Origin of the sequence: Bradyrhizobium sp. UFLA03-84 (assembly GCF_002289535.1) — a bacterium.
In the GTDB taxonomy this organism is placed as follows: Bacteria; Pseudomonadota; Alphaproteobacteria; order Rhizobiales; family Xanthobacteraceae; genus Bradyrhizobium; species Bradyrhizobium viridifuturi.
Genome location: NZ_NSJY01000020.1, coordinates 57672 through 115342 on the forward strand (window position 1 = coordinate 57672; position 57671 = coordinate 115342).

Below are 57671 nucleotides of genomic sequence, written 5' to 3' on the forward strand. Positions count from 1 at the left end.
AAACGGCTGCAAGGTGCCCTGGCCGACCAGGCTTGCCAATGCGAACTTTGCTTTCCGAGACCTCAGGCGTTGACCTTTTGCGATGACGATGATCAGGCACGACGTTATTTTACTTCGTAGCTCAATGCAGCCTCCCTCTCACCTTGACGCAGCACGCCCGCCAATCACGCCAATAGCTGGCGTGCCTTGATAAGTGCGCGCGCGAGCACATCAATTTCTTCACGGGCGTTGTAAAGTCCAAGGGACGCACGGCATGTTGCCAGTGTGCCGAAGCGCTTGAGCAGCGGCATCGCGCAGTGCGTCCCCGCCCGCACCGCTACGCCGGCGCGATCGACGACGGTGGCAATATCGTGCGCATGCGCACCTTTCACATCAAACGAGATGATCGGCCCCTTCTCGGCCGGCGTCCCGATCATGCGCACGAAGTTGATGTCCCCGAGCTTCTCCTGCGTGTAAGCCAGCAGTGCGCTCTCGTGCTTGCGGATCTGCGCCTTGCCTATCGAATTGATGTAATCCACGGCTGCGCCCAACCCGATCGCCTCAACGATCGGCGGCGTACCCGCTTCGAACCGGTGCGGCGGATCCCCATAAATGACGCCGGAACGCGAGACCTCGCGAATCATCTCACCGCCGCCATTGTAGGGCGTCATCGATGCCAGATGCTCGGATTTTCCGTAAAGCACGCCGATCCCGGTCGGACCATAGAGTTTGTGGCCGGTCATGACGTAGAAATCGCAATCAATGTCGCAGACGTCGACGCTCAGATGGACGCATCCCTGTGAACCGTCGACCAGCACCGGGATACCACGAGCATGTGCGACCCTCACCAGGTCTTTCACCGGCAAGACCGTGCCGAGCACATTTGACATCTGTGTGATCGCAACCATCTTGGTGCGCGAGGTCAGCAGTCGTTCAAAGTCATCGAGCAAGAAGTTACCGTCATCATCCACTGGTGCCCATTTGATCACTGCACCGAGCCGTTCCCGAAGAAAATGCCACGGCACAATATTGGAGTGGTGTTCCAAGATTGACAGAACGATCTCATCACCCGGGCTGATGCGCTCACGACCAAACGTCTGCGCGACCAGATTGATTGCCTCGGTGGCGCTGCGGGTGAAGATGATCTCTTCATTCAAATGCGCGTTCACAAACCGCGCCACCTTGGCACGGGCACCTTCATACGCCTCGGTCGCCGCATTGGCCAGATAGTGCAAGCCGCGATGAACGTTGGCATATTCGCTGGAGTACACCTGCATCATGCGGTCAAGTACCGCATTTGGCTTTTGCGCGGACGCAGCGTTATCGAGGTAGACAAGCGGCTTGCCGTAAACGGTCATGGCCAGCGCCGGAAAGTCACTACGTAGACGGTCGACCTCGTAACGACCATCGCTGACCGCGGGATGTTCGCTCACAGCCGCTCCTGCAGCCAGTGTTCAGCTTGCGCGGTCACAAAATCGCGCAGGTTATCGGCGAAGATCTCTTCAATCGACTCTCCAATGAACGCTTTAATGAGCAACATCTGCGCATCCATTTCGGATAGCCCCCGCGCGCGCAGATAGAATACGAGATTATTATCCAGCGCTCCTGAGGTCGCTCCGTGGCTGCAGGTCACGTCGTCGGCCGAGATTTCAAGTTCCGGCTTATTGTCCGCCGCGGCCTGATCGGATAAGAGCAACGCTCGGGTCGACAGGCTGGCGACGGTCTTTTGGGCGACGGGACGAACAACGATTCGGCCCTGAAACACCGAGCGGCCGCAATCATCAACGACCGCGCGGAACTTCTGCCGACTGGTGCAATGCGGCACGGCGTGGTCGACCACGATTGTTGTGTCGGCGTGCAGTTTATCTTTGACGAGATTAACCCCGTTCGCAGAGAGCTTGGATCCCTCACCACCCAGCGTCACGAATCCCTGATAGCGATTGATGGAGCCGCTGCACGTCATGCTGAAGAGATCGAGCTTAGCTCTGGTGCCGACCGCGATGATCCCCGACGAGATGTTCACCGCATCAGCGGCGTCAGCCGCTATGCGGAGATGCGAAAGGCTTGCCTCGTCCCCAGCCAGGGCGATTAAGACATCGTTGGCCTGATAGCCGCTCGCGCCTTCGGCCGAGATGAAACTTTGCACCACGGTCGCATGCGCCCCTTTATCGAGCTGCAGATATGAGCGTGTAAAAGCGGACACCGACGATCCCGTTGCGACCTGAACGATTTGAATAGGGCGTCTAATCGTGTTGCCTTCGGCAATCGAAATTACCAGACCATCTGAGGCCATTGCCGCATTGAGCGCGATCACCGCATCGTCCGTCGTCGAAAGCACCAACCCAGCCATTGCGCCAGTGGCCGAGTTCTCCAACACCTCTCGCAGTGACTGCACATGGAGCTCGTTTTTCAGCTCGCCGAGATCCGATAGCTCAGGCGCGAATATGCCGTCCACCAAGACCAATTTGACCGCCTGATCGACAGCCACTCGCCTGGCCGACGCCTTTGCGCGCGCCAACGCCGCTGCATCCGGTCGCGGAGCGAGTGGCAACACCTCGCCGATCAAGGCACGCAGATCCGTGTATCTCCAGGCCTCCATGCGCCGATGCGGCAGGCCGGCGCGCGCATAGGCTTCGAATGCCCTCGCACGGATATGGGGGACGAGGCCCGCGCCAGGCAACCGTTCGAGCGCGGATGCGAGAAAATTGCTCGTTGCGCACCCGGCATCGGCCTTAGCCAATACTTGCTTCATGGGGAAATCCCTTGAGCCGTCAGGCCGCGGTTTCGAACTGGGCGTAGCCACAGGCCTCGAGTTCCAGTGCGAGTTCCTTGCTGCCACTCTTCACGACGCGGCCTTTCGACATCACATGCACATAATCGGGCACGATGTAATGAAGGAGCCGCTGGTAGTGGGTGATCACGATCATCGCCCTTTCCGGCGAACGCAGGCCGTTGATACCGCTCGCGACAATACGCAGAGCGTCGATATCCAGCCCGGAATCGATCTCGTCCAGTATGCATAGACTCGGCTCGAACAACGCCATCTGCAGTACCTCGTTGCGCTTCTTCTCGCCGCCCGAGAAGCCGACATTGACGCCGCGCTTGAGCATATCCCGGGTAATGTTCAGTGACCCGGCCACCTCACGGACCTTTTTCAGAAATTCGGGCGTGGATAATTCCCCTCGGCCGCGCGCCTTGCGCTGGGCGTTCAGCGCCGTGCGCAGGAAGTTCATGGTGGTGACGCCGGGAATCTCGACCGGGTACTGGAACGCCAGGAACACGCCCTTGGCGGCGCGCTCGTTCGGCTCCATCTCCAGGAGGTCCTCGCCCCTGAACAGGATGTGGCCGCCCGTGACTTCATAGCCCGGCTTGCCGGCGATGACGTGCGACAGCGTCGACTTGCCGGAGCCGTTCGGCCCCATGATCGCGTGCACTTCGCCCGCATTGACCATAAGATCGAGGCCGCGGATTATTTCACGACTGTCGACACCAACATTCAGATCTTGGATTTCGAGCAGCGTCATTTTTGATCTGATCCCTCAAAATGCGTCGTCCGCAACGGCAAGCCGCGTTCGGGGGCTCGCGGGACGTTTGGTTATCCGACAGATCCCTCGAGAGAGATCGAGATCAGCTTCTGCGCCTCCACTGCGAACTCCATCGGAAGCTTTTGCAGGACATCTTTCGCGAAACCGTTGACGACAAGGCCGATGGCCTGTTGCTCGCTCAAGCCTCTTTGCAAGCAGTAGAACAGCACGTCCTCGGAAATCTTCGACGTCGTCGCTTCGTGCTCGAACGTCGCCGAGGAATTCTTGGCCTCGACATAGGGCACGGTGTGCGCGCCGCACTTGTCGCCGATCAGGAGCGAGTCGCAGGCGGTGTAGTTGCGCGCGCCGGTCGCCTTGCGATGTGCGCTGACGAGGCCGCGATAGGTGTTCTGCGACTTGCCGGCAGCGATGCCCTTGGAGATGATCCGGCTCGACGTGTTCTTGCCGAGATGAATCATCTTGGTGCCGCTATCGACCTGCTGGAAACCGTTCGAGATCGCGATCGAGTAGAACTCGCCGCTCGAATTGTCGCCGCGCAGGATGCAGCTCGGATACTTCCAGGTGATCGCCGAACCGGTCTCGACCTGGGTCCAGGAGATCTTGGAGTTCTTGCCGCGGCAGTCGCCACGCTTGGTGACGAAATTGTAGATGCCGCCCTTGCCCTCGGAATTGCCGGGGTACCAGTTCTGGACCGTCGAATACTTGATCTCGGCGTCGTCGAGCGTGACGAGTTCGACCACGGCGGCGTGCAGCTGATTCTCGTCGCGCTGCGGCGCGGTGCAGCCCTCGAGATAGGAAATGTAGGAGCCCTTGTCGGCGATGATCAGCGTGCGCTCGAACTGGCCGGTGTTGCGCTCGTTGATGCGGAAATAGGTCGACAGCTCCATCGGGCAGCGCACGCCCGGCGGCACGTAGACGAACGAGCCGTCCGAGAAGACAGCCGAGTTCAACGTCGCGAAGTAATTGTCCGAGGTCGGCACCACGGTTCCGAGATATTTCTGCACCAGCTCGGGATGCTCGCGGATCGCCTCGGAGATCGGCATGAAGATCACGCCGGCAGCCTTCAGCTCCTTCTGGAAGGTGGTCGCAACCGAGACCGAATCGAACACGGCGTCGACCGCGATCTTGCGGTTCGGCGTCTGCGGGCCACCCGGCGGCGGCTCGACGCCCTCGAGGATCGCGACCTCGCGCAGGGGAATGCCGAGCTTCTCGTAGGTCTTGAGGATTTCCGGATCGATCTCGTCAATCGAGGACAGCGTCTTCTTCGGCTTCGGCGCCGCGTAGTAGTAGATGTCCTGGTAGTCGATCTTCGGATAGTCGACGCGCGCCCAGGTCGGCTCGGTCATGGTCAGCCAGCGGCGATACGCCTCCAGGCGCCATTCCAGCATCCAGGCCGGTTCATTCTTCTTTGCTGAGATGAAGCGGACGGTGTCTTCCGACAGCCCCTTCGGGGCCTTGTCGGACTCGATCTGCGTCTCAAACCCATATCGATACTGGTCGACGTCGATGCGCCGGACGCGCTCGACCGTCTCTTGTACAGCTACCATTGCCCACTCCGTTCACGCATGGACGATTCCCGGCGGCAATGATCGCGTCGCCTCTCCTCCGGGCGGACCGCGCAAGTCACGGCCGACTCGAGGCCAGTTTGGGAAAGAACCAGGAGACGAACCCAAAAGGGAGCCGCCCTTGATAGGGTTTCGATCATGTTTTGCGCCGGAGTGCCACCCGTAGGCTCCTCGATCTATGCTGGCACACAGGTATCAGGCACTGGACAAACGACGGCGCATTGCGGCGCATCAAAATGCCCTTCACATTGAGTGCACTGGGCCGGATTGATCACATATATGTCGTTCTTCAGGCTGATCGCGGCGTTAGGGCATTCGTACTCACACGCACCACAGACCGTGCATTGTGACGCGATTATTTTGTAGGCCATCACTACGATTCCATAAGCAAAGGTGCGAGACTACGCCTTGCTTTCAAGTCTCATGCCAAGGAGTCATGTGCTTGATTTATCTTGGCTACTTTCGATAGCGCAAGGGCCGCCTCGACCACGTGTCGTAAACCCGACAATCGGCATCGCAGCTGCTTGATCTCGTAGCTTGCGCATCGTCGAGATTTCGCGATAGCCAGCGATCATGTGAAGGGGTTCGCCAATGAGAAGCAGCTCGGCTCGACTTGACGTGGCGGCGGAGCGCTTTTGAAGTGGTATCGATTGTAACCGTGCCACCGTCTCGGGGATCGCAGATCGCCTCTGGTGATGGTTCTGCTCACCCGGACAGCGGCAGCGAAGGCACCACGATGTCAATCGGGCGACGTCGTCATCGGCTCAAGCAACGTCTCCATATCGCAACCAGAAAAATCGTCGCGATGGCGCTAAATGGAGCCGCTCCGGTGATCGAGGGTCCCCTGGCCGAGCCGGCGCACGCAAATGTTCAAAATCTCGCAGATTACGGCCGCGCTCGGCGTCGCAAATAAATCTCCGCGGACCCCAGCAGATTGATATGCCGAAAAAAAGCCACCCCGGAGGGTGGCCCAAGTCAGGGAGGAAACACCCGTAGGGGCCTCTGGGATCAGGCTGCAGCCTGCTCGATCGGTGAGAACGGCAGCCCGAGACTGTCGGCCACCGCCTTGTAAGTCAGCCGGCCTCGATGGACGTTGAGGCCTGCACGCAAATGCGGATTTTCCAACACGGCGGAAAAACCCTTATTGGCCAGAGCCAAGCCAAACGGCAGCGTGGCGTTATTTAGTGCCTGGCTCGAGGTCAGCGGCACGGCGCCGGGCATATTGGCCACGCAATAATGAATGATGCCATCCACTTCATAGGTTGGATCGGCGTGAGTGGTTGGGTGCGAAGTCTCAAAACAGCCGCCCTGATCGATAGCGACATCCACGAGCACGGCCCTCTTACGCATCAAGCTCAGCATGCTCCGCCGGATCAGCTTGGGCGCACTCGCACCTGGAACGAGCACGGCACCAATCACAACATCGGCCGCAAATACCTCTTCCTCCACAGCTTCGATGGTCGAAAACCTGGTTCGAACGCGCCCTTCGAATAGCTCATCCAACTCGCGCAACCGAGGTATCGAGCGGTCGATGATGCTCACCTCTGCACCGAGACCGGCCGCCATCCGTGCCGCGTGCGTACCAACGACGCCACCACCGATCACCACGATTCGGGCCGGCTGAACACCGGGCACGCCGCCGATCAACAGCCCTCGTCCGCCTGCACTGCGCTTTAGCGCGCTACCCGCCGCTTCGACCGCGAGCCTGCCTGCGACCTCGCTCATCGGAGCCAGCAGCGGAAGGCCACCATGCCCATCAGTCACTGTCTCATAGGCGATTGCCGTGCATCCCGATTTTAGAAGCCCCTTGGCCTGCGCCGGGTCCGGCGCCAGATGCAGATATGTGAACAGGATCTGGCCCTCCCGCAGCTGGCTCCATTCGGACGGCTGAGGCTCCTTGACCTTCACAATCATTTCGCTCGAAGCGAATACCTCAGCTGCAGAATCCAGAATCGCTGCGCCGGCGCTGCGATAATCGTCATCGGTCGCGCCAATGCCAGCGCCGGCATTGGTCTCGATCATTACGCGGTGTCCTGCTGCCGCGTATTCGCGGACGGCTCCAGGGGTCAGGCCCACGCGATATTCGTGTGCCTTGATTTCCTTGGGAACTCCGACCTTCATTTGCAAACTCCTTGCCTAGTGCGCCTTTCTAATTGAAAGGCGCAGCGATATTGCGACGCGGCAGCCCAAATTGCGCAGGAATTCAGCGATCTTTGACCAGCCGTGCAGGTTTTCGATGCCGAATGGATTGAGCGACCGTGCTCGCTAAGCTTAACCGTCGTACTCCGCGATCGCGATGACGCGCTTAATCGGATCTCGGCTCGCGGAACAGTCAACAACGATTCCAGTCTTGCCGACCTTGTTGAAGAAGGAGCAACGTAGTCTGCCAGTGAGGCAGGATTTGCCCAGCGGCTGGATTGCTTGCCACCGCTGATGGCCAAATGACCATTGATCATCAGTCTGATTTCTGGATGCGCACGTTTAACGCCTTCACGCTCGTCGCAAATGGGCGTGGATTGTTCAACAAATCCGAGGCAACTGTTCGCCTGACAACCAATCGACGATCCGTCCGCCGCCGAAACTGGTCGCCATCTGCACAAATTTGTGATCGTCAGCTACCGTCTCGCCAATATCAGCAGCATCGCGTCCGAGCGGATGCGCCTTCATAGCTGCAAGCACTGCATCGGCCAAATGGGGCGCGACGATCGCAACGAGCTTGCCCTCATTGGCGACATGGATCGGATCAAGCCCAAAGAGTTCGCAGGTTGCCGCGACCGCTGCCTTCACCGGAATGGCTGCTTCCTGTAGACGGAAGCCAAGGCCCGATTGATGCGCAATTTCGTTGAGGGTTGCGGCAAGACCGCCGCGCGTGGGGTCGCGCATCACCCGGATGCCGGCGCCGCCCGCCGCAATCATAACGGCGACAAGGTCATGTAGCGCTGCGGAATCCGACACGATCTCGGTTTGAAACGCGACGTTGTGGCGTTTTGACATGATCGCCACGCCATGGTCGCCAAGGCTGCCGGACACCAAAACACGGTCCCCGACCATAGCTTTGTCGGCGGAGAGATCGAACCCATGGGCCAGAGCCCCGATTCCGGTCGTGGAGATAAACAGACCATCAGCCTTGCCGCGCTCGACGACCTTAGTGTCCCCCGCAATGATGTAGACGCCCGCGCCGCGTGCTGCCTCGCCCATCGAATCCGCAATCGTCTTCAGATCAGACAGCGGGAACCCCTCCTCAATGATGAAGCTCGCCGACAGATAGAGAGGGCGCGCGCCGGACATCACGACGTCGTTGATCGTCCCGTGCACAGCGAGTGAGCCGATATTGCCGCCAGGAAAGAACAGCGGCGAAACCACGTAACCGTCGGTCGTCATCACCATTTTACCCGTTGCAACGTCGAAGGCCGATTGATCATTGCAGCGGGCAAGCCATTCATTGCCGAAGGCTCGGTGAAAAAGGCTGGAGATCAGCTGTGCCATGGCTCGTCCCCCGGCCCCATGGGAAAGATCAACGCGTCCGTTCTCGAGATCGAGCTTGCGTTGATAGCCCTGTACGCTCATGACGTTCGCCTCACCTGATCATCGCGAACCCGGCCATATGTCCAATACGCCGCACAGGCGCCTTCCGATGAGACCATGCAGGATCCTATGGGAGTTTCCGGCGTGCAGAGGGTTCCAAACAGCTTGCAATCGACTGGCCGCTTGGCGCCGCGCAGGATGGCGCAGCACTCGCACGCCGGATTGTCGGCGACCTGCAGTTCGTGCATCGCAAAACGCGCCTCCGCGTCGAACCGCGCGTAGGCCCGCCTCAGCTTCAGTCCACTATTTGGTACGAAACCGAGCCCGCGCCATTCGAACTGCTCACGCGGTTCGAATGCCTGCGAGACCTCGTCTTTGGCGCGCCGATTGCCTTCACGCCTCACTGCACGGCTGTATTGGTTCTCCACGTCGTAGCGGTCTTCGTTCACCTGTCGCACCAGCATCAGGATCGCCTGCATCACGTCGAGCGGTTCAAATCCCGCGATCACGATCGGCTTGCCGAATTGTTCCGCCAGGAGCTCGTAAGGCTTCGTCCCGATGATCGTGCTGACATGTGCAGGCCCGACGAAACCGTCGATTGCAGCCCCGCCGATGTTGCGGATCTTCGGGTTCTCGAGAATGCTCTGCATCGCAGAGGGTGTAAGCACGTGATTGCAGAACACGCTAAGGCTCTTCAGCCGCTTCTTCTCGGCTATCCGGATCATCACGGCCGTCGGCGGTGTCGTGGTCTCAAATCCGATGGCAAAGAACACGACCTCGCGGCTCGGCGCCTGTTCGGCGATCCGGATAACGTCGAGCGTCGAGTACACCATCCGGATGTCTGCGCCGAGCGCTTTGGCTCGCAACAGGGACTGTCCTTGCGAGCCAGGCGCCCGTATCAGATCGCCGTAGACGCAAAGGGTGACCTCCGGCCGCTCGACGAGACGAATCGCCATGTCGATCCGGCTCGCAGGTAGAACACAGACCGGACAACCGGGCCCGTGGATCATGCGCACATTCGCGGGCAGCAGATCCTCAAGGCCATAGCGTGATATGGCATGAGTGTGTCCACCGCAGAATTCCATGAACCGATAGGCTTTTTGCCGATCGGCTTCGGCGCTAATCGCAGCGGCGAGCCCCTGCGCAAGGGTCTTGTCGCGAAATTCGTCGGTATATCTCATGGCCGGAGTTCCTGCCCTGTGCTGCCTAACTCCTGCAGCAGCTCCAGCGTCCGCTTGGCTTCTATCGGATCGATCTTGGCCAGCGCATACCCAACATGGACGAGGACGTGATCACCGACGTCGAGCTCATCGATAAGAGCAATCGATATCTCCAGGCTAACACCATCGATGCACACGGCGGCCATGTGGTCAGGAAGAATTTTTACGATCTTTGCTGGAACCGAAAGGCACATATCAGCCTCTCCCTTCGCTGGCGGACGACTGTTCAGCAATCTGCAAAGCGGCAATCCAGGCTTGGCCAAAGCTCAAACCACCGTCGTTGGGCGGCACCCGCTGTGGCACCAGCGGGGTCAGGCCGGCAGCGCAGCACCCGCGCCAGATCTCATCCATCAGTATCGCGTTCTGAAAGCAGCCTCCGCTCAGAACGACGGTATTGACGCCGGTTGTCCGCGCGGAGCGCATGACCAAGTCAACGCAGGCAGCGGCGAAGGTGCCATGAAACAGGCCGGCTCCGCCCGCAGCGTCAATGTCGTCCGCAATCAACCGCGCAAACAGCGGCCGAAGCGACAGCACGCCACCATCGATCGTCCACCCGGCCTCTAGAATCGCCGTCCGCCGCACTAGCGCCTCGAGCTTGATCGCGGCTTCTCCTTCATAGCTCTGCCAACTCACAATCCCCAGCAGCGCCGCCACCGCGTCGAATAGCCGGCCCGCGCTGGTCGTGGTGGCCCCGCCCGACTGATCGAGCAAGGCCGAGATATATTGAGCTTGCTGTTGCGCTGCAAAGCGCCGCGCGATTTCGTTACCTCGTCCGAGCAAGTGTAGTATCGCGCTCGCCATGCGCCACGGCTCACGGGCTGCGCGATCACCACCAGGCATTTGCAGCGGCGCGAGATGCCCGATGCGTCTGCACATCGCTCCTTCGCACAACAATAGCTCGCCACCCCAGTTACCAGCATCCGAGCCAACGCCATGGCCGTCGAGCACCAGAGCTAGCGCCGGTCCCGCATGGCCATGTTCAGCGATCACGGCGGCGGCGTGTGCGTGGTGGTGCTGGATTGCAATCAGCGCGCGGCCGCCTGCTTGCGCAAAGCGGGTGGATGCCATGTCAGGATGCAGATCATGAGCGATGACGACAGGCTCTACGTCAAGGATCGATGTAAGGTGTTGGATCGTCCCCTCGAACACACGGATGCCTTCGGGCGTATTGAGATCGCCAATATGTTGCGAAACGAACGCTTGGTTGTCGCGCGTGATGGTGACGGTCGATTTCAGCGCGCCGCCGACAGCGAGCACGGGCGGCACAGATTGCGCAAGCTGGATCGGTTCGGGAGCATAGCCACGAGCGCGCCGAATGAATTGGGAGCGGCCAGCCACCACCGCGACTACGGAGTCATCAGCACGCGTTACAATATCCCGATCATGGGTCACGACAAGGTCGGCGATCGCCTCAAGCCGTCGCAGCGCCTGCGTGTTGTCGATCAGGAGCGGCTCGCCGCAAGGATTGGCACTGGTGACGACGATGACCGGGCTTGGTTCCGCAATCCACGCTCCTGTCGAGCGAAGCGCATGAAAGATTAGATGATGCAGCGGGGCCACAGGCAACATGACGCCAACGCGAGACAAGCCGGGCGCTATGGCGGGCGCCAGACATTTGCGCGAAGTTAAAAGCACAATGGGCCGCGCTGCGGATTCGAGTAGCGCGAGCTCGAGAGCGTTCGCTTCCGCGATCTCGTTGACGCACTCTATGGAACCGAGCATAACTGCAAACGGCTTTTGACGGCGCTGCTTTCTGCTGCGCAGGCGCTGCACAGCGTCCTGATTACGGGCATCGCAGAGGAGCTGGTAGCCGCCGAGACCCTTTATGGCTACGACTTGACCGCCTGCGATTGCAGCGACAATGGCGTTGATCCCATGGCTAAGCCGAGGGCCGCATTCTGGACACGCGATCGCCTCCGCATGAAACCTGCGGCTCGCCGGATCCGCGTATTCGGCCGTGCAGGCGGCGCACAGCCTAAACGCCTTCATAACCGTGTTGTGGCGATCGTATGGGAGCCGCCCGGCAATGGTGTAGCGTGGACCACAATGGGAGCAACTAATGAAGGGATAAAGGTAATGGCGATTCTCTGGATCGAATAGCTCGCTGAGGCATTGTCCGCAGGTCGCGGCGTCGGCGATGATGTGCGTTGACAATTTTCCGCCTTCGCTCGCGCCGATCGAAAAGTTTTCTGTCGCGAGCGCCGCCGTCTCTTGAACGCAGATGTGGTCGATGCGCGCCAACGGAGGCGCCTCTAGCGGCAATGTGGCAAGAAATTCTGACGCACGACCACCTTCGACTTCGATTGTGACGCCCTCCGGGCCGTTGGCGACAAATCCGGCCAATCCGTACCGCGTAGCGAGGCCATAGACGTAAGGACGAAAGCCGACCCCTTGCACCGCTCCGCTCACGCGCACGCGCAGTCGTGTTCGGTCGCAAATGGTTGCGGCGCTCATCGCCTTGCGTCCTCTACGGCCTGCCTTTGGTGGGCCACCTGTCTATCGATCCAAGCGTAGAGCGCGCCAAAACCTTCGCCGGTACGGGCCGAGACCGTAAGCACTTCGATCTTTGGATTGGCGCGTCTGGCATATCCAATGGTCTTGTCCAGATCGCACTCAAGCAGTGAGGCCAGATCGATCTTGTTGATCACCATGAGTGAAGAAGCCGCGAACATATCGGGATATTTCAGCGGCTTGTCTTCACCTTCGGTCATTGACAACACAACGATCTTGCAGGCCTCGCCAAGGTCGAAGGCCGCGGGACAGACTAGGTTACCGACGTTCTCGATGAAGAGGATACCGCGCGTGAGCCGCGGCAAGCGGCGATAAGCCTCGGCAATCATTGCAGCATCGAGATGGCACCCTTTACCCGTATTGACTTGAATAGCTGGCACACCGGCCGCTCGAATCCGTTCGGCATCGTTTGAGGTCTGCTGATCGCCCTCGATGACTCCGGTCGGATAGCTGAGCTTGAGCTCGGATACGGCGCGCACGAGCAGCGAGGTTTTGCCTGCACCGGGACTCGACATAAGATTAAATACCAGCAGCTCATCGGCCGCAAAGCGCGTCCGGTTGTCGGCCGCGATCGCATTGTTCTTGCCGAGGATGTCACGCTCGACCCAAATGATGCGTTCGCGGCTCGTGCCCTTGACCTTCAATCCAACTGGGGGGGCGCCGCAGCCCAGAAGCGCTTGCCGACCATCATTCTGATAATGTTCGTGATCATGACTGTGGCGGGCATCGGACGAATGCTGCACCCTCTCGTCGCCGTGAAAATGCGCGTCATGGCGCTCGCCATCGTTCTGCCTATGAGGACGGCAACGGCCTTGGCTCTCCGGATCACGCCCTCTGGCAAGTTCGATCGAAGACGTCGCTTGGCTGCAACCGCAAACGGTACACATCAATCGATCTCCAGTTTTTTCACTCGCATCTGTTCGCCGCCGGTTACTTGCAACTGATAGCTCCCGCAGCAAGGACAGGGGTCGCCGCGGCGAGCAATTTCGACAGTGCTAGAACAGCTCATGCACCAGGCGATCCCCGGGAGTTCGAGGATCTCAAGAGCTGCCCCCTCGGCAATCGTTCGCGTTGCAACGACAGCAAAGCAGAACCTGATCGCATCAGGCGCGACATGGCTGAGCGCCCCGATTTCGAGACAGATGCTCCGCACCCGCGACAACGATCGGTGACGCACCTCCTCCTCGACGATTTGGATGATGCCCAGACAAACCGCCATTTCATGCATCTTCAACTTTGCGAAACCTGAGTGTGAATCCGACACATGGGTCGAGCGATTCAATCACCGCACGAACCGCTTTCTGATGCCGTCTCGCCGTCAGCACCGCGCCCTGCAGGTTCCGGACAACCGGTCCGCTCCTATGGAAATTCCATTCCGTCGGAGCAAGAAATTCGAAGCGGTATATCTGGCCCTGAGGATCAAGCTCAACCGCGTGATAGAGCCTGCCCCTGGCGCATTCGACGGCGGTCGCGGCGCGTCCCGAACCCAACCGGTAGCTTTCGATGATCCCAGGCTCCGCTGAGTCGATATGAGCGCCTGACTTGAGCCAATCGCAGAGCCGAACGATCTCTGCAATTCTGGCCTTCAGCCGCTCGGCCGCACCCGACCGACCCAGCCAGAGCCGATCACGCGTCATTTGGCGTGCCCATGGACCCGTCTCGGGCGCACGCCCCCCAAGGTCGGGACAAAGACAAAATGTCGGATCATCGCCGAGCAGCCGTTCAATGATGTTTCGGTCGTCGGCAACGGACAGGAACGAGTGCGCGATCCGGATCGATTTCAAGTCGACCTCGTCCAGCGCGGCTATTCGAATTGCCAATGGGCTGCCGGGCCTGGGCGCGCCGTCTCCGTCCGGCATCCCGATAGTGGCCAGTCCAGCCACAATTCCTGCCGTCGCTTCGCGTCGAGCAGCACCGCATGCCGGTTGTCCGCTACCGATAAGTGCGGACACTCCCTGCATCACGGAACGAATCGCGGCGGCACCGGCGATGTCCTGCGAAAGGTGTCCGACCAAGAGGCCCCGCAGCAATTCTGCGATGCGCTCGGCAACGACCAGCGCAATACGATGCTGTTTCGTCGTGCGGGTAATCGCTTCGTCACGCGCCGTCTCGATCGCAGACAGCAGCGCGGTTTGCTGCGCAACAGCACACAATGCGAAGAGCCGTGGGATGTGTTTGAGCAGCGACGAAGCCGGTCTGCCGGCGAACAGCCGCGCCAGCAGTGGCCGGGCTCGTGGCAGGATCTCGACCGCGGCAATTACGTCGGCAGCAAGCCAGACCGTGACATCGATTTTGTTGCGGATCGCGAAACTCATATGCACCGCTGCGTCATTAGCTTGCGCGGAACGGCAGCCGCGCTGCCTGCGCTGTCTGCGATATGCCACTGGATTTCGAGTATCTTTAAGTTCTTCATGTGAGGTACGCCTCCATAATTTCCTGCAGGCGCCCGGCGGAGTCCTCGAAATCCTCGTCAGCAGCCAAGGCTACGATCGGCACGCCTCCCACCTCCACCGTATCGAGGATGACGTCGTCCAAAGAATTGAAGTACTGTACCGACCAGACGTTTCTCACCTCGGTCGCCTGCACGCGGCATGTGCCGTAACCGCGGAAGATGAGCTGGACCGGACCATTGCCCAAACTTTGCTGCAGGAACGCCATGTCCACAGCACTCATCGGCAGCAACGTCAGATTGATAACATGCGCCCGCATGCCAGACCGCCAGACACGCGCCCGCTCGCGTATTTCCGCAAGTACCGCGAGCACGTTCATGGCGCCGTCCGGCGCCGCGCCGATCAGAAAGTCGGCAGACGTCAACTCAGTTGCGGCGCGCTGCACAATCTGCGGGATTGCCCCAACCTCGACATATTCGTACGTCGGCTCGGACCCGATACGCACGCGCCAGATTCCTGCAAGGACCGACTCCCGGAGTTGCGCAAAAGAGCCATCTGGCAGCGCAACCACGCCGGCGACCTCGCCTTCCCCGAGCACCTCGCCAATCAGCTTGCGCTCGAGCTCGCTGAGATTGGCGAGTCCGTACGGCTGCGACCGAGTGCTCTGGCTCTGGCCGCGAGCGGCAGCGGCGACATTCGACAACAGCACCGTGACATTCGGATAGTTCCTTGCAAGCTCGTTGCCGTCGCGCCGGGCGCGCTTGGCTACCGCCTCCATAGTCGTCAGCCCGCTATGGAATACATCGAGACTTTCGGTGCCCGTGGCAGACTTGCTCACCATCTGCTCGACGTCACCGGATACGACGCGGACCGCTGTCGTCATGATACGATGTCCCGGGAGGCATAGCCGGCACAAATGCTACCCGCGTACAGCCAAACGATCGGTACGACGATGCGGTCGATCTTGACCAAACGGACCAGGCGCCTGCCGATCAGGCAGAGCGTACCGTGCCGATGGCACAAAATTGCCGTCGATCGACGACGCGGGCCGAGTCTTCCGACCAGCTTTCCAGCCAACGCATGCGCAGGCCCTGCGCCTTGCACGCAACGCCGAAAAGCCTTGATCAATTCAGGAAAGGATAATGCGACATGGACGGCCCGGAGCGAATGCATGGCAGCGACCGCCAGCACCACTTCGGGCGCGCTCGCGGAAGCGTGCGTGGCCAGGCGTGCATGCGCGTTGATGCTCTCCACCTCGGACGGACAGGGTGCGAGATCATGCCGCGCCGGCTGGAACTTCATCAGACTCCCTTCAGATCGTCCTCGGTTTGAGCTAGGTGAGATGTAGCAAGGCACGTGCCAATCATCGTCGCGCTGTGAGGGAGACTGGAATCATCACTCGAAGCATTGACCTTTCCATGCGGAAGGTGCGCGCGATTGATCGATTTGCGAGCAGGCTGGTCACTGCAACATCCGCAGCAGAACCGCTAACGTAGATGCTCAGGCAATTGCGGCTCACGACCGACCAGGTCCGCAAAGAAGGGGCCGCAGTCCTGGCCGTTACGGCTGGCGTCAAGCCCGTCGAGTGCTTCCGAGATCAGTCTTGCTTCATCCTCATCCAAGAGTCGCACGGCGGTGTCGATATGAACGAGCACCCTGGCGCCGACCGGGGCGCAGTAGAGCAGCATGACCGAGACACGCCGCTGTTCGTTGCGATACTCACAAAGTGCCGTGATGTCGTCCGTCTCAACAATCATCATTGGTAAGCCAAGGCACATGATCAATCGCGGGCCGCTAGATCGGCTGCGCTCCCATCTCATAACTTGCATGGTCGATACTGTTCGCCAACAGCCGTTCTGATGCAGGCAGCGGCGCCGTTCGCGGTGCAGCCGGCGAGCCCCACTGCGTCAGGAGTTTGCAAGCCAACTCGATTGCCGGCGCAATCTGGAAGCGCACCGGAGCTGTCAGCGGACCACCCCAGTGCTGCAGGTCCAGCGCCTGACATCCGATGAGAGCGAGTTCTCGCGGGCAGCGGCCGAGCAGATCGGCCGCACTCAAGACCTCCTGAAAGCCGGTCTGATGTAGGCTTATCTTCTTGGCGCCAGCAAATTTTGGCACCTCGGCATCCCGCATGAGCTTCAACTCTCCGGGCGGGAGTGCAAAGTCGATAGCATCGAACACGATCAGGCAATCGGCCTGCTCAAGATAGCTCACGAGGTAGAGCCCCTGCGTGCCGCCATCAAGGATGGTGACGTTGTCAGCGACTACATAGCGGCGATGGAACTCCTCTACCGCCCGCACGCCGAACCCCTCATCGGCCCACAGGATATTGCCGATGCCAAGTACAAGGATCCGTTGCTTGTTCTCCGGAACTGGTAACCGCGTGCCATTCAATCGCGAAACTCGCGCTCACCCGAAATCATGGAGGAGATGCTCCGGCGCGACATGATGTCCTCCCGGATCACTGCGTAGATGTGAACCAGAACAAAGACCAAGATCACCCACAGGCCGAGATGATGCCAGGTATGGACGTCCTGGCTATTCGGCCAGATTGAAAACACCCAGCCGAACAGCCTGTCCTGCCAACTGTCGCTACCGGCGCCCTGCCCATAAAGTGCAAAGCCTGTGACGATCATGAACGTGATGGTTTGCGTAAACATAAGAAACATTGCGAGCTGAGCCAGGGGGTTGTGCCCGACGCTTCTGTCGGGCTCAACTGCAAGGAACCCGTACCGGCGAATCTCTTGGTGCACCTCGTGCCAAAAGCACCCGCGCCAGAGCGGAACACAAAAGATCTGCGCGGCATGTCGATTTCCAATCAGGGCCGAGTAAATGCGCAGAACAAAGCCGACGCTAAGGACATATCCCGCAGAGAAATGCGCAAGTCGGATATAGCCGAACAGGAAATTGCCGCTTGCTTGTCCCGACATCGCCGGTGTGCCCGTTCCAATCAGATAGCCGGTTAAGGCCAGCATCAGAATGGCCGCCGCATTGACCCAGTGCCACAGTCGCACCGGCGCGTCATAAACGTAGGCGCCGCGATGGCCGATGCCGCGCTCGGTCAGTGCCGCATCGACGGCAGCGGGGGGCTGCCGAGCCTCGTTTCGCATGTCCCTAACGAACATTGACTAAAGCCATTTCTTGGCCGTCAAGACTCATCACATGGGTCGAGCACGCCAGGCACGGATCAAAGGAATGGATCGTACGCAAGATCTCCAGGGGTCGCAGCGGATCGGCCAACGGGGTGCCGATCAGCGAGGCTTCAAAGGCGCCAATATTACCCTTGGGATCACGAGGAGATCCGTTCCATGTCGTCGGCACTACACATTGATAGTTGTCGATCTTTGTGTCCTTGATCTTGATCCAGTGTCCAAGCGCACCGCGCGGCGCCTCAGCAAAACCGTAGCCCATGGCCTCCTTGGGCCAGCTTTCCGGCTTCCATCTTGTGACATTGGCAGTTGCCGTATTGCCTGCCTTAATGTGGAGGACCAACTTATCCTGGAAATAACGCAGCTGATGCGCCGCCCACTGACATTCGAGTGCCCGCGCCGCGGTACGGCCGAGTGTCGAGAACATCGCCGTCAGGGGAAGATTCAGTCCCTTGAGCAGTCTGTCGGCCGGCTCCTTGAACTCGGCTTTGCCCTGCGCATAACCGATGATGTATCGCGCTAAAGGCCCGACCTCGACGGCGTGGCCGCGCCAGCGCGGCGCTTTGATCCACGAATACTTGCCGCCTTCGTCGAGTTCCTTGATATTAGTCTGACTGCCCTTGACTCTTGGCCCGAGCTCGAAACTCGGTTCGGTGATGCCATCCCATGGATGCAGTCCACAGCAATCGCGCGGGTATTTATACCACGAATGCGTGACGAACTCCTGGATCTGCTCCGGATCACTATGGTCGATCGGCAATATCTCCGTGAGGTTGCCATCAAGGATCACGCCGCGCGGCAGCTTGAGATTGTTCGAAGAACAGTCGTTGGCGTTTTCGAGGATGTCGCCATAGGACATTACGCTTTTGCTTGAAAGTCCGCCGCCATGGAGCCAATCTTTATAGAACGAGCCGATCATTGCGACGTCGGGCAGATAGACCTGCTCGACAAACTCGATCGAACGGTCGATGATCGAGGATACGAGATTAAGGCGCTCCATGTTGATCGCACCCACCGCACCAGTTCCGTCGATGTTGATTGCGCAGGGCACGCCGCCGACCAGCCAGTTCGGATGCGGATTCTTGCCCCCATAGACGGCTTGGATTTTGACGATCTCCTTCTGGAAGTCGAGCGCTTCCAGATAATGCGCCAGGGCCATCAGGTTCGCCTCCGCTGGAAGCTTGTAGGCCGGATGCCCCCAATAACCGTTCTTGAAGGGACCTAATTGCCCTGATTCGAAGAATTTAGTCAGCCTGATCTGCAGATCCTTAAAATAGCCAGGAGACGACAACGGCCACGGCGAGATGGACTGCGCCAGCGCGGAGGTCGACTTGGGGACGGCCTGGAGCGCAGAGACCACGTCGACCCAATCGAGTGCGTGCAGATGGTAGAAGTGTACGAGATGATCATGCACGAGCAAGCATAGCTGCATGATGTTTCGGATCGAATTGGCATTCTCCGGAATCGTGATCCCTAGCGCATTCTCAACCGCGCGCACGGAGGTCAGCGCATGGGTGCCGGTACAGACACCGCAAATCCGCTCAGTAAACGCCCAGGCGTCGCGTGGATCGCGCCCGCGCAGGATGACTTCGATGCCACGCCACATCGTCCCGCTCGAAACCGCATTGCGGATTACGTTGTCGGCATCGACATTGGCTTCGACACGCAGGTGGCCTTCGATGCGCGTCAACGGATCGATGACAATTCGCTTGCCGGAGCGATCGAGATTGAACCCATTTGGTATCTGTCCGGCCACCGTCGCCCTCTTCTCAATTCCGTTTAATTGGTCGAGCTGTGCGATCCGGCTTGTTGGTCAACCGCTTCACGGCGGTGACGGCCGCATGGGCGGCGACGGTCAGCCCAACCACCCCGGCAGCAGCCATACCAATCTGATCGGCGTTCTTCTCAATGCCGAACTGCTTGATGGTCGTGAGTCGGTCGTAAAATGAACCCTTGTCCCAAAAGCCGTCTTCGGAGCAGCTGAGGCAGCCGTGGCCGGATTGAATCGGAAATGAAACACCGCCGTTCCACCGAAGGGCCGAACAGGCATTGTAGGTGGTCGGCCCCTTGCAGCCCATCTTGTAGAGGCAATAACCCTTGCGCGCGCACTCATCGTCCCACTCTTCGACGAATTGGCCGGCGTCGAAATGGGAACGTCGATAGCATTTGTCGTGAATGCGCTCGGAATAAAACATCTTTGGGCGCCCTTGGCGATCGAGCTCCGGAAGCTTTCCGAACGTGGTGATGAAAGTCACCAAGCCGCTCATGACCTCTGCGATAGGCGGACACCCGGGCACCTTGATGATCGGCTTGTTCTTGATCACCTGATCGATCGGCGCAGCGCCAGTCGGATTGGGCTTGGCCGCCTGGACGCATCCCCAGGAGGCACACGTGCCCCAAGCGATGATCGCCATCGACTCTTCCGCCATCGACCTAAGCTTTTCAACGAACGGCTTGCCGCCGTCAATGCAGAACATGCCCCCCTGCTTCAGCGGCGGATTACCTTCGACCGCAAGCACATACTTGCCTTTATACTTGGCGCGGGCTTCCTCCAGGATGGCTTCAGCCTGCTCTCCTGCCGCCGCCATGATCGTATCATCATAGTCGAGCGAAATCATCGACAGCAGCGTGTCTTTGATCAGCGGATGGGCCGAGCGGATGAAGCTTTCCGAGCAGCAGGTGCACTCGAGCCCGTGCAGCCAGATCACGGGTACGCGCGGCTTGGTCTCCAGGGCGTCGGCAATAGTGCTTGCGGCAAGCGAACCAAGTCCCAAGCTTGCGGCAGTCAAACTGCAGAATTTGTGGAAACTACGACGCGTGATGCCCTGACGTCTGATCACGCTGTAAAGCGTCTCCGTTGCCCCACTCATGAACCCTTCCATGTAAGTCGTCGCCGGCAGTAACGAACCGCTGACGCAGCAGCAAGAAACAGGCCATCGGAGCGCAACACTTGACTGGGTGCCAAGCCAGCCTTTCGACTCTTGTCCTATCGGCGAGCCGGCCAGCAAGCCCCAAGCTCGCGCCGTTGAGCCCTGTCACGCCAGTGATGTCGGGCTTTGAACGTCGATGTGAGAACTTCAACAGAGCAGCACGATGATTTGCCAATCCAGGGCGACCACGTCATACCCGCTTTTGCACGATCGGAACACGCGCGCGCATACCGGTCGTTGAACGAGTTGGTGCAGTTGACGAGCACCGTCCATCTCAATCAGACTTGCTCTCTGCGGGCCAAATGGGGTTCGATCCGCGTCATAGTCCGACTGCGGAAACACGCCAAAGTGGCCGGCCGGCACCGAACAGAACGCAATGCCGAGCCGCGCAGCGCACATGCTTTGATCTGCAAGGCGGATCGGTCCGATCTGTCTGTCATTCAATGTGGCTGCCGCACCGCATTACCAAGGGATCGGACGCCACGGTCTGATGTTCTAAAGCGATCATCTAGGAGAGCATCGCGCGGGCCAACCGACGGCAAGCAGCGGTCCTCTTAGCATATCACGACACCGCACACGCCTGCGAGCGTCTCTTCGCGATGCCGGAAGCGTCACGTTCGCTCCGAGCACCGGCGCAATCCGGGCGACGATAGCAGCTCCGGCGCTGAGTTCAGTCATCGGTGTCCAGCGGCAACGCCGGTTTCCAACCACCCAAAACTATCGTCGGGTTCTTTCAACGCCGGGCGAATTATCGAATTAGTCCAGCATAGACGATGTACTGGACTTGTTCGCGATAGTACTTGCGGATTTCTCCGGGCGCGGCCGTTCCGACCACCACGATCAGACGCTCCTTCGGGTCGCAGAAAAATTGCGTTCCGTAAGCGCCGGTCCAGGTGAACTCACCTGGATTGCCCGGAACCGCCGAGATACCCTCGCTTATGCGCACAGCCACTCCGAGTCCAAAGCCGAAGCCGGCACGATGCGCCTCCACATTGGCGACCTTATTCTTGATCTCCGGCCCGAGGTGGTTGGAGATCATGTGGCGCACCGTCTTCGGGCCAAGAATGCGCTGCCCATCGAGCTCCCCGCCGTTTAGCAGCATTTGCCCGAAGCGCACATAGTCACCGACTGTCGCAAACGCGCAGGCTCCTCCGCAGTCAAACATTGTCCGACTTTCGAGGAGCTCGATCTCTTGAGGCTTTCCAGTCAGCGGGTCGTCTGGAAACGGACGCGCGAGGCGCTCGCGTTGTGATGTGGATAAATGGAAAGTGGCATCCTGCATCCCGATCGGCTTCCACAGGTTGCTGGCAAGATAGTCGCCCAATCGTTGTCCGCTGACCTGTTCCACAATAGCTCCGAGCACGTCGGTCGAGAAGCCGTATTCGAATTCCGTCCCCGGTTGGTGCGCTAGCGGCAACTTGGTAATGGCCTGGATGAAAGCCTGCTTGTCACCCTTTAGCGGCGGGGCTGCAAAATCCGGGTAGAGACGCGCCACTTGGTCTGGACTATCTGGAGGCGCGCCATAGGTGAGGCCTGATGTGTGCCGATAAAGATCGTGGATGTAGATCGGAGAACTCTGCGCTTGATACTTCAACGAACCGTCAGGCCGTGGCACCGCGACCTTCATGTTTGCGAATTCCGGGTAATAATCCGTGAGCCTGCTCCGTAGAGGCAGGCGACCTTGCTCCATGAGGGTGAGCCCGGCAACGGCCACCATCGGCTTGGTCATAGATGCAAGCGCGAACATCGCATCGAGCCGCATCGACGATCCTTTTGCAGGATCAAGTTGGCCATACGCCTTGTAATGGATCAGCTTGCCATCTCGGGCGATTGCAACCACCGCGCCCGGCACGCGCTTGCTTTCGATCTCACGATCGAAGAACTCGTCTAGCTTGGCAAGGCGTTGCTGAGAAACTCCCACGTCATCGGCCATGGCCTCGGGCAGAGGCGCTGAATGCACCGAATTGAAGCTGATTCCAGCAACCGCTGCGGCCATAACAAGCTTGTTCATTCTATCCTCGCCAATAGACGGAGCTGGCTTGCGCTGCTCCAGCTCTGGCATGTCTGGTCTGACAAGCCGAAAGCCACTCGATCCGATCTGGCGCGCCTGCGCTCATGTGCTTCTCGTGGCACCGCGTCTGTCTAGGAGAGCTAAGGTGAAGATGACCGCAAGAGCGAACATCACCATACCGCCCGCAACCACACTCGCCTCGCGCCAGCGTGATGCTTGGACGTAGTCTATGACGTAAGCTGACAACACCTTGGTGCGCCCAGGAATATTGCCGCCGATCATCATCACGACGCCGAATGTGCCGATCGTATGAGCAAAGCCAATCACAGCGGCTTTGACAAACTCCAATCGCGCCAGCGGCAAACCGATGGTAACGAAGGCATGCAACGGAGAAACCCGCGCCGCGGCTTCCAGCGGAGGGTCGCCCATCGCAACAAAGGCGTTGCGGATCGGCTGCACCACCAAAGGCAGCGCCGAGAGCACCGATCCGACTACGATTCCTGCGAAGGTAAAGGCGAGCGAGCGCTCGCCCCAGAAAGAAGCGAGAAGCCCCCCAGGTCCGCCGGGCCCGAGCAGCACGAGAACACAGAAACCGAGTGCCGTCGGCGGGAGCACCAGCAGAAGGGTGATGATCGCTGCCACCGCCTCGCGCAGAACAGTATGTGAACGCGCTAGCCACCACGCGAGCGGCGCACCAATCGCCAAGAGGATGATGGTCGTCACGCTGGCGAGCTCGATCGTAAGCGCAACGGATTGCCAAATCTCTGCCGAAAACGCATCCATAGGCGTCAGCCCCCCAGTGAGAGACGGTCGCCGTCTCGGGACAGTGATCGCCAACACATCCGGCGCGCCGAGGCATGGGGCGCGCAACGCCTCTTCGTGGTGCGGACCTTCGCAGCGGCCACTACATTGACGCGCGTCGTTTTCGCGAGCAAGAGCAGCGTCGCAAACTTCATAGGAAACTCCTGTCACGGGGCCGACTTCGACCGGTCTTGACGGCGGCAGCTCCTCGCTCGTCACCCAGCAATCCCCGTGCCGCTCAGCAATCCCTGTGCCGCTTGTGCAATGTGGTGCGTTCTTGTCTCAACGTGAGAAAATACGCACAGACGACGAGTTCGCTGTGGAGTGGATCTTGCGCTCTGTCAGGTTTCCGGCATCTTCGTTCCCGAGCAGACAGCGACGGCACAATGATGCGGCAGAGTTTGACGCCCGCAGGTTTATTATTGGATCTTACGGCACTCGACGCGATCCTTAAGTGGATTCTGTTTCGAAAATTGCCCCGGTCGTTTAGAGTTCGCTCGAACGCGGGCGCGGCTGAGCGCAAGCACGACCCGCCACAGTCCCATTTACGACAATGGACGCGGCTGGTAGCAAGGGTATCGGAATTCATACCTTGCTGGACGTTGCCGCAAAGGACCTCCAAGCAGCGACGCCTTCATCCGGTAATCATGTGCGCACCGTGATAAACGAGCGCAAAACCTTGCGACATGCAGCTTGTTGTGCCGGAGGCAGGACTTGCCGCCGAAAACGGTTTGCAGCGACCTACAGAGCGTCCGGGCGGTGCCGCATATCGACCGTGATAGTGCCCCGGGGCGCGAGACACACATGCACAGATCTTTTCGTTCGCGCGTTTCTGCGGCTCGCTGAAGAAGACGTCACGGTGATTAAGCTCACCGTCGATCTTGATGATGTCGATGGCGCAAACACCACACTCGCCGCGCCGGCAACGCAATCACCTCGCAACCGGATTCATTGAGTACGTCCAGGAGCGAGCGAGCGCGCGGCAAAACGGCAGTACCCGCTGAGTTCGACCTCGCCGGCGCGCATGCCCGACCGCATCTCGCCCCAGAATCTGCGTTGACCTCATATGGCGATCTGCTGGGTCCCTAACCTGATCGGGCTCTCAGCACGGCGCACTGACTGACCGGCAGCATAGCCCTCCCCCTTTGCAGGGATCGGACGTGGAGGCCATACTCCCGAGACCGGCCCGCACTCACGATTCATCTAGTGCGTCGCGCCCGCGATCTTTGGCAGCCCTGCGCTATATGCACGTCGCTTCTCAAGCGTGCGGCTCCAGATAAGCGCAACCTCCAGCGTGCGCAGCAGCCGCGCGGTAGCCCGAGATCGGATCAAGCTTGGTACCTCCAGGAGAAATGGGCAGCGCGAATGGCGGCACTTTATTAATGCCGATATCATGCAGAAGCGCGCCCCGAAGCGATAGCAAAATCCGATGGGCGACATTCGACACCCAAGCTGAAGGCACCATTAGTCCGTGCGATCCGGCCGCGACAGTCGGTGATGGCCTCTGCCAATTTGCCGAAGCGCGCCTCTGCACTATTTATGATAGTGGCAGCCCCTCCCCCAATGCGCACGGATGGCGTGAAGGCGCGTTGCTCAGGCATCGCGCATGCTTGGACAATCCGATCAAAACCATGGAATCAGTGCGCCCATTCATGTTGCGCCGCGGCAGCCGCGCTGCATGCGCCCGTGCTCGGAGATTCTCATCGAACGACGATTCGGTTTTGTAGCGCGCGCCTACATGCGGGAGCTTTCGCAGCATGTGCGGTGTTCTCATTCGATTTGAAGCCCTATTCAACGCTGGCGGCGCCATATCCCTGGTCAACCGCGAGGCCGAGCAGCGGCGACGGTAGCCCGTCTTGAGGTGCCACGTTGCCCACTGAATCGGCAACAGACGGAAGACTTCAAGGGTCATAAGATTGCTTCTTCTTGGAAGACCTCTGCGAGCTCTTGTACGCACAAGCAGATGTCCGCCGTCTGCTGAACTGTGCGGTCACTTCACCTGGAGACAAACGCCCAGCGATCGGACATGCTTTGCCGGTAGCGAAAATGCAGCGCTCCCATCTCAGAATTTGTAGGCAATCGGGTTCTAGATCTTCGATGTGCCGGACATCCATTGCGTGAATGCCTACGATCGAAACTATCGATTTTACCAATCTCACGCAGTGTTGCATCAATCTTATCAGTCAGCGCATACCGATCACGCTAGGCTTCTAGGTCGAGAAGTGCCCACCCTACGCCCAGCCGACCAAAGATCCGTATTATGCCGCCACGTCATGTTCGGGCTTGCGACCGCGGTGCGAGCATTTGGATCGAGCCAATGGCGAGTTTATCCCCGAACACTTGATTGGCCGCAGATCGGGCATCTGGTGCATATCTTGCTTAGCGAAAAAAGATAACCTAACTGGACGCCTGCCTTTGGGATGACGCGCCGCCTCGCGGATCGTCTTCAATCGGACACGGCTAAAACAACGAGCCTCGCATGATGCTGTCGCCTCTCAACGACGCGGCGGCTTGCATTCGAGTATATTCGGGAAGGAAGCGTCATGACCACCATGGCAACCGCGGCACCCGCGCGCGCGTCGCAGACTTGGTATAAGATCCTCTACATCCAGGTGTTGATCGCCATTGTGGTTGGTGCCTTGGTCGGTTGGCTGTGGCCATCTGTCGCGACCAACGATTGGGTCAAGGCGCTCGGTGACGGATTCATCAAACTCATCAAGATGGTGATCGCACCGATCATCTTCTGCACCGTCGCATCCGGCATCGCGCACATTCAGGATGCAAAGAAAGTCGGTCGCGTCGGCGTCAAGGCATTGGTCTATTTCGAGATCGTCTCCAGCTTTGCGCTGCTGTTGGGCCTTATTATGGGTAATCTGGTCCAAGTCGGTCATGGCCTTGCAGTCAAGCCGGACGCTGCAGCGGTCGCCAATTACGTCAAGCAAGCGGAAGCCTCCAAGAGCGTCGATTTCTTTCTCAATATCATTCCCGATACCGTGGTCAGCGCGTTCGCTCGCGGCGATGTTTTGCAGGTGCTCCTGTTCGCGATCTTGTTCGGTTTTTCTATGATGGCGCTGGGAGAACGCGGGGAGCGGCTGCGCGGCATGATTGACGACGTCGCGCACGCGGTGTTCGGTGTAATCGCCATCATCATGAAAGCGGCCCCGATCGGAGCCTTCGGCGCCATGGCCTTCACGATTGGCAAGTTCGGGCCGGCGGCGCTCGGCAATCTGATCGGTCTGATCGCGCTATTTTACGTTACGGCTGCGCTTTTTGTCGTGGTGGTGCTCGGTGTCATCGCGCGCATCGTCGGCTTTTCGATTTTCAAGTTTATTGTCTATATCAAGGACGAGCTTTTGATCGTGCTCGGCACTTCCTCCTCGGAAAGCGCGCTGCCGCAATTGATGGAGAAACTTGAGCGGCTGGGCTGCTCCAAGCCCGTGGTCGGCCTAGTGGTTCCAACTGGGTACTCCTTCAACCTCGATGGCACCAACATTTATATGACGCTTGCTACATTGTTCATTGCCCAAGCGCTCGGAGTCGATCTCACCTTTGGCCAACAGCTCACGATCTTGCTCGTGGCAATGCTGACCTCCAAGGGGGCAAGCGGCGTCACCGGCGCGGGCTTCATCACGCTCGCCGCAACGTTGTCGGTCGTCAACCCAGCGCTGGTACCGGGTATGGCAATCGTGTTCTCGATCGACAAGTTCATGAGCGAGGTACGCGCCCTTACCAACATCACGGGCAATGGCATTGCAGCCGTGTTCGTATCCTGGTGGGAAGGCGAGCTTGAGCACGCGACGTTGCACGCTCGGCTCGACCGGCTCACCACTGTCGACACAGGGAGGTAGGCCGCGGATCTTGGTCGCCGTCATTGCAAGACGCGTCGAATCCAAGCGCAACCGCATTCACGATTCTTCGTAGTTTAAGTCGGCATGCACCGTGCCTGATCTGCGAATCCGAGCTTTCTCCCACGGCATCCCCAGAACGCAGCTCTTGCTCCGCGTCACGCCCTCGGCAGTCGCCTGTGAGGGGTTACCGCACGCGATAAGGAGCTGCAGTTTTAGAAAGTCATTTTCAAGCGTGGTCTTTCGAGGTCAGGCTTCTGGCCAGCCGGGCGCCTGTGCAATATTGCCGAGCCAGACAGTAAGGCTGCGAAAGAACGTATCCAGCTTGACGGACCAAGGTGTTGGCCCGCCCACAAATGCCCAGGTGCGTGGTCAACACACTTGCCTCGCCCGGCCGACGAGGCGGTAGCGTCTTCCGTGCAACTCAGTACTACGGTGCGTATCAGATCGCGATGGATGTGATCAGCGCGGACTAGATTGGCACCTTGACAGAGACGAGGCAGCTCGCGGAAGCAAGTATCGGCTCGGCCCTCATATACCCCCCCCTGGATTCCGGCTGACGCTTCGTCGGCACCGAGCCTGGGCGGACATGGCCGCGAGGCATAGATAGCAGTTGCATAACTTCGCCCTGCTATCTCGGCACATTACATTGCCCTCCCGTCCGCATGATCAGTTGCGAGATGCGTGGTCCCGCAGCTTGCACCTGGCCTTTCCGGGTTCGACGAGGGGCCTGCTTTTTCGGCCGCGACGTCCTGGCTGAACTGAAGTCCTTGTCCTCGTCGTGGGTGCCACGGGGTCGCGGTCCTCGGCCGCAGCCTCGAATGCCTGCCCCAAAGGTCACCGGCGGCGGAGGAAAGCAGACAACCCAGCCTCGATGTACAGAGGTCAGATGCAATATTGAAAGGTTTAGGACAACTATACGTACGTTTGTAATGCGTCTTCCTTCGGCGCGTGCTGAGTTCAAAAGAAGGCAATCAATCTCGCAACCGCGTACGAGCGTCTGTCGACACGGAAAGGATTGCCTCATTTTTGCCTAAAATGTTATAGCTCTCCCGCCGGAGAAAAGCCCGGACGATATAAAAATGCGTAGTCAGATCAGCAATTTGAAAGTTTCAGCCCCTCAGTTTACCTTCGGCAGCATAACGTTGGCCGTGGTAACGCTGGCTTGCTTGTACCTTCACGCGCAGTTCGCTGCGACCGCGTTCGCCTATTTGTTGGTCGTATTGCTGTTTTCGTTGATGGGCAGCCTCATCGCGTCATCCGCGCTTTGTGTCGTGGCCATCGTAGCTTTGGCTTACTATTTTGCGCCGCCAGCGTTCAGTCTGCGGATCGATGACCCACAAGATCTTCCGGTGGTCGTTGCGTTCTTCATTGTCTCGATCATTGGAACGCACCTGATGGGAAAAGTCCGCCAAGAGAGCCAAGCCGCGCGTGAGGCCGCAGCCAAACTCCGGATCAGCGCGGCCGATTTGGAAGACCGCGAGAAACGCTGGCAAGCAATCTTTGAACACAATCCGGCCATGTACGTCATGGTCGACGAAGCCGGTACCGTTCTCAATACCAATACGTTCGGCGCGGCACAGCTCGGCTATGCGCGTTCCGAACTGATCGGCCATTCCATCCTGGGAGTCTTTCTGGAGGAGGATCGCGAGTTAGCTCGCGAATGCATTCGCGCCTGCCTTGAAGATATCGGTCAATCGCGGACCTGGGAGGCCCGGAAAGTCAGGAATGATGGCTCGGTACTGTGGGTACGTGAAAATGCCAAAGCCATGCTTTGGGCTGATGACCGGCCCATTGTTCTGATATCCTGCGAAGATATCACGGAACGGAAGCGGACCGAGTTTGCCCTGCAGCGGAGCGAAGCACATTTGGCCCAGGCGCAGGAGCTGAGCAATACGGGCAGCTTCGGCTGGAACGTCGTCACCGGCGAGGTCTTCTGGTCAAAGGAGACGTTTCGAATATTTGAGTTGGACCCGCAGACCGTTCCGTCGCCGGACTTCGTCGTCGAGCGCACCCATCCAGATGATCGGGCCTCGGTTCAAGAGGTCATTGATCGGGCGATGCGAGATCCGAAGGATTTCGAACATGAATACCGGCTGCTGCTGCCGGACGGCTCGGTGAAGCACATCCATGCGCGGGCACGAGTCACGAGAACCGCCAGCGGTGATATTGAGTTTGTCGGAGCAGCGACGAATGTTACCGCGGAGCGGCAAGCAGAACAGAAGCTGCGCCGCAGTGAGGCCTATCTCGCCGAAGCCCAGCATCTCAGCCACACGGGCAGTTGGTCATGGGACGTTCATGGGCTCGATTTTGTGTATCGCTCCGCCGAGGTCGATCGTCTGTTTGAGTTCGATCCGCAAGAGACTGTATCGATAGAGACCATTCGCTCGCGCATCCATCCAGACGATCTCCCCGGGCTCCAGGAGGTTCAGCGCCAGGCTATCGAGCTCAAGGAAGATCGCTTCGAGTATGATTTTCGAATCCTTCTGAAAGACGGCGGGATAAGGCGCATACACTCCGTTGCGCATATCGTGGTCGGCAACGATGGTTGCGTGAGCGAACTGATCGGAACGCATATGGATGTGACCGAGCAATACGCCGCCAGAGAGCGCCTGGAAAACACACTGGCTGCGCTGCGCGAAAGCGAGCAGCGCTTTCGCGATTACGCCGAGACGGCGTCCGATTGGCTCTGGGAGACCGGGCCAGATCACCAGGTTACGCGCTTGTCCGAGCACACCAGCACTGCGGGAATCTTAGCGACAGGATTGATGGGCCTGCTCCGCTGGGACATTGCGTGCGATGTGGAAGAGGAACCTGAGAAGTGGCGGCAGCATCGGGCCACACTGGAGGCGCATCTGCCGTTCCGGGATCTGGTCTACCGTACTGTCAACCGGGTCGGATCTCCGATCTACGTTCGGACGAGCGGCAAGCCCTTTTTTGATCCGAACGGCAAGTTCCTTGGTTACCGCGGCGTCAGCACCGACATCACCGCTATTATTCGCGCGGATCAAGCCGAACAACAGTTGCGGAAGGCACAGGCGGAACTTGCGCATGTGACACGTGTGACGACGTTAGGAGAGCTGACAACCTCCATTGCCCATGAAATCAACCAGCCACTCGCCGCAATTATCAGCAACGCCGACGCGTGCCTCGGTTGGATGGGCCGCGAAACTCCTGATCTATCGGCGGCGCGCTCTTCGGTTGAGTGGATCATCGAAGACGCAATACGGGCAAGCGAAGTGATCCGTCGCGTGCGCGCTCTGGCGAAGAAGGGCGAGATCGAGATGGTCCCGCTCGATATCAACGAGGTCGTTAGGGACGTCATTGTGCTGGTGACACGAGAGCTGGTGAGCCACCAGGTGGCGTTAAGAACCGAGCTGACGGCAGCTCTGCCTATGATTCTGGGTGACCGGATTCAGTTGCAGCAAGTGATCATCAATCTGGTGATGAACGGGATCGAAGCCATGGACGCAGTCAGGGACCGAAAGCGTGAGTTGCTGATTCAGTCGTCCATGGACGATATGGGGCATGTGCAGGTGGCCGTGACAGATTGGGGCGTCGGGATCGCCGAGAATGATGCGGACCGCGTGCTAGAGCCTTTCTTCACCACGAAATCCAGCGGCCTTGGAATGGGTCTTTCGATCTGCCGGTCGATCGTTGAGGCTCACGGAGGACGACTGTCCGTGGTGCGCAAGCAGGAGCCGGGCGTGACATTCCAGTTTGCCCTGCCGTTGCATGAGGAGATCGTCTCATGACGCAACGCTTTGACTCGCCAAGCAGCAAACCCGAGGCTTCGACAAAGGCGATCGTCTTTGTTGTCGAGGACGATATCTCCATGCGTCGGTCGCTCACCAACCTTTTTCAATCGGTAGGTTTGGACGTCGTTGCATTTGGATCGGCCCGCGAAATGCTGCAGAGCGCACTTCCGGATGTTGTTAGCTGCCTGGTTCTTGATGTCCGGCTCCCCGGCTTGAGCGGCCTGGAGTTCCAAACTGAGCTGGCGAAGTTGAACATACATATTCCGATCATTTTCATTACCGGCCATGGCGACATTCCCATGAGCGTCAGGGCGATGAAAGGAGGCGCGGTCGATTTTCTTACCAAACCGTTTCGCGATCAGGAATTGCTTGACGCGGTGATTGCCGCGACCGAGCGCGACCGCAAAAGACGGGAGGCCCAGCAAGCCGTCGCAACCCTGCAGTCCCTATTTGAGACCCTAAGCCCGCGCGAACAGGCGGTGATGAAGCTGGTCGCTTCCGGTCTGATGAATAAGCAGGTAGCCGCTGAGCTTGGGCTCGCTGAGATTACGGTCAAGATCTACCGGGGACACGTAATGAGAAAGATGCGTGCCCGCTCACTGGCCGATCTGATCAGAATGGCTGAGACTCTGGGGATCGGAGCCAATCGTTCTGAACAAACCTAAGTATGATTTTACAATTTCGTCACTCGAGCCCACTTTTCGCCCAGGATGGCTAATGCCTCGGCAGCCGTTAGTCCCGCGCCAGGAGAGATCGTCTTGTCCACGCCTTTGATTTCTGTCGTTGACGACGACGCATCTGTCCGTGCGGCGACGGAGAACCTATTGAAATCGCGCGGCTACATCGTTCAAACATTTACATCGGCGGAGGATTTTTTGAGATCGCCGCGGTTGAACGAGACCTCTTGCGTAATTACGGACGTGCAGATGCCGGTTATGAGCGGCTTGGACCTGCTGGCGGAAATGCGGACCCGTGGTTACGGGGTACCTTTCATTTTCATTACTGCGTTCCCGAACGACCGCGTGCGCGCCTCAGCCTTGAGCGCAGGAGCGATTGGCTTCTTGGCCAAGCCCTTCGCCGGACATGCACTGATCGAGCACCTCGATGCCGCACTGAAGGAAAACCGCAATGGAGGACGCACTTGAAACGATCAGCCGGCGGCGAGTCATTTCAGCCCTGAATGTTGAGATCCGGTCGCGAGCTCGGCGCGATCTTATTGAAGCGGGCTCTCCGAAATCAGCCGGCACCAACGGTAGTCGATGTCGTACTGCCTCTTGGCCCGTGAGTTGTCCACCAGGCATCAGGCCGCTCAGAACGACGTTGCCACCAAGGGTCGGCATACTTGGCACCTCTAGGCCCCGCTCGTCTCTGCTTTTTGGCACTTCAGGTGACCTTGCGCAGAAGTTGTTCGACAAGCTCAAGCGCTTCTTCGCTCAGATTCGTAGCAGCTAAATGCGATTGCGACATACCGCCTGGCGCAACAAAAGAGCTTCGTTCAACTCAGAAGCTCCCTGTGGGGCCATCGTGTGAAATCATGGGTGTTTTGGGTGATATTGATTGGCGCGCGAAAGCTCTGCGCGAGCTCCTTCGGCTACGGCGCCAGTCGGCACAGTTTTGCCCTGCTTGTCTATGGTGCCTGGCATCGCTCCGCGCTATTCTTCAGACCACCCCCTTATAGTGGCCTCTTCGACCCTCCCCACTCTTGTTCCCAGCTGGTAGCTGAAGTATCGTGCGTCGTCGGAATCTCGGGTTGTTCCATAGTCTTCGGCAACTTCTGCAGTCCGCCTTGCTCTAGCGGACACGAAGTCGGAGCACTCTTGCGGGTTTATCGGCGATGTACTTGATCTCGTCGCCATGATAGGCCTTCGCGGCTTCCCGGAATGATCTGCGATCTTTGAATTCTATCACAGGAGGAGTTGAAACCAGCAAATACGGTCTCGTTGCTGATGATGAGCTGCCGCTTGACCCAGATTCGGCTGACCGCATGTTGGCGAACGCATCCGCAAAGCTGTTTGCATCCGCTTGCTCGTCAGCTTCGGCAAAGGGCGGCGATTGGTAGTAGTACGAGCCGTTGATGCGATTATACATGGCGATTAGTGCTTCCGTCGGGCATAGATTTCTGCACTTGGTCAACGGCCTGTTCTCATGTTTGCTGTCAAGGGGCTCGATCAAGCGGAACCGCTTCCGGCTGAGCGCCCGGACGCTGGACTTCGAAGGTGCCCACGGTAGGAGGCAGGGCCAAAGACGACGGTTGATCAAGCTCTCATGCGCGGGTTGGCTACCGCATGACCGTGGTTTCGTCTTGGGGCTGCCTCGGTCTAGGAGCGAGCGTCGGCGATGCCGGCTCATAACAGGCCACGAGGATTCCCCACGGCGCCCTGCCTCCTGCCCTGGGCACCAGATATGGTCGAGCAGCGTTCTTTCAGGCGACCGGCCCGAGCTGTACTTGCCGAGTGATCGCCCACAGGAAGCCGACCATCTCGCGTGCAATGGCAGTGGTGACGATCACCTTGGGTTTGCCGGCCGCCGACGAGCGGCGATAGCGGGCGCACAGCCTGACCTAGGCTTTCCAGGCGATATCGCGGATAGCTTGAGGCAGGCGCTCGTTACGGTCATGGAGCTTGCTGACGCGGGCTTGCATGCGATAGGTCCACGCCCCCTCGATCAGAGCCCGCCTGTCCAGAGCGTTGCCAGCCTTGGTGATGCCGCCGCGTCGGATGGTGACGCCGCTCGAATGCTCTGACGGCACGAGGCCGAGAAAGGCCATCAACTGTCGGGGATTGTCGAAGCGGGAGAAGTCGCCGACCTCGGCAACCACCGTCACGGCAACGATGAAGGCGACGCCGCGCATGGCCTGCACGGCCTCTACGAACGGCGTCATCGACCATTGTGGCGCCAGCTCCTCGATCCGCTTGGTCAAGCAGTCCACACGGGCCTCAGCGTCGGTCACGGCATGAATGTAGTCCTGCAGAACGATTTGGCCCGCCGGGTGATCGAAGCGCACCGTGGTGAGCCATCGACGATAAGCCAGAGTCCCCCCCCTTTTCCCGGCATAGATGCGCCCATGTCGCAGCAGGAAGCCTTGGAGATGTTGCCGCGCCTTTCCGAGCACACGCATCGCCGTGGCGCGGGCTCTCACCAAGTCGCGCATGGCCTCATGCGCCGCATCCGGAACCCACACGGCTGTCAGCTCGCCGCTCCGGTGCAGCTTGGCCAGCATCGCCGCATCGCGCCGGTCAGTTTTTACCCGATCCCCGGCCTTCATCGGGATCAGCGAGGGGGCCACCACGATGCAGTTGTGCCCCAGTCCCGTCAGTTGTCGATGCAGGCTATATCCGCAGGGTCCGGCTTCGTAACAAAAACTTACCTGCCGGTCACCCTTGCCAAGCTTCTTCGCCGCTTGTCGATTTGATCGGCGCGATTAGGGATGATCCCCAAGTTACGAACTTCACCGCCGCGCATCCCTTCCGCCACTGCGACCGAAATCGTCGCCTTGCGCACATCCAGCCCCACGAAAATGCTATCGTTCATCAGGCCCGCTCCCCATGCTTGAGGTTCGGCGCCGGACCATCCGGCGCAACCCTCGATGGAGCTTGCCGCGGGGCGGGCCGCCCGTCACCTCAAAGGGCAAACATAGGGTCTAGGCCGTGTGGAGTTGATAGGCAGCCTGGCTTACGAAAACCTGGCGTGGATCCCGCTAATCGTACTTCACTCTGGCTTGCTTGCTTCCAAACGAGCGCGGCGCACGCTCAAGCTATTGGCGCTCAGTAGGTTTGATGAGGCCGCGAGCAAGTCCCAGAATGCATCTTCACAACCAATTGGATCGTTCGATGTTGGCTTGCTGACTCCAAGCGGATCGTTGGCATTCCAAACTCCCACCGCACCGCCTCATATCCCGTTCTTCGTTTGGATGCTTCAGGGCAGGTCGTAAGCGGGGCGTCTTAAATAGATTGACGATGTCCAGGCTTTAACCGGCGATATCGCCTATCTAACTGCGGCTCGTGGAAGCGCGCCCTTTGTCGGCGTCAGCGCTCATTTATCCAAATCCGCATTTCGCCTTCGCCGCGGTTAGCCCAGCTGAACCACGGAATGAATGTCAACCGCTGTGGTTCTAGCTGACCAGGCACCTTGTCGTAGTGATAAAGTGCCGCTTCTTCGGATTGCGTGTGTTGCAGTCGCACTCCGTCAGCCTGCAGCAAAATCTTGCCCTTGAAGAGACCAGTTCCGTCGACAAGCGAAAACTGGCTGTCTGCATGAAGCCAAACGTTGTGTAACTCGGTCCCGTTGTCGACTTCCTCAAGGCAATAAACTAACGGGCCACGCTCTATGGCCACCTTGCCGGCCAAATTGCGAACTTGCGGATAGCCGTAGACGCGACGCACTTGCATCGGCAGCAATAGTTTGACGCGATCTCCCCGCCTCCATGTCCGGTGAATGTGCAAATAGCCATTTCGCGGCTCGCAATTGATACGTTCTCCGTTCAGGCTCGCCGCCGGCGCGCTGCACCATTGTGGTAGGCGCAGAGCGAGCGTGTGAGAAATTGGCAGTGCGGATTCGACGGCGATCTCCACCTCGTCTTTCCAGGGATAGTTGCCGTTCATGAGCAGTCGCAGCTTAGCCCCGCCGACCGACATTTCCACCCTATTGCCGACGTAGAGATTTACATAGAGCGCATCGGCGCGGAGCGTATAGATATAATGGCCAATCGATGCGAAAAGCCGTGCGATGTTCGGTGGACAGCACGCGCAGCCAAACCAGGGCCTTCGCACCGGCGAGACATGATTATAAATGCCATTAGCCCTCAGCGTTTTGGGATGCATTTCGAGCGGGTTAACATAGAAATAATGACGACCGTCGAATGCGATACTGCCGAGAACGGTATTGTAGAGCGCGCGCTCCATCACGTCGGCATATTGACCATCCAGCTCCATCTCCAGCATACGACGCGCGAACATCATTAGGCCAATGGATGCGCAACTTTCCGCGTACGCGGTATCGTTCGGCAGATCGTAATCGCAGCTAAACGCTTCGCCCGCGCTTTGCGAGCCGATGGCTCCGGTGATATAGATCTTGCGCTGCACCATGCTTTGCCACAGCCGTAGGCAAGTCTGACGTTGCTGATCGTTCTGACGCAGACGCGCAAGATGCGCTACCCCAGTCATGAGGTATACAAAGCGAACCGCATGGCCGGTGGCCGTCCGCTGCTTGGAAAGTGGCAAATGCGCTTGGCTATATGCTTTGTTTTTTAACATCCAGGGCAGGCCGCCTGATTCGGTGGCACAGGATTGCCGGCGCTTCTCGTACTCAATGTCGTAAAAATGTGGCTCCGAACCGCGTTGCTCCACGAAAAAATGGGCTAGCGTGAGATATCGCTGCTCATGCGTCACTTCGTAGAGGCGCGTCAACGCAAGTTCAATTTCCGGGTGGCCATCGTAGCCATGTAGCTGATCGCGTTCCGGGCCGAAAACCGTGTCGACGTGGTCAGCAAGTCTGCAACCAACCTCAAGCAATCGCCGTTTGCCAGTCGCCTGAAAGAAAGCGACACCCGCTTCAATCAAATGGCCGGCGCAGTAAAGCTCGTGGCACTCCGCTAGGTTGCTCCAGCGCTCCCGAGGCGCGTTCAGTATGAAATAGGTGTTAAGATAGCCATCGCCACATTGGGCGGTCGCAATCAATTCAATCAGCTCGTCGGCAGCCTTCTCCAGCTCTGGATTGGGTGCCTGGCATAGAGACCAAGCAACCGCCTCTAGCCATTTCGCGACGTCACTGTCCTGAAAAACCGTTCCATGGAACTCGCCTCTCGCATCTCCTGCGGCGATGCGGAAGTTCTCCACCGCGTGGCTTGGTATCGCCTCGGGATTGCGATCGTTCAGCACCTCCCATTGGTAGGGAATTGCCACTTCCCTTACCAACTGCTGACATTTCCCAATCAGCGGATCCAAGACGTGTAGGTTGTGAAGATCGATTTCGGCCACATTCCGCTCACTCATTTCGTTCCTCCCTGGTGAGTCGGAAGGACGCCTAGCAAGGCAAGCCAACTCACCATGATTGCGTTGCTGGGGTTGCGGCCCTGAGGTTTGCGGCTGCACAGTCCTATTCCCGAAGCGAGCGTTGCAGTGACAGAAATGGAGAGGGTTCTCCTGCGGCGTCGTACGACCAGACACGTGCGGGCAGCGGCTTGTTCGAGGAGCGGGCCAGCAATTCCCATGCCGAGAATGAGGGCTGTTCTTCTGGTCGATCCGATCTGCGGCTCTGCGATAAGCGTCCGTTGGTCCGCCCAACTAACCGGAGTTACCAGTCGAGCTAAATCCCGCATCGCTGCAGCGCTGGGTCGATCTGGTATACGAACCGATCGGCTGTCCCAGGGCAGATAATCGCCCACGACCCTCGCCGGCCGCAGATACAGCCGGAACGCCGCTCCTTTCGTCGCGACCAGCCGCCCGCACCTGATCCGAGGCCTTCAATACGCTGCGCGGGAATGTCCGGTTACGAACAATCCTTTGATGACACGTGGAAGGTGGGCGGACCGCAGGGCGCGTGAAACCCAAGTCGGATCGAATGGGCCGCCGCCACGCAGGATTCAACGGAGACACTGGGGCGTCAATCCTAGGCAATCCCGACGGGTCGAAGCGCATGCTCCGTGAGCGTCACGAGAGGATCACCGGTTCCTGGGCTTGACCTGTGCGGAATGCTCTGGATAGCACGGTCGGGATGATTGACGCCGCCGGCGCGGGATGATGGATTGATCCCGGTTCGGAGCGGGCAACGTGGATCAGAATGACCGGCGAGTCGCAGCTGCGCGAGAAGCTTCGGAAGATCGAAGCGTTGTTCGTGGGTGCCGGAACTGCTGGTGAGCGCCTTGCAGCGGAAGCCGCACTGCAGCGGGTGCGAGCCCGGGTCGAGGAACTTGCTCGCCACGATCCACCGATCGAACAGCAATTCTCACTTCCCGACCAGTGGTCTCGGCACTTGTTTCTGGCGCTTTGCCGCCGATGTGGGCTGCGGCCGTTTCGTTATCGCCGGCAGCGACGCAACACGGTGATGGTCCGTGCGTCACGAGGCCTCGTTGATCGGGTCCTGCTGCCGGAGTTCACAGAGCTTGAGGGTGCGCTACAAGTGTATCTGCACGAGGTGACGCTGCGCGTGATCCGCGAAGAGATTTACGACGACGCCAGCGATGCGCAGGAAGTTCTCGACGCCTTGCCGTCGAACTGATCAAGCGGCGATCTTTGCCTCGGAACCGTCGCACGCAGCTTTCCAATGCCACGGCAACAGCGTGTTCAGCTGATTTATCTTGGTGCGTTCGGATACGATGCGCTCGAGAACGTCACTAAGATAGTGCCGCGGGTCGATGTCGTGAAGTTTTGCCGTGTCGATGAGCGACGCGAGAATGGCCCATGTCTCGTCGGCGCCTTCACTACCGGCGAACAGATAGTTTTTCTCTCGATGCGCCCATCATCGATGAATCGCATCAGGCCTTCCCAATGCTTGAGGGCGTAGCGGATCGCCTTGCCAAGGGCGGATTTCTTCGAGACTTCCAGCAGTCGCACTTCGAACCAGGGCTTGTTAGTCCTCGATCAGCGGCCTGGTGTCGGATTGTCGCACCGCAACTCGTTGCGTCGCCGGCAAACCGCGAATGCGATCCTCAGCGGCGTAGAACATCGCGATCCGCTGCAGCGCTTCCGCAGCAATCGCGACTTCGTCGCGACGTGAACGCCCCAGAACTTCCGCCGCGCATGCGCGAAGCAGAACGCCAGCTGCATCAGACGGCTGCCGTCTTGATCGGGCCCTTGTAGGCCGCATAGCCGATGGAGTGGACGCCCCCCGACGGCATCGATTGTGCCAAGATGTGGGTGTTTGAACCCGGTAAGGAGGACGTCCGTGGACGAGGTTAGCATCATTGGTTTGGATTTGGCTAAGAACGTGTTCCAAGTCCACGGAGCTGCTTAGGATGGGAGGACCGTTCTGCGTAAGCAACTCCACCGTGGCAGATTGCCTGAGTTTCTCGCGGAGTTGCCGAGGTGTGTGGTCGCGATGGAGGCCTGCGCCAGCGCCCATTATTGGGGACGGGAGATCGGTAAGTTCGGCCACGATATCCGGTTGATCCATCCCTCGTACGTGAAGCCCTTCGTTAAGCGTCAGAAGAACGATGCAGCGGATGCCGAAGCGATCGCCGAAGCCTCGTCTCGACCAACGATGCGCTTTGTCGGCGTCAAGAGCGCCGAGAAGCAAGCTTCTTCCATGGCGTTCAAGGTTCGTGATCTCTTGGTTCGACAGCGTACACAGGTGATTAATGCCTTGCGCGGGCATCTTGCGGAATACGGGTTGATCGTGGCTCAGGGCGTGAGACATATCCCCCGACTGGCTGAGCTCCTGGCACCATATCCGGACCTGCCCGATCTAGCCCACAGCCTTTGCCAGAATCTCTTGACGCATGTGAAATCCCTGTCGGAGCAGAGAGCAGAGCTGGAGAAGGGACTGCGGGTGCGCGCGAGACAGGACGAAGTTGCCTCTCGTTTAATGACCATTCCGGGAATCGGCGCAATCTGCGCTACAGCGATAGAGGCCTTGGCGCCGTCGGCGGAGACCTTTTCTAAGGGACGAGATTTTGCGGCCTGGGTTGGTCTCACGCCCAAACAGACTTCCTCTGGAGGTAAGGATAGGCTCGGCAAGATCTCCAGGATGGGCCGGCGAGATCTGCGACGCCTCTTGTGCTTGGTGCGACCGCCGTTGTGCGATAGGCAAGACGCTATGGATCGCCAGCAGGATCCTGGCTGGCAAGAATGCTCTCGAAGAAGCCTCCAAAGCTAATCGCGGTCGCTCTAGCGAACAAGATGGCGCGTATCGCCTGGGTCTTGATGATCCGCGGTGGCGCTTACCAGGCTCCAGCGTCTGGCGCTGCTTAACGCAAGGCCAGAAGCCGAGAGACGTCGGGAATGTGGTAAGGTCTAACGGCGGGTTATGGGCAATCGGTCAGGGACTGGGATTGGAAGAATCAACAGGTCGATGAGTGCCAGCGAGCACGCGTAGCCGAATTGGATCCGATCCACGCATTCCATAAGGGCCCGCGACGTGTCGAGGTCGCATTACGATGCCGGACACACGTCAGCACCCAACCACATGCCTGTTCCGAAGTTATATTTTGCTTGCATTCACTGGGCCGTCCACACACATCGACCTGCAGGATGCCGCGGTACTCCCCGAACAGCCGCTTGGCGCGGATCGCCTTGCGATCCTCGGCGAACACGTAGATCACCGCCGGCGGCTCCGGGCCGCCCCATGGGCGGTCATCGGTGGCGATCGCCCAGAACTGGCAGACTTTGGTCCTGCCACGACCGGGATCGAGGACTGGCAGCGGCGTCTCGTCGGCAAACGGCCGCGGGTAGGACATCACCGCGTGGTGCAACAGCGCGTGAAGCGGCTTCAGCCGCCAGGCGAGGCGGCCCATCCACAAGGCCAGTGTTTGCGGATCGAGCGTGATGCCTTGGGCGGCAAACATCTGTTCCGCGCGATACAGCGGCAGCTCGTAGCCATATTTCATACCGCGACGTGGGCCAGCAAGGCTTCCGTCATCATTCCACCGTCGATCGCCTGGGCCGACGCGGGTGCCTGTACCACACCCTGGCGGCAGCCCCGGCAGCCGTGCCGCGGAAGCACGATGCGCTTGATCCGGTACTGCATCGGACTGACGTCGAAGGCTTCCTTGACGGTCTCGGCGATCTTGTGCAGCTGCTCGCCGCAGCAGGGGCAGCTGTGGCTCTCGATATCGACCACGACATCGATGCGCGGCAAATGCTCCGGAAGCTTCCCGCGGTTGCGTCGCGCCGGTCGCTTTCCACGGCCCTCTGCTCCGTCAGGCAGCCTGCCTCCGATCACATCGTCGTTGGCGGCGGCACGAGCCGCCTGTGCGCTGATGGTGTAGAGAGACAGCTGTCCGATATCCAGTGTTTGGAGCGCGCACCGAAGATCGCGCGCTTGTACTGGGACAGGATCACCAGGAGCTTGTCGTTCTCCTGGATCGCAGCGTCGCGGTGAGCGATCGCTGCATCACGCTCGGTCGCCAGCGTGCTGCATTCCTCCGACAACGCCGCAAGCCGTGACGATAGCGCCATCACGGTTTGTCGGAGCATTGCAGGATCGGAAGGCAAATCACTCATGCAGAGTAATCTACAACAACTCCGCATGAGTGACGAACGCCTCTTGGTAATGATCAACCAGCTCGTACCGGCTGATCCACAGGTCGCATCGGCACACGCTTTCAGTCCGAGCCATCGCCGACGCTTCGCGTCTGCACGAATTGCTGCGCTGGGAATGGAAGCTCCCGCGGCAAGCCGACGAGCCCACCGATCAGCAAGCTGCCTAACCTTCACGCAGCGATATCATGACGCCACCCGGGTTCGATCCTAGGTCTTGATCGTAAGCCGCAGATGTCGGCTGGTCTGCGCTCCTAGCGCCACCTCGTTCATGGATTGGTGGAGATCTCGCATCACATAAAGTCTCCATCAGAGTCGGACGCTGACGAAGATTCAGGATCGCTGGCGTACTTGGAGAGATACGTCGAATGCTGGGTATCACGCCGCCATTCACCATCCCTGCGGCTCCAGGGTCCGGACCGGGTTGGGTCAAGTACCATATCGTCTTGGTCCACATGGACGAAACCCATTTGTTCTGCACGGGTTCTCGCTTCGTCATTCGCAGGACGCCAGTTCACCAGAGGCCGTTCGCCGTCTTGCTGAAGTTGATGCTCGAGCAGAATATCGCCGGCGTTCGAAACGAGCGGATGAGCAACCTGGAAATCCACGATGGACGTGACGTCAGTTCGACCGGGAAACTGTTCTCGCCAGCCTTGGCTGTTGAAGTCAGTCATAGGGAATCCGCCTTCCGTTCTTTGGAGACCGACGCTCCTATTTCCGAGTTGGTAGCTGTAATATCGGGCGGCGTCCGAATCTCTTCGGATGCCATACTCACTAGCGACGTGCGCCGTGCGCCTAGCCCTTTCGGATACAAATTCCGAGTATTCCTGTGGATTGTTGGCGATATGATTGATCTCTTCGCCATGAAAAGTCCTCACCTCTCGCCGGAATCTCTCTTGGTTGATCTCGATAACAGGACGTCTTGGACTGTTGTAATAACTTGGACCCGAGGATGAGCCGGCGTCGGAATCCTGCAATCGCATTCTAGAGAATGCGTCCGCGAAGTCGGCGGCATTCCCGTGCTCCGGTGAGCTTGCGCGATGATATTCATCATCGGATGGAACATCCGACCAATTGTTAATTCGACCGTACATGACGACCACACTCCTATGGATGTTGCATTGTGTTCAGGTCGTTAGACCTGGCTCCGCTGATAAGCAGCTTAGCTGTCCGTAAGCTGACGCGGGCAAATAAAGGGAGAACTAAATTCGGTGAAACGATAGGGCGAGGCGCGCAGTCAGGCGCCGCGCTCACCGGGGCGTCTTCATAAGTGTCGTCCGCGAAGAAGTGCCCAAGCCGTTGAGTGAGAGTCGGTTTTTGTCCCCGCTGCGATACGAGATTGCAAGCTTTTCACGGCGGAAGGCCGGAAAGCCCGCAGAATAGCCAGCAGTGATTCGTTCGTAGCGGAGGCGCGCGATGCGCCCGAAGAAGCCGGAAACGACGGGGGAAGGCGACCTGCTTCGCGCCAGGTTCGATCGGCTCATCCCCCTGAAGCAGGAGCAAGGGTTTGCTCGTTGTTTTCTTAAGGCGTTTCCGTGATCAGGATCTTTTCGATGCGGTGCGGCTCGGCTTGGCATGGAACGCGACCTTCGGCAAGGGCGCGAGGATACCGAGCATCGGTTCTGAATCGGCTTCGGGCTGATTTGGCCCTGTAGGAAGGGAGGCCAGGTCCCCATCAGCGTTAGTCAGGGGTTACGATGATGACCCAAACAAGATTGAATCTGCTCGTCCAGCTAATCGGTCTATGATTTGAAACTTCGGATGCAACTATATCGATAACCTGTCCGGCTCCGTCATCCACAACCAACGCAACGGAGCGCAAACCCAACAGCCCGATGCCGAGGCGGGAGGCTCCGACATTGCCACCGCGGCTTCATTCGACAGTTACCGATTTGGCAAGATTACGTGGCTGATCTACGTCCGCGCCTCTTACGAGGGCGGCATGGTAAGCCAAGAGCTGAAGCGGAATAGCATAGACCATCGGCGCAAAGTTTGCGACCATCTCCGGCAGCACAATGGTCATGAGTGTGTCTAGCGTCGCTTCCAAAGCGCCCTTCGCATCGGTGATCAGAACGATCTTGCCGCCGCGAGCTGCAACTTCTTGCATATTCGATACGGTCTTCTCGAAGAGCTCGTCGTAAGGCGCAATCATCACCACAGGCACGGCCTCATCGATCAAGGCGATCGGTCCGTGCTTGAGCTCGCCGGCGGCATAACCTTCTGAGTGAATATAGGAAATTTCCTTCAACTTGAGTGCGCCCTCCAACGCCAGGGGGGCCGACGTGCCACGGCCGAGATAGAGCACGTCCCTCGAGTTGGCGATATCGCCCGCGAGCTTTTCGATCTGCGGCTCAATCAACAGCGCCGCAGCAATCAACCGCGGCACTTCGATGAGCTCGCGCACGAGATTCGATTCATGGATCTCTAACAGCTTACCGCGCTCTTTTCCTGCTGCGACGGCAAGCACCGCCAATACCATCAGCTGGCAGATGAATGCCTTCGTAGAAGCGACGCCGATTTCTGGCCCCGCCAGCGTCGGCAGCACGGATTCGCTTTCGCGCGCAATCGTCGACGTAGAGACGTTAACCACAGATATCGTGTGCAGGCCTTGGCTCTTGGCGTATCGCAGCGCAGCTAGTGTGTCAGCGGTTTCGCCGGACTGCGAGATGACGATCGCAAGATCGCCCTGACGCAAAGGCGCTTCCCTGTAGCGGAACTCAGAGGCTACATCTATCTCGACAGGCAAGCGAGCCAACCGCTCGAACCAGTATTTGGCGATGTGACCGGCATAGTTTGCCGTTCCGCACGCGGTAATCGAGATACGCTGAATGGAGCTAAAATTGAACGGCAATGTGAGCGGCAGGGCTACGCGCTCGCCTGACCTATCAAGATAATGCGCCAGTGTTTTGCAGGCCACTGTCGGCTGCTCGTGGATTTCCTTGGCCATGAAATGGCGATAGTTCTCTTTATCCACAAGGAGTGACGATACGCCAGGCTTTGATGTCTCCCGCTGGACGACGGAGCCGTCTGCGCCATAGATCACGCAGATCGCGCGGGTAAGCACAGCCCAGTCGCCGTCTTCAAGATAGGTAATGGTGTCGGTCAACGGCGCGAGCGCGATCGCGTCCGATCCCAGGTACACTTCGCCGTTGCCATGTCCGATCGCGAGGGGCGATCCTTTGCGCGTACCGATCAAAAGGTCGTCGTGGCCCTTGAAGAGGAATGCAAGCGCGAAGGCTCCGCGCAGCCGCGGGAGCGAGGCTTGTACTGCATCCTGCGGCGAGTAGCCATTCTTAAGATAAGATTCGACGAGATGCGCCACCACCTCCGTGTCCGTCTCTGAGCGGAAGTTGGCCCCATCCCTCTCCAGCTCGGCTCGCAACTCGCGGAAGTTTTCAATGATCCCGTTATGAACGACCGCGACATTTTCCGTCGCATGCGGATGAGCATTGCTCTCGGTCGGTTTTCCATGAGTAGCCCAGCGGGTATGACCTATACCGGCATGACCCTCGGGCGGACAATAGCGCAGCCGCTCCTCAAGGTTTCTCAGCTTACCTTCAGCCCGCCGGAGCTTGATATGTAGCCCTTCGAGCGTCGCAAGGCCTGCGGAGTCGTAGCCACGATATTCCAATCGCCTGAGCGAAGCGACCAACTGCCCGACGACCGGACCACGCCCCAAGATGCCGACAATTCCACACATATCAATTAATGCCGCCCAAGCTCAAAGAGCGCGAGGTCCCCGACAGGAAATCTGGTCATGAAATTCGCTCTCGACAAAAGCTGACTTTCGCTGGATAGCGACGATGGCGTCATTGCCGCAGAAGCCGCCGCAAGGATACGTCGTGCAAGTAGTGTGGCGTCACCTTACAACGTCCTGCTCTCGCATTCACGCAACCGTTCTAGGGTTTGTCGCGCTGGTGTAACAGGCTCATCAGCCTCTGACGGTTTCCAGCTATGTTGGTCGGAATGAGACTAATTGATTGCCACCGAAGCTCCATTGTACGAACGTAAGCTTTCCATATCGAACTTATTTGAAGAACTATACCAATGTTTGCTGCATTCTCACATTTCGTGCTCGCGTCGATGATCCTGCCGCCCAGAGTATGGGTTCCGGTCAGAAGAATCGGGACATTTTTGTAGAGCTAATGTTGTGATGCGCGGGCTTCGCCGTGCTCTGGCTTACGTCCAGAGTTCAGATGCATCGACTACCGCGGCTTCAGCAAGTCACCCTCTTGCGCCATGGCCACATCGAGCGAATGCGCGCACCCAATGAAAGATAGAGACCACGAACTTCCGGCCCTCTCTCATTGACGTATGCACAGAAGGGGGTTCGCCGTCTGCGAAGGTTCGTCGGATTTCATTTTGAATCTCGATGGTATTCCCCCTCCAGCACGATATAAATCAATGTATATAGTGTGCATTCCTGCACGATGTGTATGACTAGATCTAACGATCGGCTTCCTTTGATTTCGGGTGACGTGCGCCGACGGATTTCTCGAGAAGCCCGTTTCGCAAAGGACGATTCGAAGGGAAGCTTTCTTTCCAGCGCAGCTAAGAGAGACCATGGCGGCTCAGGATTCGAAGCGGCGCGTTGCGCTGATCACCGGCGTCACCGGGCAGGACGGCGCGTATCTCGCCGAATACCTGCTTGGGCTCGGCTACACCGTGCACGGGGTCAAGCGTCGCTCGTCCTCGCTCAACACCGCGCGCGTCGATCATCTCTATCAGGACCCGCATGCCGGCAACGTGCCGTTCCTGATGCACTACGGCGACATGACCGATTCGACCAATCTGATTCGGCTGATGCAGCAGATCCGGCCGACCGAGATCTACAATCTGGCCGCCCAGAGCCACGTCCAGGTCAGTTTCGAGAGCCCAGAATACACCGCCAACGCCGACGCCATCGGCGTGCTGCGCCTGCTGGAGGCGATCCGCATCCTCGGCATGGAAAAGGAGACCCGGTTCTACCAGGCCTCGACCTCGGAGCTGTACGGGCTGGTGCAGGAGGTGCCGCAGAAGGAGACGACGCCGTTCTACCCGCGCTCGCCCTATGGCGTCGCCAAGCTCTACGGCTACTGGATCACGGTGAACTACCGCGAGGCCTACGGCATGTTCGCCAGCAACGGCATCCTGTTCAACCATGAGAGCCCGATCCGCGGCGAGACCTTCGTGACGCGCAAGATCACCCGCGCCGTCGCCCGCATCGAGGTCGGCCTCGAGAACAAGCTCTATCTCGGCAATCTCGATGCCAAGCGCGACTGGGGTCACGCCCGCGACTATGTCGAGGGCATGCACAAGATCCTGCAGGTGGATGAGCCTGGCGACTTCGTGCTCGCGACCGGCGAGACGCGATCGGTCCGCGAGTTCGTCGAGTTGGCGTTCGCGGAGGTCGGCCGCAACGTCGAATGGCGCGGCAAGGGTGTCGAGGAGGTCGGCGTCGACAAGGCGACCGGCAACACCCTGGTGCAGATCGATCCGACCTATTTCCGTCCGACCGAGGTCGATCTTCTGATCGGCGACGCGAGCAAGGCGCGCGCCCAGCTCGGCTGGGCACCCAAAACGCCGTTCGCGCAGCTGGTGAAGGAAATGATCGAACGCGATCTCGTCGAGGCCAGGCAGGATGCGGCCGATGGCAAGCACGGCGTTTGAACTGAAGGGCAAGAGGGTCTTTGTCGCCGGCCATCGCGGCATGGTCGGCTCGGCGCTGATGCGCCGGCTGGCGCGCGAACAGGCCGATCTCCTCACGGTGTCGCGCAGCCAGATCGATCTGCGCGACCAAGCCGCGGTCAACGCCTGGTTTGCCGCCAAGCGGCCGCAGGCCGTGTTCCTCGCCGCGGCCAAGGTCGGCGGCATCGTCGCCAACAACACGCTGCGGGCCGAATTCCTCTACGACAATCTGGCGATCGCAACCAATGTGATCCAGGCGGCGCACGCCAATGGTTGTGAGAAGCTGATGTTTTTCGGCTCGTCCTGCATCTATCCACCGCTGGCGCCGCAGCCGCTGCGTGAGGATTCGATGCTGACCGGCCCCCTGGAGCCGACCAACGAGCCCTATGCCATCGCCAAGATCGCCGGCATCAAGATGGCCGAAGCCTATCGCAGCCAGTATGGCTCGGACTTCATCAGCGTGATGCCGACCAATCTTTATGGTCCCGGCGACAATTATCACCCCGAATACAGCCACGTCGTCGCCGCGCTGATCCGCCGGTTTCACGAGGCCAAGGTCTCCGGCGCCGGCAATGTCGTGGTGTGGGGCACCGGCACGCCACGCCGCGAATTCCTTTATGTCGACGATCTCGCCGACGCTTGCATTCATTTGATGAAGACCTATTCCTCCCCTGAACTGGTCAACATCGGTACCGGCGAAGATATCACGATCGCCGAGTTCGCCCTGTTGGTCGCGGCCGCGATCGGCTTTCGCGGCGAGATCGGCTTCGACACCTCGCGCCCCGACGGCACGCCGCGCAAGTTGCTCGACGTCAGCCGACTGGGTAGGCTCGGCTGGCGCGCCCAAACCTCACTGCAGGAAGGCATTCAGTTGGCGTATCGGGCGTATCTCGCCGACAGCAGATGGACGGCCAGAGTAACCGCGTGTCCCGACAAGCGGGCGCAGGGCCGATCCCAGAATACTCGGCGGTGAATGTCCCAACATAGCCGGGCTAACCGGTCACGCAGATATTCAACTTCGCCGCGCAGTCAACCCAGTTCGTTAACAACAACGCTCGGTGGGATGCCCAACGCCGAGTGATCCGGTATGTCAAAGCTGCGGCTCAGCCATGCGACTTGCAGGGACAGAGGCATCATCGACGTGCTGTTCCACAACCATCAAGTTGCGACCTATCGACGGTCGGCACGAACGCCGCCTTGCGACCGGTCATTAGCTCGACGCGCGTCGCTATTCCCTCTGAGCCGTCGCTTAGAGAGACTCTGCCATCACCATCCGCGCCGACAGCGTCGCGATGCACATGAGCACGCCTAACATCGCGAACGCCAACGGCAAGCCGACCATGTGTGCGACGAGCCCAATGCTGGCGGGACCGACCAGTATACCCGCATACCCGGCCGTGGTGATGACTGCAATCGCAACGCCTACGGGCATCACTCTCTGTTTGCCGGCGCATCGACACAGTACGGGTACAACATTTGAAACACCCAATCCAATAAGCACGAACCCCGCCATGGCAATCAACGCAATCGGCGCGGCCACCACAGCCAAGAAGCCGGTCAAAATTGGCACGGTCCCGAGCATCAATGTGGTACGGTCGCCGAGCCGAGCTACCATGGTATCTCCGCTGAGACGGCCTGCGGCCATCGCAATTGAGAAGAGCATACAGCCAAGGCCGCCGTGCGCCTCTGCGAGGAGGCCTTGCCCAACGAGAAGCAAAGCGCTCCAATCAAGCATTGCACCTTCGACGAGAAAGGTGACAGCCGCGAGTACGGCTACCAGCAACACACTGCGATTGGGCAAGACAAACAACGGTTCCTGCGGTCTCAAACTCATGGCGAGCAGCCGCGGCCATGCTGACATAATCGCGATCATCATTAAGGCCGAACAGACCAACGTCGAGATAAGCGGGCCACGCTGCAGCGAAAGAAACGAGGTCACCGCGGCAGAACCGGTAAATTCGCCAATGCTGTATTGGGCGTGGAAGCCGGACATCAATGGACGTCCCGTGGCGTGCTCCAATTCAATCGCATGAATATTCATGGCTACGTCGATCGAACCAAGTGAAACACCGAAGGCAAACAGCATGGCACCGAGGCTGAGAGGTGTGCCGGCAACTGCAAGCCACGGCAGGATGAGCGAGATGCCAAGCCCACCCGCGATGATGATGGGCTTGCTGCCATAGCGCGCATTCGACACACTGGTCAAAAGCATAGCGATGACGGACCCCGCTCCGAGACAGAGTAGCAGAAGACCGAGCACGCGGTTATCCACCCCGAGCCGCTCCTTCGCCAGCGGCACCAAAGGCGCCCAGGCCGCGAGGCCGAAGCCAGCCACGAAAAATGCGAGCCGCGTCCCGAGCAGGCCCGCAGACCAATTGGCAGATGGTATCACAGGCACTCCTGAGAGGACGGCTCGCGAGCGGGGCACCTCACCCCGTGCGCTACGCCTGCAAGCGGCCTGAAGCTCGATGATGACGGCCTCAAGTTGACAATCTTCATCTCTGCAAATGCTATGCCGTCGCAAAACGGCCCAAGTTCTGGCGAGCGAAGGTCAAATGAGAGTAATTGTCGATCACCATCCGGCGTGTCGCGCAGTCTTTCTGGGATAAACTAACCATACGAGTGACAATCGTCTTTGCTGGTACCCTACGGAGCGCAAAGCCCAAGGATTCCTTGTCGGAAAACATACAAAGCCCAGCGCGCCCTTGCCTGCGCTGACTCACCTCGAACACAGTCGTCAGTTTCTATGACATCACTTTTCAGCCAATCCGCAGCTCTCAGCAAAGCTGAGCAGGCTGAACGTGCGCGCGGGGCCTCTGGGACAAGCTGGGACGCAGTTAAGTCGCCGTGCGAAGACATCTGGCACGGCGTAGGGGATCACCGGCGTGAAGCTCGGAATAAATGGAATCTCACAAGTATTGGACCGGCATTGACGGCTTGCGCGGGACCGCCGTCTATCGGTCATCGCCTTTCACTAAGGCTCAATCATCCCCGGCGGCTTTATCGGTGAAGAGGTCCTTTCCGTGATCAGCGATTTCGGGTGATCCGGTCTTTCAAGATTAGTGTGCACTGACGAAGATCACCACCATTTCGAGTGGAACGGCAAGAACATCAGCCTACAAACGTTGAATTTCCTCTGATATTGGATATCTGGCTCGTGCGCCGTGTTGTCTTTGGAGCAATTAGTTCGATGTTCATGCCGTTCTCGTCGACACCGAAAGGGGCAGCGCGGCGCCGCGATCATCACATCAATTCTATTAGCTCCGCGATCGCTTGGCCAGGTCCAGGACGGGTGCCTTCGACATCAAGGAGCCCGCTGGCATCGTTCAAGCGCTTATACCCGCACCTTGCCGAGGTCGCCGTTCTGACCAGCTCGAACGGCGCGTGGTAAGGAACGAGTATAACAACCAAAGATCAATCAATATCGTCGTGGCCATCACGCTATAAGCCCACGCGCTCTGCACTAGATTGAGCTCGATTAGAACCCGTGACAAACCGAAGCCCACGATCCAAGCATCGAAACTCATGCAAATGCGTCGAAATATCTCCGGATCAAGTTGGCGAATGACGTAGGATCCCAGCGGGATGCCGAGCACAACGCTGGGTATTAATACATGGAGAAGACTGCCGCTTTCGGGGATGAACAGGCCAAGCCTATAATAGACGAAAGCGGTCACGCTCGATTCCGCCACGCGCACCAGGGCAAGTCCGGCGCGAAATTCGTTTTTGACCAGGAACTGATTGTTAAACAGCATCGCCAAGGGCGGGCCGGAGATAGTAGTCACCGAATAGAGGATGCCCAGCATCGATCCGAATGGCAGACTGATTAGCCAGCTTGCTTCGATAGGGCGGCGCCAACCGGCGGCTTGCAGCAGGATCAAAGGAAGAATGATCGTGTAAGTGGCGAATTTGATCCAGCCCGGCTGCAGTGAAGCCAATGCATACCCGCCAAGTGCAATGCCTGGCAAGAGTCCAACCAAGATGGGAAACACGCGCCTCCAAACCGCCGGTACGCCCTTCAGATTGATGAGGAGCACGTAAACGTTGACGAAGACTTCGACGATGACAATGGCAGGATTGAGAATGCGATTGGTGTAGAAAACCAGCGCAAGCGGCACAGTGAGCGACGAAAAACCGTAGCCGATGGCTCCGTTTACGAAAGCCGCAAAGCACGTCGTTGCGGCCAGGAACCAGATAGAAGCATCAAACTCAGGCATTTCCTTAACTTTCCCACGCCAGAGGGCGCCCAATCCCGCCGGGGAATCAGACGCAAACCTTGGTCTTCAAGATCGCGAAAGATTCTGACCACTCGCTTACGAGCTCCGGCCGCCTTAATAATGGCGATGGCCGCGGTCAAGTGCAGGGTTTCTACGTTTGCTCCCTGTTACGGGCTGCAGTTGTGCAACAAAAGCGGCGCTGTACTCCCCGTTACCTAACTAAATCATTCAGCCATGCGCCTCGGTTTGCTGAAACAATGGTCTTCGTATCGAAATCGCAAAAGCGTCAGCATCCGTCTAAGTGCGGACAACCAGTTCTCCAATCCCACAGAATTGCACTCGCGGTAGCCACCCTAAGGCGGATCAGACCGGAGTTCATCTCTTTCACCTAGCAATTCAACGCGGCCAAATGAAAGAAAGTAAATTCTCTTTCAAGAGCAATTTGGATGATGGATAAGCTGCATCCTGCTTGATAACGCATTAATTCTCTCCGCGCGCGGCGCGGTGGGTCAACGTTCGGCTGCGGTGAACGTGCCGCAATTCATCGTGGCGAAGCAACTGCGGATTGTTGACGTGTTCTTCGAGCGCCCGATGCGCGCAGTAACCTCGGCAGCAATAGCGCGAAGACCTCGATGCAACGGAGCGTTACGCCCCTCCTGAGGCTCCGCCGTTCACGACGCCGACACCTTGAAATGATCTTCTTTCCCCTCTATGAGGCAGTCCTTTGCCGCGGGCGAACGATGGGTCGAGAGGAGCGCGCCGCGAGAGGCCGTCCTTTGGTCTCGCCACGAATTTCGGGGCATTACCACGTTGGCAGGAAACGCCCCTACCGTAGAGCAGTAATCAGTCAATCTGGCCTGATCCCGGCGTCATTACTCGGCCGGCTGGGCCTCGGCAGCGCTGGTGAGGTCGAACTTGCGGCCCTTCTTCGCGTGACCGGCACTCGCATCGACACGGTGATCGGAGGCGATCGCGACATAGACCGCCGGCAGGACGAAGAGCGTGAACAGCGTGCCGATAGACATGCCCGCGACGAGCACGAGCCCAATCGAGAAGCGGCTCGCGGCGCCAGCTCCTGTTGCCGCCAACAAAGGTACCACGCCTGTGACCATAGCCGCCGTCGTCATCAAGATTGGACGAAGTCGGACGCGAGCCGCCATCTCTATCGCCGAGCGACGGTCAAGTCTTTCCTTGAGCTGCAGCTCGTTGGCGAATTCAACCATCAGGATCCCGTGCTTGGCAATTAGACCGACAAGCGTCAGCAGCCCGACCTGAGTGTAGATGTTCATCGTCGCCCAGCCAAAGAATAGTGGTATCAAGGCGCCGGCAATTGCCATGGGTACACTGATCATAATAATGAGGGGATCGCGCAGACTTTCGAACTGCGCCGCAAGCACCAAGAATATGACGATCAATGCAAATGCGAAGGTGATGGCAAGTTGGTCACCCTCGTGCACATATTGCCGCGCGTCGGCAAGGAAGTCGTGGCTGAAACCCGCCGGCAGCTTCTTTGCCTCTGCTTCCAAGAAGTCCACGGCTTGACCGATCGTGACCCCAGGCATCGGCACGGCCTGAAAGGTCGCGCAGTTGAGCTGGTTGTAGTGGGTGAGCGCGTTCGGATCAGTCGCAGTCTCGACCGAGACGACGGTAGATAGCGGAAGCATCGAGCCCGTCGCAGTCTTTACATAATAGTTCCCAATCGCTTCTGGGGCCATGCGTTTCTCGCGCGGCACCTGCGGGATCACCTGGTAGGAGCGGCCCTGCAGATTGAAACGATTGACGTAGTTTCCGCCAAGTAGGGTGGCCAGCGCGTCGCCGATATTCTGCATGGTGATGCCAAGATTGTTGGCCTTGGACCGATCGACCTTGATTCGCACCACCGGCTGGTTGAATTCGAGGTCAGAGTCGCTAACCATGAACAGACCACTCTTGCGCGCGGCGTCCTTCAGTTTCAACATTTGCTCATAGACGGATTGGTAGCCAAGCGTCGAATTGATCACCATCTGAACGGGCAGGCCGTCCGATCCGCCCGGAAGCGCCGGTAAGCTAAAAGCAAATGCGTTAATGCCTTCGATTTTCGACAGCTCGGCTTGAACAAGGGACCTAAGCACGATCGATGATCGCTTGCGCTCGTCCCACGGCTTCAGCAACATTCCGGCCATGCCTGATTGCGAGCCGCCACTACCGTTGAGCACGAAGCTCAAATCGGTCTCGGAAAACTTTCGGAAGGCCTTTTCGAGCTTGGCACCGTAGTAGTCGAGATAGTCGATATTGGCATATTTCGGCGCCTTCGTGAGTGCGAATACGATACCTTGATCCTCCTCGGGTGCAAGTTCCTTAGAGGTATGCACATAGAAAAAGCCGACAAGGCCCAGCATGGTCAGTGCAAAGAGCCAGGTAATTGGGCGATAGTCGAGCGAGCGATCAAGCTTGCGGCTGTACCAGCATGTCATGGCAGCGAACACGCGGTTCGAGAATCTTGCAAACCGCCCCTCCTCGGCGCTCTTTAGAAAGACCGAGCACATCATCGGCGACAGCGTCAAAGCGATCACGCCAGACACGATCACCGCCCCGGCCAGCGTGAACGCGAACTCGCGGAACAGCGCACCGGTGAGGCCACCGAGAAAGCCGATGGGGGCGTATACGGCCGCCAACGTAATCGTCATGGATACGACAGGGACCACGATCTCGCGCGCTCCCTTCGTGGCGGCCTGCAGGGGCGGCGCCCCTTCCTCTAGATGACGATAGACGTTCTCCACCACGACGATCGCGTCGTCGACCACGAGACCTATCGCGAGCACCATCGCAAGCAGGGTCAGGAGATTGAATGAGAACCCCAGCGCCAGCATCAAGCTGCAGACGCCAACGAGCGACAGCGGAATGGTGACGACGGGAATGACGACCGATCGCAGCGAGGCTAGGAACAGGAAGATCACCATCACCACGATCACGATGGCCTCGATGAGCGTCTTCTCCACTTCATCGATCGACGATTGGATGAATTTTGTTGAATCGTAGGCCACTTTCATTTTGAGCGATGGCGGCAGGTTGCGCTCCATTTCTGGAAACAGCGCGCGAACACCTCGCACTATGTTCAGCGGATTGCCTTGTGGACCCGCCTGCACGCCGATGACGACCGCGCGCTCGCCGTTCATGATGGCACTGACGTCTGTCGTCTGCGCGGCAAGCTCGACTGTCGCAATGTCCTCAATGCGCACAAAGCCACCATCATTGGCTTTAACGATCATGCGCTTGAAGTCATCTACACTCCGTAGGTCGGTATTTGCCGTGACGTCGGAGATAGTGAAATATCCCTTGGTCTGGCCGGCCGCCGCCTGGAAGTTATTGGCGGCGATTGCAGCCGAAACATCAGCCGGCGAGACGCCGCGCCCTGCCATTTTCGCCGTATCGAGCCATAGCCGCATCGCAAAACTTTGGCCGCCCAAGATGTCTGCCGCGGCGACGCCATCAACGGTTGACATAACCGGTTGCACGACGCGCGAGAGATAGTCAGAAATCGCGCTGGCCGTCAGTTCCTCGCTGGAGAAAGCGATATACATGACAGCGGTGGCCTGACCCGTTGCCTTAGTGACGACTGGATCGTTTGATTCCTTCGGGATTAAATATTTGATTGAGTTGACCTTAGAAAGCACCTCGGTGAGCGCCTCGTTGGGATCGAAATTCAGCTTTATGTAGACTTGGATTGTCGACGTACCGAGTACCGATGAGGAAGTGATGTAATCGACGCCCTCGGCGGAAGCGACGGCCTGCTCCAGTGGAGTGGTGATGAACCCCTGGATCATGTCGGCGGAGGCGCCAGGATAGGAAGTCGTGATATTGACGACCGTATTGGACAGCTTGGGATACTGCCGGATCGGCAGAACGGTGGCCGCGCGAAGTCCGATCAGCAGGATCAGGAGACTGAGGACGACAGACAACACCGGGCGTTTGATGAAAAGTTCGGTAAATGCCATCTCGACTCGCATTCAAGGTAACGCAAATTCGTGAGCAGGTCGCGCTGCCCGCGGCTAATGCGCGTAAAACTTGGGAACTGAAAACGCCTGATCCAAAGGCAAACGCGCCCAAGTAGGGAGCTCAGTCCTGCGCTTCTTACATCGAGGTTGCTTGGCCCTGCCCTTCTCATCACTGACCGCGACCTCGAATTGCGGGCGCACTTCCCAAGTTAAACATCCATGTCTTTTTGCACCTAAGCAGCCTGCGGGCCGCCTCGAGACGTGGAATTGGGCTCACCTGTTTCCATGTCGTTTCGTCCTCAGACCTTGATGGAACGCAAGGGCTTCCAGCGAGGAATCAAGCCAGCTCAAGGCTTCGCTTCGATCGCTCATTGATCCGGCCTCGATGTCGAAATTAGAAACGATCTGATGGATGCTCAACTCTACAAAGGTGAGTGGGTAATATAGGATGGGCTGTCAAACCTATACCAAGGTTTTGTCAAAACGGAACGCTGAAGCCTCATCGCCCGCCTCAACACCAGTGAAGAGCTCGCTAGGTTGGAAAAACCGTATCTTATGACTTCGCGCCGACGCGGCCTGCTGATTCTACGCACGTCGCGCGCCTTCATAACGACACATAATAACTGCGCCAAAGCGGGCCTTCGAACCGAATTCACGCTTCGAGCTACAGAACGGGAAAGGAACGTATGCGGAGAAGTCCGAAGCGCGGGCGCGGAAGTGTGACTGAACCTTGCGGGAGCGGCAGACAACCTGTAACGATGCCAGCATGCCGCGTCGCCGCCTTCTAGTGGCGGGGCCTGTAGCTCAATGGTTAGAGCCAACCGCTCATAACGGTTTGGTTGCAGGTTCGAGTCCTGCCGGGCCCACCATCAGTCGATAATAATAGAAAAAATCAAAGCCTTGGCTCCGGGATGCTCTCTGGTGGGACATTTTTGTGGAGCACTTCGGCGTGTTTGTTCCGTCGTATTTGGCCGTGTCACGTCACGGCATCTACTATTTTCGGTGGCCCGTGCGCGCTGCGTCGATAGAGCGCAGATCATCGAGCGTGAAGGTTTCGCTACAAACACGTGATCCGAAAGAAGCAGTACGTCTGTCCCGCGTACTGAGCTATCCGCCGGCGATAGATTTGGCGTAGTTGTCGAACATCTTCGCGCAGGTAAGCCCATTCTCGATATGAATGTCCGCGAACGGGTCGCTCGATAGAGCGTCGTCGGGCAAAAACCAACTACGCAGCTCCCCCGTCGCTATCGCGACATCCGAAGCCGACATGCCGAGCGCAGTCCCGTAGATCGGCCTGGACGAAGCAAATTCCTCAAGCGGCCGAAGCAGAAGCATGTTCTGCGCGTGATAGGCAAATCCGAGGAACACGACCTGCTCGGCTCTTTCAACTTCATTTCGGACACGATTCGTTACTTCAGTGCCGGCGATCTGCTCCGTATATGTTTTGATGCGTTGCGAGAGCTTGATGTAATTGAAGTCAAAGTTTTCGACGCCACCGAACGGAACTTGCGTGCCGTCGCTGCCAAGGTGAGGGAGTTCGCCGATAGTGCCGTACGGGTGAATGATTGAAAGGTCCTGCACGATCGAAGCGGCATCATTCAGCGGAAGGCTGTACATCGCCTGCAGCGCCTGAAGCAGGAAAAACTCCACGCAACGGTCGTAGTTGAAAACGACGAAACTGACGTTATCAAAAATCTGAGCTGCGTTGCTTTTGGGGATACCGCGACCAAGAACGCGGATGAACTTCATGAACCAAGAGCCCTCCAGCTTTTCGAGCATCAACTTGTTACGCGAGTTGTTCTGGTCGAAGTAAAGTTGACTTTCTTGCTCAGCCTCTAGGATCGATTTGACGATCGCAGCCTTGCCGATGAGCTGCATTTGCTCGTCATGGCTGTGCATATCCAAAAAGTCGTCGATCGAGTTAGCGGTAGGCAAGCCGTCACGGATACGCCAACCGGCTGCGAGATATTCATTGAACTGCTGGGGCAATTGGTTCTGAAACTGGCCAAGCAAGTATTTGTCGCCTTCACCGATGTTCCTGTTGTAGTCACCTAGCCGGACATCCAGTTTGGTCCCGATCGCCTTGGCCAACCCCAACCCGACCGGCACGTTGACTTCGTAGCTGGAGCCTGCGCCCAGGACGAAAAGGGTCTTCTTCTTGAACATGCGCGTTTCTTCCCGGAAATGAGGGTGCGGTATTTAGGCCGAGCACTCGGCGGTTGTCACCCGGCAAGTCGCCAAGAAATTGCGCGCAACGCCGTCCGCTCTCGGTGGCAGCGCATACACCTCAGCCGGTGATCTGTTCATTCAGTGAGAACAGTAAGCAGGACGATGCAACACCGATCAAAAAGTCGCGGCATTACCCCCACAAAAAAATCCGTCGTTTTCGGG

46 protein-coding genes, 1 tRNA gene and 2 pseudogenes are annotated in these 57671 nt (G+C 58.6%); 10 read left to right on the forward strand and 39 right to left on the reverse strand.

Annotated elements, in window-relative coordinates:
- Positions 1 to 164: 164 nt before the first annotated feature.
- The 24 genes from CK489_RS39450 to CK489_RS42980 form a co-directional block, all read right to left on the reverse strand.
- Complete coding sequence (locus CK489_RS39450) at positions 165 to 1412, reverse strand: cysteine desulfurase (protein ID WP_095736101.1); 1248 nt, start codon at positions 1410 to 1412, stop codon at positions 165 to 167.
- Positions 1409 to 2731, reverse strand: coding sequence for a Fe-S cluster assembly protein SufD (gene sufD, locus CK489_RS39455; protein WP_095736102.1), 1323 nt, complete (start codon positions 2729 to 2731; stop codon positions 1409 to 1411). The genes CK489_RS39450 and sufD overlap by 4 nt, the downstream gene beginning before the upstream one ends.
- A gap of 19 nt (positions 2732 to 2750) precedes the next feature.
- Positions 2751 to 3503 carry a Fe-S cluster assembly ATPase SufC gene (sufC, locus tag CK489_RS39460; protein ID WP_050627275.1) on the reverse strand — a complete coding sequence of 251 codons (753 nt, stop codon included), beginning with the start codon at positions 3501 to 3503 and terminating at the stop codon, positions 2751 to 2753.
- Positions 3504 to 3574: 71 nt separating this feature from the next.
- Entirely contained in the window at positions 3575 to 5071 is a 1497-nt protein-coding gene (gene sufB, locus CK489_RS39465) for a Fe-S cluster assembly protein SufB (protein WP_095736103.1), read from the reverse strand.
- Positions 5072 to 5265: 194 nt separating this feature from the next.
- Positions 5266 to 5460 carry a 4Fe-4S dicluster domain-containing protein gene (locus tag CK489_RS39470; protein WP_083992237.1) on the reverse strand — a complete coding sequence of 65 codons (195 nt, stop codon included), beginning with the start codon at positions 5458 to 5460 and terminating at the stop codon, positions 5266 to 5268.
- Between the two features lie 637 nt (positions 5461 to 6097).
- The gene (ald, locus tag CK489_RS39475) at positions 6098 to 7210 is read right to left on the reverse strand and encodes an alanine dehydrogenase (protein WP_095736104.1); all 1113 of its coding nucleotides are present in this window, start codon (positions 7208 to 7210) and stop codon (positions 6098 to 6100) included.
- 399 nt (positions 7211 to 7609) lie between these two features.
- A complete protein-coding gene (gene hypE, locus CK489_RS39480) occupies positions 7610 to 8656 on the reverse strand; it encodes a hydrogenase expression/formation protein HypE (RefSeq protein WP_095736105.1) in 1047 nt (348 codons plus the stop codon).
- Positions 8653 to 9795 carry a hydrogenase formation protein HypD gene (hypD, locus tag CK489_RS39485; RefSeq protein WP_095736106.1) on the reverse strand — a complete coding sequence of 381 codons (1143 nt, stop codon included), beginning with the start codon at positions 9793 to 9795 and terminating at the stop codon, positions 8653 to 8655. The genes hypE and hypD overlap by 4 nt, the downstream gene beginning before the upstream one ends.
- Complete coding sequence (locus CK489_RS39490) at positions 9792 to 10028, reverse strand: HypC/HybG/HupF family hydrogenase formation chaperone (RefSeq protein WP_094193819.1); 237 nt, start codon at positions 10026 to 10028, stop codon at positions 9792 to 9794. The genes hypD and CK489_RS39490 overlap by 4 nt, the downstream gene beginning before the upstream one ends.
- A 1-nt stretch (position 10029) precedes the next feature.
- A complete protein-coding gene (hypF, locus tag CK489_RS39495) occupies positions 10030 to 12288 on the reverse strand; it encodes a carbamoyltransferase HypF (protein ID WP_050627280.1) in 2259 nt (752 codons plus the stop codon).
- The gene (hypB, locus tag CK489_RS39500; protein ID WP_050627281.1) at positions 12285 to 13232 is read right to left on the reverse strand and encodes a hydrogenase nickel incorporation protein HypB; all 948 of its coding nucleotides are present in this window, start codon (positions 13230 to 13232) and stop codon (positions 12285 to 12287) included. The genes hypF and hypB overlap by 4 nt, the downstream gene beginning before the upstream one ends.
- Positions 13232 to 13573, reverse strand: a complete 342-nt coding sequence (gene hypA, locus CK489_RS39505) for a hydrogenase maturation nickel metallochaperone HypA (RefSeq protein ID WP_095736107.1) — start codon at positions 13571 to 13573, stop codon at positions 13232 to 13234. Before hypA ends, hypB begins: the two co-directional genes overlap by 1 nt.
- Positions 13566 to 14660, reverse strand: a complete 1095-nt coding sequence (locus CK489_RS39510) for a hypothetical protein (protein WP_050627283.1) — start codon at positions 14658 to 14660, stop codon at positions 13566 to 13568. The genes hypA and CK489_RS39510 overlap by 8 nt, the downstream gene beginning before the upstream one ends.
- A 94-nt stretch (positions 14661 to 14754) precedes the next feature.
- Entirely contained in the window at positions 14755 to 15618 is an 864-nt protein-coding gene (locus CK489_RS41155; protein WP_143278326.1) for a hydrogenase expression/formation protein, read from the reverse strand.
- Positions 15615 to 16037 (reverse strand): hypothetical protein, encoded by a 423-nt coding sequence (locus CK489_RS39520; protein ID WP_050627285.1) that lies wholly within the window; start codon positions 16035 to 16037, stop codon positions 15615 to 15617. The genes CK489_RS41155 and CK489_RS39520 overlap by 4 nt, the downstream gene beginning before the upstream one ends.
- A 185-nt stretch (positions 16038 to 16222) precedes the next feature.
- Complete coding sequence (locus CK489_RS39525) at positions 16223 to 16513, reverse strand: HypC/HybG/HupF family hydrogenase formation chaperone (protein ID WP_050402936.1); 291 nt, start codon at positions 16511 to 16513, stop codon at positions 16223 to 16225.
- 16 nt (positions 16514 to 16529) lie between these two features.
- Positions 16530 to 17129, reverse strand: a complete 600-nt coding sequence (locus tag CK489_RS39530) for a HyaD/HybD family hydrogenase maturation endopeptidase (RefSeq protein ID WP_095736108.1) — start codon at positions 17127 to 17129, stop codon at positions 16530 to 16532.
- Positions 17126 to 17845, reverse strand: a complete 720-nt coding sequence (gene cybH, locus CK489_RS39535; protein WP_050627325.1) for a Ni/Fe-hydrogenase, b-type cytochrome subunit — start codon at positions 17843 to 17845, stop codon at positions 17126 to 17128. The genes CK489_RS39530 and cybH overlap by 4 nt, the downstream gene beginning before the upstream one ends.
- Positions 17846 to 17849: 4 nt before the next feature.
- On the reverse strand, positions 17850 to 19640 hold the full coding sequence (locus CK489_RS39540; protein WP_050627286.1) for a nickel-dependent hydrogenase large subunit: 1791 nt from the start codon (positions 19638 to 19640) through the stop codon (positions 17850 to 17852).
- A 13-nt stretch (positions 19641 to 19653) separates the two neighbouring features.
- Entirely contained in the window at positions 19654 to 20754 is a 1101-nt protein-coding gene (locus tag CK489_RS39545) for a hydrogenase small subunit (RefSeq protein ID WP_095736211.1), read from the reverse strand.
- 207 nt (positions 20755 to 20961) lie between these two features.
- Positions 20962 to 21258, reverse strand: coding sequence for a hypothetical protein (locus tag CK489_RS41160; protein ID WP_128089493.1), 297 nt, complete (start codon positions 21256 to 21258; stop codon positions 20962 to 20964).
- Between the two features lie 304 nt (positions 21259 to 21562).
- Positions 21563 to 22825, reverse strand: coding sequence for a serine hydrolase domain-containing protein (locus CK489_RS39550; RefSeq protein ID WP_050627327.1), 1263 nt, complete (start codon positions 22823 to 22825; stop codon positions 21563 to 21565).
- Between the two features lie 102 nt (positions 22826 to 22927).
- The gene (locus tag CK489_RS39555) at positions 22928 to 23608 is read right to left on the reverse strand and encodes a molybdate ABC transporter permease subunit (RefSeq protein WP_095736109.1); all 681 of its coding nucleotides are present in this window, start codon (positions 23606 to 23608) and stop codon (positions 22928 to 22930) included.
- Positions 23609 to 24260: 652 nt separating this feature from the next.
- Positions 24261 to 24557, reverse strand: a complete 297-nt coding sequence (locus tag CK489_RS42980; RefSeq protein ID WP_502694173.1) for a 2Fe-2S iron-sulfur cluster-binding protein — start codon at positions 24555 to 24557, stop codon at positions 24261 to 24263.
- A gap of 1612 nt (positions 24558 to 26169) precedes the next feature.
- Between CK489_RS42980 and dctA the strand changes: the two genes are divergently transcribed.
- From dctA to CK489_RS39580, 4 genes are all read left to right on the forward strand, one after another.
- A complete protein-coding gene (gene dctA / locus CK489_RS39565) occupies positions 26170 to 27474 on the forward strand; it encodes a C4-dicarboxylate transporter DctA (RefSeq protein WP_050402929.1) in 1305 nt (434 codons plus the stop codon).
- 1079 nt (positions 27475 to 28553) lie between these two features.
- Positions 28554 to 31226 (forward strand): PAS domain S-box protein, encoded by a 2673-nt coding sequence (locus CK489_RS39570; protein ID WP_095736110.1) that lies wholly within the window; start codon positions 28554 to 28556, stop codon positions 31224 to 31226.
- Complete coding sequence (locus CK489_RS39575) at positions 31223 to 31894, forward strand: response regulator transcription factor (protein ID WP_050627288.1); 672 nt, start codon at positions 31223 to 31225, stop codon at positions 31892 to 31894. The genes CK489_RS39570 and CK489_RS39575 overlap by 4 nt, the downstream gene beginning before the upstream one ends.
- A 45-nt stretch (positions 31895 to 31939) precedes the next feature.
- A complete protein-coding gene (locus tag CK489_RS39580; protein WP_095736111.1) occupies positions 31940 to 32374 on the forward strand; it encodes a response regulator transcription factor in 435 nt (144 codons plus the stop codon).
- Positions 32375 to 32881: 507 nt separating this feature from the next.
- Here CK489_RS39580 and CK489_RS42985 read toward each other — a convergent pair.
- From CK489_RS42985 to CK489_RS39595, 4 genes and pseudogenes are all read right to left on the reverse strand, one after another.
- Positions 32882 to 33085: a hypothetical protein gene (locus CK489_RS42985; RefSeq protein ID WP_488240843.1), complete on the reverse strand. Its 204-nt coding sequence runs from the start codon at positions 33083 to 33085 to the stop codon at positions 32882 to 32884.
- Complete coding sequence (locus tag CK489_RS39585) at positions 33021 to 33317, reverse strand: hypothetical protein (protein WP_198961134.1); 297 nt, start codon at positions 33315 to 33317, stop codon at positions 33021 to 33023. The genes CK489_RS42985 and CK489_RS39585 overlap by 65 nt, the downstream gene beginning before the upstream one ends.
- Before the next feature lie 334 nt (positions 33318 to 33651).
- Positions 33652 to 34760 (reverse strand): annotated as a pseudogene (locus CK489_RS39590) (IS110 family RNA-guided transposase).
- Between the two features lie 494 nt (positions 34761 to 35254).
- Positions 35255 to 37219 carry a glycoside hydrolase family 127 protein gene (locus CK489_RS39595; RefSeq protein ID WP_095736112.1) on the reverse strand — a complete coding sequence of 655 codons (1965 nt, stop codon included), beginning with the start codon at positions 37217 to 37219 and terminating at the stop codon, positions 35255 to 35257.
- Positions 37220 to 38006: 787 nt separating this feature from the next.
- Between CK489_RS39595 and CK489_RS39600 the strand changes: the two genes are divergently transcribed.
- On the forward strand, positions 38007 to 38444 hold the full coding sequence (locus CK489_RS39600) for a hypothetical protein (protein WP_095736113.1): 438 nt from the start codon (positions 38007 to 38009) through the stop codon (positions 38442 to 38444).
- Here the strand turns inward: CK489_RS39600 and CK489_RS42990 are convergent, their stop codons facing one another.
- Complete coding sequence (locus CK489_RS42990; protein ID WP_245350775.1) at positions 38445 to 38582, reverse strand: transposase domain-containing protein; 138 nt, start codon at positions 38580 to 38582, stop codon at positions 38445 to 38447.
- Positions 38519 to 38779 (reverse strand): IS66 family transposase, encoded by a 261-nt coding sequence (locus tag CK489_RS42515; protein WP_245350750.1) that lies wholly within the window; start codon positions 38777 to 38779, stop codon positions 38519 to 38521. Before CK489_RS42515 ends, CK489_RS42990 begins: the two co-directional genes overlap by 64 nt.
- A 331-nt stretch (positions 38780 to 39110) precedes the next feature.
- Here CK489_RS42515 and CK489_RS39610 point away from each other — a divergent pair.
- A pseudogene (locus tag CK489_RS39610) lies at positions 39111 to 40135 on the forward strand (IS110 family RNA-guided transposase).
- A gap of 89 nt (positions 40136 to 40224) precedes the next feature.
- Here the strand turns inward: CK489_RS39610 and CK489_RS42520 are convergent.
- From CK489_RS42520 to CK489_RS42995, 4 genes are all read right to left on the reverse strand, one after another.
- On the reverse strand, positions 40225 to 40770 hold the full coding sequence (locus tag CK489_RS42520) for an IS66 family transposase (protein ID WP_245350751.1): 546 nt from the start codon (positions 40768 to 40770) through the stop codon (positions 40225 to 40227).
- A complete protein-coding gene (locus CK489_RS42525) occupies positions 40767 to 41174 on the reverse strand; it encodes an IS66 family transposase zinc-finger binding domain-containing protein (RefSeq protein ID WP_349626983.1) in 408 nt (135 codons plus the stop codon). Before CK489_RS42525 ends, CK489_RS42520 begins: the two co-directional genes overlap by 4 nt.
- The gene (locus CK489_RS42530) at positions 41102 to 41359 is read right to left on the reverse strand and encodes a hypothetical protein (RefSeq protein WP_245350753.1); all 258 of its coding nucleotides are present in this window, start codon (positions 41357 to 41359) and stop codon (positions 41102 to 41104) included. Before CK489_RS42530 ends, CK489_RS42525 begins: the two co-directional genes overlap by 73 nt.
- Positions 41360 to 41715: 356 nt before the next feature.
- Entirely contained in the window at positions 41716 to 42516 is an 801-nt protein-coding gene (locus CK489_RS42995; RefSeq protein ID WP_198961135.1) for an effector protein NopP, read from the reverse strand.
- 322 nt (positions 42517 to 42838) lie between these two features.
- On the opposite strand from CK489_RS42995, the gene CK489_RS42735 reads away from it, so the two are divergent.
- Positions 42839 to 42961 carry a hypothetical protein gene (locus CK489_RS42735; RefSeq protein ID WP_283807338.1) on the forward strand — a complete coding sequence of 41 codons (123 nt, stop codon included), beginning with the start codon at positions 42839 to 42841 and terminating at the stop codon, positions 42959 to 42961.
- Between the two features lie 334 nt (positions 42962 to 43295).
- Here CK489_RS42735 and glmS read toward each other — a convergent pair whose 3' ends face one another.
- Entirely contained in the window at positions 43296 to 45122 is a 1827-nt protein-coding gene (gene glmS, locus CK489_RS39625; protein ID WP_095736115.1) for a glutamine--fructose-6-phosphate transaminase (isomerizing), read from the reverse strand.
- An 863-nt stretch (positions 45123 to 45985) separates the two neighbouring features.
- Between glmS and gmd the strand changes: the two genes are divergently transcribed.
- Positions 45986 to 47071 carry a GDP-mannose 4,6-dehydratase gene (gene gmd, locus CK489_RS39630; RefSeq protein WP_095736116.1) on the forward strand — a complete coding sequence of 362 codons (1086 nt, stop codon included), beginning with the start codon at positions 45986 to 45988 and terminating at the stop codon, positions 47069 to 47071.
- Positions 47052 to 48062, forward strand: a complete 1011-nt coding sequence (gene fcl / locus CK489_RS39635) for a GDP-L-fucose synthase (RefSeq protein WP_063695541.1) — start codon at positions 47052 to 47054, stop codon at positions 48060 to 48062. The genes gmd and fcl overlap by 20 nt, the downstream gene beginning before the upstream one ends.
- 276 nt (positions 48063 to 48338) lie before the next feature.
- Here fcl and CK489_RS39640 read toward each other — a convergent pair whose 3' ends face one another.
- The 3 genes from CK489_RS39640 to CK489_RS39650 all read right to left on the reverse strand — a co-directional run bounded on the left by CK489_RS39640 (position 48339) and on the right by CK489_RS39650 (position 55280).
- The gene (locus tag CK489_RS39640; protein WP_050403040.1) at positions 48339 to 49478 is read right to left on the reverse strand and encodes an MFS transporter; all 1140 of its coding nucleotides are present in this window, start codon (positions 49476 to 49478) and stop codon (positions 48339 to 48341) included.
- Between the two features lie 937 nt (positions 49479 to 50415).
- Positions 50416 to 51306 carry a sulfite exporter TauE/SafE family protein gene (locus tag CK489_RS39645; RefSeq protein ID WP_095736117.1) on the reverse strand — a complete coding sequence of 297 codons (891 nt, stop codon included), beginning with the start codon at positions 51304 to 51306 and terminating at the stop codon, positions 50416 to 50418.
- Positions 51307 to 52178: 872 nt separating this feature from the next.
- A complete protein-coding gene (locus tag CK489_RS39650) occupies positions 52179 to 55280 on the reverse strand; it encodes an efflux RND transporter permease subunit (protein WP_095736212.1) in 3102 nt (1033 codons plus the stop codon).
- A 793-nt stretch (positions 55281 to 56073) separates the two neighbouring features.
- Here CK489_RS39650 and CK489_RS39655 point away from each other — a divergent pair.
- Positions 56074 to 56149 (forward strand) — tRNA-Ile (locus CK489_RS39655).
- A 238-nt stretch (positions 56150 to 56387) separates the two neighbouring features.
- Here the strand turns inward: CK489_RS39655 and CK489_RS39660 are convergent.
- Positions 56388 to 57446: a hypothetical protein gene (locus CK489_RS39660; protein ID WP_095736118.1), complete on the reverse strand. Its 1059-nt coding sequence runs from the start codon at positions 57444 to 57446 to the stop codon at positions 56388 to 56390.
- Positions 57447 to 57671: the final 225 nt, after the last annotated feature.

Coding starts and splice junctions, on each gene's coding strand:
- sufD (WP_095736102.1), bottom strand. CDS start 2,731: ATGAAGCAAGTATTGGCTAAGGCCGATGCCGGGTGCGCAACGAGCAAT.
- sufC (WP_050627275.1), bottom strand. CDS start 3,503: ATGACGCTGCTCGAAATCCAAGATCTGAATGTTGGTGTCGACAGTCGT.
- sufB (WP_095736103.1), bottom strand. CDS start 5,071: ATGGTAGCTGTACAAGAGACGGTCGAGCGCGTCCGGCGCATCGACGTC.
- CK489_RS39470 (WP_083992237.1), bottom strand. CDS start 5,460: ATGGCCTACAAAATAATCGCGTCACAATGCACGGTCTGTGGTGCGTGT.
- ald (WP_095736104.1), bottom strand. CDS start 7,210: ATGAAGGTCGGAGTTCCCAAGGAAATCAAGGCACACGAATATCGCGTG.
- hypE (WP_095736105.1), bottom strand. CDS start 8,656: ATGAGCGTACAGGGCTATCAACGCAAGCTCGATCTCGAGAACGGACGC.
- hypD (WP_095736106.1), bottom strand. CDS start 9,795: ATGAGATATACCGACGAATTTCGCGACAAGACCCTTGCGCAGGGGCTC.
- CK489_RS39490 (WP_094193819.1), bottom strand. CDS start 10,028: ATGTGCCTTTCGGTTCCAGCAAAGATCGTAAAAATTCTTCCTGACCAC.
- hypF (WP_050627280.1), bottom strand. CDS start 12,288: ATGAGCGCCGCAACCATTTGCGACCGAACACGACTGCGCGTGCGCGTG.
- hypB (WP_050627281.1), bottom strand. CDS start 13,232: ATGTGTACCGTTTGCGGTTGCAGCCAAGCGACGTCTTCGATCGAACTT.
- hypA (WP_095736107.1), bottom strand. CDS start 13,573: ATGCATGAAATGGCGGTTTGTCTGGGCATCATCCAAATCGTCGAGGAG.
- CK489_RS39510 (WP_050627283.1), bottom strand. CDS start 14,660: ATGAGTTTCGCGATCCGCAACAAAATCGATGTCACGGTCTGGCTTGCT.
- CK489_RS41155 (WP_143278326.1), bottom strand. CDS start 15,618: ATGACGACAGCGGTCCGCGTCGTATCCGGTGACGTCGAGCAGATGGTG.
- CK489_RS39520 (WP_050627285.1), bottom strand. CDS start 16,037: ATGAAGTTCCAGCCGGCGCGGCATGATCTCGCACCCTGTCCGTCCGAG.
- CK489_RS39525 (WP_050402936.1), bottom strand. CDS start 16,513: ATGTGCCTTGGCTTACCAATGATGATTGTTGAGACGGACGACATCACG.
- cybH (WP_050627325.1), bottom strand. CDS start 17,845: ATGCGAAACGAGGCTCGGCAGCCCCCCGCTGCCGTCGATGCGGCACTG.
- CK489_RS39545 (WP_095736211.1), bottom strand. CDS start 20,754: ATGAGTGGGGCAACGGAGACGCTTTACAGCGTGATCAGACGTCAGGGC.
- CK489_RS39550 (WP_050627327.1), bottom strand. CDS start 22,825: ATGAACAAGCTTGTTATGGCCGCAGCGGTTGCTGGAATCAGCTTCAAT.
- CK489_RS39555 (WP_095736109.1), bottom strand. CDS start 23,608: ATGGATGCGTTTTCGGCAGAGATTTGGCAATCCGTTGCGCTTACGATC.
- dctA (WP_050402929.1), top strand. CDS start 26,170: ATGACCACCATGGCAACCGCGGCACCCGCGCGCGCGTCGCAGACTTGG.
- CK489_RS39570 (WP_095736110.1), top strand. CDS start 28,554: ATGCGTAGTCAGATCAGCAATTTGAAAGTTTCAGCCCCTCAGTTTACC.
- CK489_RS39575 (WP_050627288.1), top strand. CDS start 31,223: ATGACGCAACGCTTTGACTCGCCAAGCAGCAAACCCGAGGCTTCGACA.
- CK489_RS39580 (WP_095736111.1), top strand. CDS start 31,940: ATGGCTAATGCCTCGGCAGCCGTTAGTCCCGCGCCAGGAGAGATCGTC.
- CK489_RS42985 (WP_488240843.1), bottom strand. CDS start 33,085: ATGGCGACGAGATCAAGTACATCGCCGATAAACCCGCAAGAGTGCTCC.
- CK489_RS39585 (WP_198961134.1), bottom strand. CDS start 33,317: ATGTATAATCGCATCAACGGCTCGTACTACTACCAATCGCCGCCCTTT.
- CK489_RS39595 (WP_095736112.1), bottom strand. CDS start 37,219: ATGAGTGAGCGGAATGTGGCCGAAATCGATCTTCACAACCTACACGTC.
- CK489_RS39600 (WP_095736113.1), top strand. CDS start 38,007: ATGACCGGCGAGTCGCAGCTGCGCGAGAAGCTTCGGAAGATCGAAGCG.
- CK489_RS42520 (WP_245350751.1), bottom strand. CDS start 40,770: ATGAAATATGGCTACGAGCTGCCGCTGTATCGCGCGGAACAGATGTTT.
- CK489_RS42530 (WP_245350753.1), bottom strand. CDS start 41,359: ATGCTCCGACAAACCGTGATGGCGCTATCGTCACGGCTTGCGGCGTTG.
- CK489_RS42995 (WP_198961135.1), bottom strand. CDS start 42,516: ATGTACGGTCGAATTAACAATTGGTCGGATGTTCCATCCGATGATGAA.
- CK489_RS42735 (WP_283807338.1), top strand. CDS start 42,839: ATGCGCCCGAAGAAGCCGGAAACGACGGGGGAAGGCGACCTGCTTCGC.
- glmS (WP_095736115.1), bottom strand. CDS start 45,122: ATGTGTGGAATTGTCGGCATCTTGGGGCGTGGTCCGGTCGTCGGGCAG.
- gmd (WP_095736116.1), top strand. CDS start 45,986: ATGGCGGCTCAGGATTCGAAGCGGCGCGTTGCGCTGATCACCGGCGTC.
- fcl (WP_063695541.1), top strand. CDS start 47,052: ATGGCAAGCACGGCGTTTGAACTGAAGGGCAAGAGGGTCTTTGTCGCC.
- CK489_RS39645 (WP_095736117.1), bottom strand. CDS start 51,306: ATGCCTGAGTTTGATGCTTCTATCTGGTTCCTGGCCGCAACGACGTGC.
- CK489_RS39650 (WP_095736212.1), bottom strand. CDS start 55,280: ATGGCATTTACCGAACTTTTCATCAAACGCCCGGTGTTGTCTGTCGTC.
- CK489_RS39660 (WP_095736118.1), bottom strand. CDS start 57,446: ATGTTCAAGAAGAAGACCCTTTTCGTCCTGGGCGCAGGCTCCAGCTAC.